Raw genomic sequence first — 57,115 nt, forward strand, 5'->3', positions numbered from 1 at the left:
GCAGATCGCGCGGCAGAAAGACGGACACAGCTACTGCACGGACTGCGAAGGCTGATAGCAGTACAAGGACACCCCCGGCGCCCGCTACCGCAGGCGCACCCGGAGACGATGAGGCGCGCCCACGGCAACCGTGGACGTGCCTTTCGTTTTAACCGAGCCGGCTGCGGACCATCTGGCTGACGGCTTTTCCGTCGAAGCGGCCAGCGACCTTCGCGGTGACCGGCTTCATCACCTCGCCCATCTGGCGCATGCCGGGCACCTGGCCCTGGGCGCTGATCTCGGCAATGACGCCATCAACGATGGCTTCCACTTCAGCTTCGGTCAGCTGCTTTGGCAAGTAAGCCTCGATGACCTCCGCCTCGGCGATTTCAGCGGCAGCGCGGTCAGGTTCTCCTGCCTCCGTATAGATCCGCGCGGTGTCGCGGCGTTTGGCCGCTTCCTTCTGCAGCAGGGACGTCACCTGGGCGTCGTCCAGCACCACAGGCGTCTTCCCTGACTTTTCGCGGGTTTCGATCTCGCCCAGTACGTTGCGCACGGTCGTGAGCGCTACCTTGTTGCGCTCCTTCATGTGCGTCACCACATCAGCGTGCAGTCGTTCCTTCAAAGTGGACACGGTATTCCTCGATTCATAGCGCGCCCCAGGCCGGGGCGCCGGCAGGTCCACCTGCCCTCTAGTACCGTAGAGGGCTATGGCGCACTCTGACTACCTCCCCGCGGGCAGGCGATGAACACCCTGCCCGGCCAACTGTGGCAGCGCCTCGTTGAAGCTTTCGGCCAGACCGCCCTCCCTGATGTTTCCCTCAGTGAATTGGCGGTGGTCCTTCTTGTGGCCACTGCATTGTCGATTCCCCGGGCCACTTGGCGATACTTTGGCCTGTTGGCCACCGCTACCCATGAGCTGGGCCATGCTTTTGCCGCTCTTATGAGCGGACAAAGACTGGGCGGGATCAGGCTCAGCCTGGATCACTCGGGGACAACCACCAGCTACAGCAGGGGCCGGTTGGCTGCCGTGTGGTCCGGCTTCTGGGGATACCCGGTTCCGGCACTGACCGGGGCGGCGCTGGTCTGGTCCGGCTTCAACGGCTGGGGGCCGGCCGCGCTGACGGCAGGCTCACTGACCCTGCTCTTGTCGCTTCTTTTCGTTCGCAACCTGGCGGGGTTCCTCATCACTGTGTGCGCAGCCGCGGCGGGCGCCGCGCTGGTTTTTTTCGTTCCGCACGCCTTCACCGGCCATGTGGCGATCGCGCTCGGGCTGGCTCTGTTAGTGGCTGCAGTCCGCGATGTGATCAAGCTCATGCACGTGCATTTTCGCCGCAGGGACCGCTTGGCCAGCTCCGACGCCTATCTGCTTTATCGCTCCACGTCCGTGCCCTCGTTTATCTGGATTGCGTTGTTCGCCGCCGTCGTGGGGGCTTCGTGGGTGGTGGCCTGGCAGCCTATCTCGGCGATTCTCGTTGCAGGAGCATAGGGTAGTCGGATGAAACAGGAAACGGGAGCAGCGCCGACGTCCGGCCCCAAGGGTGGCGACGATCACAGCACGTTGGGCGCCTATGTTACCGGCGGTGCGGAGTTCACCCGCGATACCAATTACATCGAGGACCGGATCACCCGTGAAGGCACTCCCGGACCCAACGGGGATCGCGGCTGGCCCCTGGAGTCGGGACGGTACCGCCTGATCGCTGCAAGAGCCTGCCCGTGGGCCAACCGGACTGTCATCGTACGAAGGCTTCTGGGCCTCGAAGATGCCATTTCCCTTGGGCAGCCTGGACCCACCCATGACGCCCGTTCCTGGACTTTCGACCTGGACCCAGGCGGCGTTGATCCGGTCTTGGGCATCGAGCGTATCCAAACCGCGTATTTCCGGCGGTTTCCCAACTATCCGAGGGGCATCACTGTCCCTGTGATCGTGGATGTCGCCAGCGGTGAAGTTGTGACGAACAATTTCCCCCAGATCACCCTCGACTTCTCCACCGAATGGACGCAGTTCCACCGTGCGGGCGCGCCGCAACTGTACCCGGTAGAGCTGCGGGCAGAAATTGACGCAGTCAACAAACGCGTCTTTACAGAGGTCAACAACGGGGTCTACCGCTGCGGCTTTGCCGGGTCGCAGGAAGCCTACGACGCCGCCTTCGCCCGGCTTTGGACGGCTTTGGACTGGCTGGAGGAGCGGCTCTCCGGCCAGCGATACCTGGTCGGAGACACCATTACCGAGGCGGACGTCCGGCTCTTCACCACCCTGGCCCGGTTCGATGCCGTGTACCACGGCCACTTCAAGTGCAACCGCCAGAAGCTTTCCGAAATGCCGGCGTTGTGGGGCTATGCCCGTGATCTTTTCCAGACGCCCGGATTTGGCGACACGATCGATTTCGTCCAGATCAAGCAGCACTATTACCTCGTGCACGAGGACATCAACCCCACGGGCATCGTGCCGCAGGGGCCGGAGTTGTCGGGCTGGTTGGATGCCCACAGCCGGGAATCCCTGGGCGGACGCCCCTTCGGGAACGGTACTCCCCCGGGTCCGGTGCGGCCAGATGAAAAGGTGACGCCAGGGCATGGGGCCAGGTCAACATCGGAAAGCGCTTTCTAAGCCGCTAAGCTAAGGCCATGCAGATTTCCCATGGCCTTGCCGCACCCGGTTTCGAGGGCGTTTTTGACCTGTTCGAATCTCTCCTTGCCCAGGATGAGCGCTACAGCGCGCAGCTGGCTGCCTACCAGCACGGCACCAAGGTAGTTGACCTCAGCGGCGGCCCTCTCATCTCGTCAGATTCCATCACGGGCGCCTACTCCTGTTCGAAGGGCGTGGCCGCGATGGTGATTGCCTTGCTGGTCCAGGACGGTCTGCTGGATCTGGACCGCACCATGGCACACTACTGGCCGGAATTCGGGCAGCACGGAAAGGACCGCCTCCTTGTCCGTCAGGCTTTGTCCCACCAGGCCGGGGTGTTGGGCGTCGAGGGCGGCTTCGCCCTCGGTGAGTTCACTACGCCGGAAGCAGCCGCGCGGCTAGCGGCAACTGTGCCGGCGTGGCGCCCAGGCAGCTGCTTCGGATACCACGCGATCACCATCGGGATCATGATGGAGGAACTATGCCGGCGAGTGGCCGGCAGTACGCTCCAGTCGCTGTACAACAGCCGCATCCGCGAGCCGTTCGGCGTCGACTTCTTCCTGGGGCTGCCGGTTGAGCTGGACAGCCGCTACCGGGATGTCCTCTACGACGCCGACCCGCAGCAGCCGTGGCTGGACCCACTGAGCCTTGAAGGAATCAATGGCAACGCTGCCGTGAGCACCATCATGGAGCTGCCCAACCAGCGGACGGTACGGGAGGCCGGCATGAGCGCGGCCGGCGGGGTCGGTTCGGCCGAAGGGCTTGCACGCCTGTACGCAGCGGCTACCACCGGCGTCGAAAGCGGCCCGCCATTGCTCTCGCCTGGCACAGTGGCAGCGATGTCCCAGGAACAGGTGTGGGGCCTGGACCGTTCCTCGGGGCTCGACAACGCCTTTGCCGTGGTGTTCATGAAGCCCCATCCGTCACGGAATTTTGGCAGCCACCGCGCCTTTGGCCATGAAGGCGCCAACGCGGCTCTGGGCTTCGCGGACCCATCCTACGGACTTGGTTTTGGCTACATTCCGCAGCGCGCAGAGGAAGGCCGTACTCCCGGTAAGGCGCACCGCCTGGCCGCTGAGGTCAGGCGTGCGGCCGCTGCCTTGTCCTAGCGGGACCCTGCCCCTAAGGTGGGGCGGATGGGTGATACTCAACCGCCGCGGGCGGCCAGGCTGCCTAACGGGACCAGGCTCTTGCGCCGGGCGGTCAAAGGCGTAGGTGTAGCGTTCGAAGTGCAGCGCCTTCAGCTGGCCGCAAAGGCTGCGCTGGCTGCCGGCCTGGCCTTTTTTGTCGCCCCGTACATGCCAGGAGCGGCGGCGGAGTATCCGTATTATGCCCCTCTGGGCGCCTTGGTCTCGATGTACCACAACGTTGCCGGTTCAGTACGCCAGGGCCTCCAGACTTTGGTGGGCCTGGCCATGGGAATTGGCCTTGCGTTCCTCCTGGTCAATGTCACGGATCCTTCTCCGGTGAGCGTTGCGGTCTTCATGGGCATCGGCGTGCTGCTCGCGGGCCTGCCGCGGCTGGGATCGGGAAGGGACTGGATTCCAACGGCGGCACTGCTGGTCCTGTTGGTGGGCGGAAGCAACCCTGATGATTTTTCCTTCGGCTACCTCATCCAGATGGGTGTGGGCGTTGCTGTCGGCATCGCCGTGAACCTCCTGGTGTTTCCGCCCTTGCACTTCAATGCTGCGGCCGCCAGCCTGGACGAGCTCCGACTGGCACTTGGCACACAGCTGACGGACATGGGGGCAGCGCTCAAGGAGAAGTGGCCCCCGGAGCATGAGGACTGGTCCCGCCGTTCGGACGAGCTTGCAACGGCCGCCCGGTCCGTCAGGCACCTAGTCCAGGAAGCAGACGCCAGCCGACGCGCGAACCCGCGCCGGCGGCTCCACCCCCGGGACGTGGACCTGGACTACCGCAACCTGCGCGAGCTGGAAAGGGTGACGTTCCACATCCAGGACATGACGGAGGTTCTCTCCGACGTCATCTGGCAGGAAGACGTACCGTATACGGTCCCCTTCAGGGACAGCGTGCCGCTGGCAGAGGCCATGACCGCCACCGGAGAGCTGTTGCGCTCATTCCATAGTGAAGACACCGCATCACAGCACCGGCTGTTCAGCTCGGCGGAAGCGGCTGTGGCAGCCTGCATGGCCGCCACAGCCAGCCCGGACCCGGCAGAGCCTGACCCGGACGAAAGGACCGTGACCGCTTCCGAATCGATCCTCCTGAGCCTGCACCGGATCCTGCGAGCCGTGAGGCCAGCACCCTAGAGTGCAGCCACGGTTCCGGCGAAATACTTGCGGCCGGACCTCGGGTTCCAGGCAACAAAAGCGGACTTTTGCCACGCCCCTGCTGGAAGCTGCTCGCTGCCGATGTCAAGGGCAACGCGTGCCGGCAGGAACACCGGCGCTTCGAAGTCAACGTCCCAGCTAAATGAATCCCCCTTGACCGCGCCAACGTCCGCCAGCGCCCTCGACGCCAAGTACATGCCATGGGCTATGGACCGGCGCATCCCGAGGGCTTTGGCTGACAACACGCTGAGGTGTATCGGGTTGAAGTCGCCTGAGACTGCTGCGTAAGCCCTGCCGGTATCAACGCCCAGGTGCCACAAGGCCGTTGGATCGGGGGCTTTGAAGTCAGCCCTGCTTTCAGCAGGCGAAGGTTTGTCGATCCCCGGCAGGAATACGCCTTTGGCGAGATACGTAGAGACTCCCCGCCACCGGAGGTCGGCCGTCCCGGCACTGCGCACCTCCACCACCACGTCCACTTGCGTCCCGGAACGGTGGCCCCTCAGGTTCTCCACGTGAGCTGTGATGTCCAGCCGTTCCGAGAACAGGACTGGGGACCGTTGTTCGACATGGTTGCTGAGATGGACCATGCCCAGCAGTGGCAATGGGAAGTCATCCCTGTTCATCACGCTGATGGCAAGCGGGAAGGCGAGGGCATGGATGAAGCCGGCCGGCAGGACATCGCTGGCCGTCTCGCCGATGAGGTGCTGATATGCAGTGAGGTTGCCGACGTCGGCAGTGACTCCCCTGACTTCGTGGCTGGCCTCTGGAAGTTCAGCCGCATCGTGGGATCCCAGTATTCGGCGGCGTGCGGCCTGCGCGGCCGCATTGACATACAGCTTGGAGAGGGACGGCATCTCACCCAGGATGACCGGCTGGACTGTGGTCATGCCCCCACCATGTACTGTCCGCAGACCCGCAGGACGCCGCCGTTGATTCCTCCGGCGGCATCGCTGGCCAGGAAGGCGATGGCTTCGGCAACGTCGGTGGGCTGGCCGCCCTGCCGGAGTGAGTTGAGCCGGCGGCCCGCCTCCCTCAGAGCCAGAGGTACTTTGGCGGTCATGTCGGTTTCGATGAACCCGGGTGCCACGGCGTTGATCGTTCCCCCGCGCTCGGAAAGGAGCGGAGCGGAGGCTCGCACCATGCCCATCACTCCGCCTTTGGAAGCAGCGTAGTTTGTTTGGCCGCGGTTTCCGGCGATGCCGCTGGTGGAGGCCAGCGACACGATGCGGGGTGAATCACGAATGTGTTCAGAAGCGAGGAGGGCCTCGTTGATTCGGAGCTGGGCGGCAATGTTGACGTTGATGACGGCGGACCAGCGCCCGTGATCCATGTTGGCCAGGAGTTTGTCCCTGGTGATTCCGGCGTTGTGGATGAGGATGTCCAGGCGTCCGTGCCGCTGCACGGCATGTTCGATGATCCGCTGGCCCGCGTCCTCACGGCTGATGTCCAGTTGGAGGGCCGTGCCGTGGACTTCGTTGGCCACCGCGGCGAGATGGTCTCCTGCCGCCGGAATATCCACGAGGACCACGGTTGCCCCGTCGCGGTGAAGGGTCCGGGCAATCGATGCGCCGATTCCGCGGGCGGCACCGGTAACAACGGCAACCTTGCCCGCCAACGGTTTCTCGAAATCTGCCGGCAGGCTGCCTTCCGTCGAGGTGACAGTCAGGAACTGACCGTCCACGTATGCCGAGCGTCCAGAGAGGAGGAACCGCACGGCTGCCAAGGCGCTGGGGCTGGTAGTGGTGACGCCATCACCGAGCAGGATGCCGTTGCCGGTCGCGCCGGCACGGAGTTCCATTGCCAGCGACCGCAAGAAGCCGTCCACGCCCTGCCTGGCCGCGGCCTGTGAGGGGGTCGCGCTGTTGGCTGCAGGCCGGGAGAGGGTGATGACGCGGCCACTGGGAGCGAGATCGCGGAGCGAAGCTGCCGCTGCCAGGACTGGGTGTTCAAGATCGTCGGGCCGGTCCAGCTCATCGAGGACCAACACTATGGCGCCAAGTTTTTCGCGCGGTACGGCATGTCTGCGGACATCCAGGTCCCACGAGAGCAGGCTGGCCGCCAGCGCGTCAGCTCCCGCAGAGTTGCCTTGCACCAGGACCGGGCCGGTGATCAGTGGCTGCCCCGGCTCGTACCGCCGCAGGATCGTCGGCTGTGGGAGGCCCAGCTTCTTTGCGACGTTCCTGCCGAGTCCGTGGCTCACGAACTGCGTGTATTTGTCTGTCATCCGGTCCCCCTACAGTGCTTCGAGAATTGCGACAACGCCCTGGCCACCTGCGGCGCAGATGGAAATGAGTCCACGCGCCGGCCGTCCGTCAACGCTGCCCTTGGCATGCAGCATCTTCGCCAGCGAGGCAACGATGCGGCCTCCAGTGGCGGCAAAGGGATGCCCTGCGGCGAGGGACGAGCCGTTGACGTTCAGTTTGGCGCGGTCGACAGTTCCGAACGCGCCTTCAAGGCCCAGCCTGGAGCGCCCAAACTCTTCGTCCTCCCATGCTGCCAGGGTGCTGAGGACTGTGCCGGCGAAGGCTTCATGGATTTCAAAGAAGTCGAAGTCCGCCAGGGTGAGGCCGTTGCGGGCCAGGAGTCGCGGAACAGCAAACGCGGGAGCCATCAGCAGGCCGTCCTTGCCATGGACAAAGTCGACGGCGGCCGCCTCACCGTCCACGACCGCTGCCAGTTTGGGAAGGTCATGGGCATCAGCCCAGGCCTCGGCTGCGAGGAGGACTGTGGAGGCTCCGTCAGTCAGAGGGGTCGAATTACCCGCGGTCATGGTGGCTTCCGCCCCAAGGTTCCTGCCGAAAACCGGTTTCAGCGTGGCCAGCTTCTCCAGCGTGGTGTCAGCCCGCAAATTGGAGTCCCGCGCCAGGCCGCGGTAGGGGGTCAGGAGGTCGTCAAAAAAGCCGGCGTCATAAGCAGCCGCGAGATTGCGGTGGCTGGCGAACGCAAGCTGGTCCTGCGCCTCCCGCGTGATGTTCCACTGGGCGGTGGTCAGCGCTTGGTGTTCGCCCATGGAGAGGCCGGTACGGGGCTCGCCCGTGTTGGGCGCATCGGGGGCGAGGTCCTTCGGCCTCAACCGGCTGAGCACCTGCAACCGCTGCGGGAGGGTTTTGGCCCGGTTGAGGTCCAGCAGTACCTGCCGCAGCCCCTCGCTCACGGCTATGGGCGCATCCGATGCCGAATCCACGCCGCCGGCAATCGCGGAGTCGATTTGGCCGAGCTTGATCTTGTTGGCAAGGCCGAGAACGGTTTCCAGCCCTGTGGCGCATGCCTGCTGGACATCGTACGCGGGTGTCTCAGCGGACAGCGCTGAGCCCAGGACGGCCTCGCGCGTCAGGTTGAAATCCCGGGAGTGTTTGAGGACGGCGCCGGCGGCGACCTCGCCGATCCGCTCCTCCTGAAGTCCGAACCTGGCAATGAGGCCATCCAGGGCGGCGGTCAGCATGTCCTGGTTCGAGGACTTGGTGTAGGCGCCCCCTGACCGTGCAAAGGGGATCCGGTTTCCGCCTACCACCACAGCCCTTCGGGGCGTTGGAACGGTTGCGGGGACAACCGGGCTGCTGGATTCCTGGGGTCCTGCGACGGACTGTCCTTCGACGGACATAGGTGTCTCCTCTGTTGTGGTCTGTTACCGATACCCAGCGTACCTGATACGCTGGGTATCGTGAACAACCCTCAGGCGAAGGCAGCACCATCCCCGGTCATTGTCAGCGAAGACGGCCGCTCGTCCCGCTGGCAGAGCCACCGCGAAGAACGACGCCGGGAGCTGATCAAGTCGGCGCGCCGGGCAGTGCATGCCCTCGGCAGTGATGCTTCCATGGAGGAGATCGCCCACGCCGCCGGCACGTCGAAGTCTGTTTTCTACCGCTATTTCGGGGACAAGGCAGGGCTCCAGAAGGCAGTGGGCGAGGTTGTCCTCAGCCAGATGCAACGCCGTATCGGCGAAGCCGCCCAAAACGCCCAGACTCCCCGTGAGGGGCTGCTGGCCATGGTCTCTGCCTACCTGCAGATGGCCGAAACCAGCCCCAATGTGTACACGTTCGTGACACGGCAATCCGGTGGCGAGCCGGACAGTCTGCACGGTTCAGCAGCTATTTCCGGCGCCCTCGGTCATTTTTTCGACTCCATCGGGGAGATGATCGCCACGCCTATGCGCGCACATCTTGGCGAGGGCAAGGAAGCAGTGATCGGCTACTGGCCAACGGCTGCTATCGGCCTGGTCCGCAACGCCGGGGAGCAGTGGCTGAGCACCCCCGATTCTCCGGCAAAGCCCGGCCAGGAAGCCATGGCACGCCAGATCACGGCCTGGCTGTGCGTGGGGATAGCCCCTGAGCTGGACCCCGCCAAATCGCTATGAAATCCGCATTCAGCCCGGGAATCCCCTAACTGGCCGAGCTGAGAGCACCACCGTCAGAACACCACCTGTCAGAACCAACGAAGGACATTGACATGACTGAAGTAGTGGACCGCCCGACAGGCAAGGGGCCGCGGCCCGCCAAGCAGACCAGGGCGTCTGCGTTGCCCTCGAGCAGCCAGCACGGAAAGGCCCAGCCCGCCGTCGACGTCGCCGCCCTGGGTGAACAGCTCCTGGGTAGATGGGCCAGCATCCGCCGGCAGGCGCGCCAACTTGCCAAAAGCCCTGAGCTGCACAAGAAGGAGGGCCTGACGCACAACGACCACCGGAGCCGCACCTTCGGGCAGCTGAAGTTCCTCGTGGACAACGAAGCAGTGCACCGGGCCTTCCCGGCTGCCCTTGGTGGTTCGGATGATCATGGGGGCAATATCGCCGGATTTGAGGAGTTGGTCACGGCCGACCCGTCGCTCCAGATCAAGGCAGGCGTCCAGTGGGGGCTCTTCGGGTCGGCGGTGATGCATCTGGGCACCGAGGAGCACCACGCAAAGTGGCTGCCCGGCATCATGAACCTGGACATTCCCGGCTGCTTCGCCATGACGGAAACGGGCCACGGTTCGGATGTGGCGAGCATCGCCACGACCGCCACGTACGACGCCCAAACCCAGGAATTTGTGGTCCACACACCCTTCCGCGCGGCGTGGAAGGACTACATCGGCAATGCCGCCATCGATGGCCTCGGTGCTGTTGTCTTTGCCCAGCTGGTGACCAAGGGCGTCAATCATGGCGTCCATGCCTTCTACGTTGACCTGCGTGATCCGGCAACGAAGGAATTCCTGCCGGGAATCGGCGGCGAGGATGACGGCGTCAAGGGCGGCTTGAATGGAATAGACAATGGGCGCCTGCACTTCACCAATGTCCGCATTCCCCGCACGAACCTGCTGAACCGCTACGGGAACGTGGACGCGGACGGAACCTACACATCAATGATCGCCAGCCCCGGCCGGCGGTTTTTCACCATGCTGGGCACCCTGGTCCAGGGCCGGGTTTCCCTGGACGGCGCCGCCGTCGCCGCCTCGAAAATTGCGCTTAAGGCGGCCATCCAGTACGCCACGGAACGCCGCCAGTTCAACGCCTCCTCCCACACCGACGAGGAAGTCCTCCTCGACTACCAGCGGCATCAGCGCCGCCTCTTCACGAGGCTGGCAACCACGTACGCCGCCGGCTTTGCCCACGAGCAGCTTCTGCAGAAGTTCGATGACGTGTTTTCCGGCGCCCACGACACCGATGAGGACCGCCAGGACCTGGAAACCCTGGCAGCCGCCCTCAAGCCGCTCAGCACCTGGCACGCCCTGGATACGCTGCAGGAATGCCGTGAAGCCTGCGGCGGCGCCGGCTTCCTGATCGAAAACCGCTTTGCTTCCCTCCGCGCGGACCTCGATGTGTACGCGACCTTCGAAGGGGACAACACGGTGCTGCTCCAGCTCGTGGCCAAACGGTTGCTTGCCGATTACGCCAAGGAGTTCCGGAACGTCGATTTTGGCGTGTTGGCGCGCTACGTCGTAGGCCAGGCGACAGGTGCGGCCATCCACCGCACCGGCCTGCGGCAGGTTGCCCAATTTGTGGCCGACACCGGTTCTGTGCAGAAGGCGGCGCTGGCCCTCCGTGACGAGGAAGGACAGCGCGCGCTCCTCACCGACAGGGTCCAGACCATGGTGGCGGACGTCGGATCCGCGCTCAAGGGCGCCGGGCGGCTGCCCCAGGACAAGGGTGCCGCCTTGTTCAACCAACACCAGAATGAACTCATCGATGCTGCCCAGGCACACGCGGAGCTGCTGCAATGGGAAGCTTTCACCGAAGCGCTCCGTGACGTCGCAGATCCAGGCACCAAGACTGTGCTGACGTGGCTGCGGGACCTTTTCGGTCTGTCGCTGATCGAGAAGAACCTGTCCTGGTACCTCATGAACGGCAGGCTTTCCATGCAACGCGGTCGCACTGTGGGTGAGTACATCAACCGGCTACTGACCAAAATCCGCCCGCATGCACTGGACCTGGTGGACGCCTTCGGCTACGGCCCGGAGCACGTCCGCGCCGCGATCGCCACAGGCGCCGAAAAGGCGCGGCAGGACGAGGCCCGGGAGTACCTTCGGGCACAACGCGCAAGCGGCCAGTCCCCCGTTGAGGAAAAGGTCCTGTTGGCGCGCACCGCGGCCGCCGCGCGCACGCCGCGGAGTTGAGTCCCTTCCGTACTTCGTCCTCCGGGCACGGCTAAGCGGTGAAATAACGACGGCGCCACTCCCCTTGCGTGGGGCGCGGCGCCGTCGTTATTTATCACCCGCCTCAGGCGAGGACTGAGCGGTACACCTCAAGGGTGGTTTCGGTGATGGATTCCCAAGAGAAGTGCTTCTCGGCGCGCAGGCGGCCTGCCTGTCCCATGGCACGTGCGCGTTCGGGGTCGGAGACGACTTCGGTCAGGGCAGCCGCGAACTCGGTGACGAACTTCTCCGGATCCAGGGGCGTCCCCGTGCCGTCAGTGACCTGTTCCAGTTCCACGAGCAGGCCCGTTTCGCCGTGCTGGACAACCTCCGGAATGCCGCCCGTGGCACTGGCAACCACGGCAGCGCCGCACGCCATGGCTTCGAGGTTCACAATGCCCAGCGGCTCATAGATTGACGGGCAGGCGAACGCGGTGGCGTGGCTGAGGACCTGGATAAGTTCGTTGCGGGGAAGCATACGCTCAATCAGTACTACGCCCGTGCGCTGACTCTGGAGTTCTTCAATGAGGCGGGCCGTCTCGGCTGCGAGCTCCGGTGTATCCGCGGCTCCCAGGCACAGGACCAGCTGCACGTCGGCCGGCAGTTTGGCGGCGGCGCGCAGCAGGTACGGAACGCCCTTCTGGCGTGTGTTGCGTCCGACAAAAACGACGCTGGGTTTCGTCGGATCGATCCCCAGCGCCCGGACTGCATCTTCGCCTTCATCACGGTGCCACATCTCGACGTCGATGCCGTTGTGGACCACCCGGACCTTGGCCGGGTCCACGTCGGGGTAGCTGCGCAGGATGTCCTGGCGCATGCCTTCAGAGACGGCAATGATGGCTGCTGCTGCCTCATAGGCGGTCTTTTCCACCCAGGACGACAGGGCGTAGCCGCCGCCGAGCTGTTCGGCTTTCCACGGACGGAGAGGTTCAAGGCTGTGGGCGCTGAGAACGTGCGGGATGCCATGGAGCAGGGACGCCAGGTGCCCGGCCATGTTGGCATACCACGTGTGCGAATGGACAAGGTCGGCGCCCTCGATGTCCGGCACGATCCGAAGATCCACCCCTAGCGTCTGGACTGCCGCATTGGCTGAGCCCAGGTCTTCAGGCACGGAATACGACGTCACCCCAGCACCGTGGTAATCGGCGTCGCGGGGTGCCCCGAAGGCACGAACCTGCAGGTCAACGTGCTTACTAAGCACCCTGCTCAATTCGGCCACGTGGACCCCGGCGCCTCCATAGATCTCCGGCGGGAACTCTTTAGTCACAATGTCTATTCGCACGATACCCAAGGTAGTCCTTCCGGCTTAACTGTTCTAGTGTGAAGGGGTCCGGGCATGCCGGACTGTTTGGGGAGTTACGAAGGCGTACAGGAGCGACCAATAATGCCGTTGAACAAAAGAGTCCTGGCCATTGTCCTCGCAGGCGGCGAGGGAAACAGACTGATGCCACTGACGGCAGACCGCGCAAAACCTGGCGTGCCCTTTGCCGGCAGTTACCGCCTCATCGACTTTGCGCTGTCCAACCTGGTGAATTCGCGTTACCTCCAGATTGTGGTGCTGACGCAGTACAAGTCACACAGCCTTGACCGCCACATTTCCGAAACGTGGCGCATGTCCACCCAGCTCGGGAACTATGTGGCGTCAGTCCCCGCCCAGCAGCGCGTGGGCAAGAGCTGGTTCCTCGGCAGCGCCAACGCCATCTACCAGTCCCTTAACCTGATCCACGACGCCAACCCGGACATCGTGGTGGTGGTTGGCGCGGACCACGTGTACCGGATGGACTTTGCCCAGATGGTGGAGCAGCACGTCCTCAGCGGCGCCAAGGCCACCGTGGCGGCCGTCCGGCAGCCCCTGAGCATGGCCAACCAGTTCGGCGTGATCGAAGTGGACCAGAACGATGCACAGAAGATTGCAGCGTTTGTGGAGAAGCCTGCCAGCACGCCGGGCCTGGCAGCAGACCCTACCCAGTTCCTTGCATCAATGGGCAACTACGTGTTCGACGCCGACGCCCTGGTGGAGGCCCTCCAGGTAGACGCGGAGCGCCTGGACACCAAGCACGACATGGGCGGCGACATCATTCCCTACTTCGTCAACAAGGGCGAAGCGGGCGTGTACGACTTCACGCTTAACGACATCCCCGGCTCCACCGAGCGTGACCGCACGTACTGGCGCGACGTCGGGACCATCGACTCCTTCTATGACGCGCACATGGACCTCATTTCCCCGCTGCCCGTCTTCAACCTCTACAACTCCGAGTGGCCTATCTACACTCGCCAGAGCATTTCGCCGCCCGCCAAGTTCGTGCGCGGCGAGAAGGACACCGTAGGTACCGCGCTCGACTCGATCGTTTCCAACGGCGTGGTGATCTCCGGCGGTGTGGTGGAAGGCTCGGTTCTGTCCAACGACGTCTTTGTGGCGACCGGCAGCCGGGTCATCGACTCAGTCCTGATGGACAAGGTGAAGATCGGCGAAGGGGCCGTAGTGAACCGGGCCATCATCGACAAGAACGTCAAAGTACCCGCAGGAGCGGCGATCGGGCTTGACGCGGACCTGGACCGCGCCCGTGGTTTCAAGGTAACGGAGTCGGGGATCACGGTGCTGTCCAAGGGCCAGAACGTCCCGGAGCCGGGCGATGAGGAACGTGCACTCGCCGCCAAGAACCTGCACCTTGTACCCAACGCGGTGAAGGCGGCCACCGCCAACTACCCGGAGCTTCGCGAATCCGTGGAGCAAGTGGCAGAGGTGCACGCCGGTGTGGCCAATGCCTCCGGGGCAAACCGCAACTAGTAGCAGGACTTCATTCCGTCCGGGCAGGCCGGATCTCCACAGGCTGTAAAATCGGTACAATGAGCTCCCCCGATCTGACGCCTGAGGAAATCCAGGCCTGCCTCAAGGTTTTAAACACCATCCACGCGTATGACGAGGAGCACCCGGACTACGTCCAGGTTCGGCGTGCCACCGGGAAAATGTTCAAAGCCGTCAAGCGGCACCGCCGAGTGACAAAGCGGGATCTCATCTCCGAAGCGGACCGCGCGGTCATCGCCCAGACGGCCACCGCGGCTCCGGACCGTATCGACGACGAAACCCGGGGCAACAAGCTGGCGACGTCGGCCACTGGTGCCATCGCCGGGCACCTCATCCGTTCGCGTCCGTGCTACATCTGCAAGCAGCATTACACGCAGGTGGACGCCTTCTATCACCAGCTCTGTCCCGAGTGCGCCGCCTTCAACCACGGCAAGCGGGATGCCCGTACTGACCTCACAGGCCGCCGGGCGTTGCTCACGGGCGGACGCGCGAAGATTGGCATGTACATAGCCTTGCGGCTGCTGCGCGACGGCGCGCACACCACCATCACGACGCGGTTCCCCAAAGATGCTGCACGCCGCTTCGCGGCCATGGAGGACAGCGGGGACTGGCTGCACCGGCTTCAGATTGTGGGCATCGACCTCCGCGATCCGTCGCAGGTGATGGCCCTGACAGATTCCCTCAGTGCTGCCGGCCCGCTCGACATCATCATCAACAACGCAGCACAGACAGTGCGCCGCTCGGGCAATGCATACAAGCCGTTGGTTGACGCTGAAGATGAGCCCCTTCCCGCCGCCCTGGACGCTTCCAACGGCGGTCCTGTGCTGCTGACGTTTGGCCATGCGCACGACAAGCATCCGCTCGCCCTCGCAAGCAGCGTCACCGACCATCCCGTGCTGGCCGGCGATGCCATTACGTCGTTGGCCCTCTCCACCGGTTCTGCCTCCCTGGAGCGCATCGCGTCCGGGACAGCGATCGACGCCGGCGGGCTGGTTCCGGACCTGGCCACCATCAACAGCTGGACGCAGGTGGTGGACGAGGTGGATCCACTGGAAATGCTGGAGGTCCAGCTCTGCAACGTGACGGCTCCCTTCCTTCTGGTGAGCCGGCTGCGTGATGCCATGAAGCGCTCAACGGCGCACCGGAAGTACATCGTTAACGTCTCCGCCATGGAAGGACAGTTCTCCCGCGCCTACAAGGGCCCCGGGCATCCGCACACCAACATGGCGAAGGCGGCACTGAACATGATGACCCGGACCAGCGCCCAGGAAATGCTGGAGACCGACGGCATCCTGATGACTGCCGTGGACACCGGCTGGATCACTGATGAGCGCCCGCATTTCACAAAGGTCCGGCTCATGGAGGAAGGCTTCCACGCGCCCCTGGACCTGGTGGACGGAGCCGCACGCGTCTACGATCCCATCGTGATGGGTGAGAAGGGCGAGGACCAGTACGGCGTCTTCCTGAAGGACTACAAGCCAAGCCCCTGGTAGTCCCTGTCCCAGGGCCCGGCTCGGGCGTAAGCTCAGCGGCATGAGCAACGAGTCATCTTCCGAAGTCCAGAACCTGGAAAACCATGAATGCTGGGAACTGTTGCGGACAGTCTCCGTGGGAAGGCTGGCGGTCCTTGCGGACGGCCACCCGGACATCTTCCCGATCAACTACACGGTAGACGGCGGAACGCTGGTGTTCCGCACCGGCGAGGGAACCAAACTGGCTGGCGCCACTGAAGGCGCCCACGTGGCCCTCGAAGCGGACGGCGTGGATGCCACCACCGGCCTTGCCTGGAGCGTAGTGGTGAAGGGCGCCGCGGCTGCGGTGACAGGAACCGAACAGCTGTTGGACACGGCAGCCCTTTACCTGTTTCCATGGCAGGCCGGCAGGAAAGACACGTTCGTCCGCGTGACCCCCGGCAGCATCACAGGACGGCGCTTCAAGGTGACTGCGCCGATGACCTGGTGGACGCAGCTGAGCGGGGCGGTCAAAGCGTCCCCGGAATAAGGACAGCAGGCCATTAACGAAACCGCAGGCCGGGCCAGTCGGCCCGGCCTGCGGTCAGTCATGCGAGCCGCGTGATCTCCACGCTGACGCTCAGCGCCGATCCGCCGCCGCCGGACAGGATGCCCTTCAGCGGCGGCACATCGCGGTAGTCCCGGCCACGTGCCACGGTGACGTGGTAGTCGCCGGCTGGTTTGTGGTTCGTCGGATCCCAGCTCCGCCACTGGCCGTCCCACCATTCCAGCCACGCATGGGACTGGCCGGCAACGGTCTCGCCGATGTCCGCCGTCGAGCGCGGGTGGAGGTAGCCGGACACATAGCGGGCGGGGATCCCGCAGCTGCGGAGGGCTCCGATGGCCAGGTGCGCAAGGTCCTGGCAGACGCCCTGCCGCTGTCCCCAGGCTTCCTCGGCGTTGGTGGTCACCGCAGTGGACCCTGACATGTAGGTCATCTCGCCGCGCATCCAGCCAAAGATGGCCATGGCGGCTTCGTGTGGATTCTTACCTGCGACAACGCCGGGGATAATCCCGAGCACTTCCGCGCCGGGACCGCTGAGCTGGGACTGCGGCAGCCAGTCACTGTAGGTGTTCAGGGTTTCGTCGGACGCCAGGACGTCCCAGCCCGCGATGTCCGTCTCCGAGGGGATCTTTTCGGCCCGATGGACCTCCACGGTGATGTTGGAGATGACCTCGAGGTGGTCGTGCGGCATCTGCATGTCAAAGGCCGTTACCCTGGTTCCCCAGTAGTCCCGGTAGCTGCTCACGGCCGCCTGCGACGGCGAGACCTTGAGGACGGACTCCAGGACCACCTGCTGGGGGTCCGTCAGCGGCGTCATGCGGGCCTCGTTGTAGGACAGCGTGACGCGCTTGTTGTACTTGTACGCGGTCTTGTGGATGATGCTCAGCCGGGTCATGAAACTTCTCCCACCCAGGCCAGTTCGTCCGCCTGATTGAAGTACTTACGGGAAATGGCGTCGGACGCCTGCGAAACGGCTTTCTGCACGCGCTCCATGTGTTCGGGGAGTTCGGACATGAGGTCGTCCGTGCGGTGGAACTCCAGGAACGTCCGCGCCTGGCCGACGATCCGTCGGGCGTCGTTGATGAAGCCCACCCGCTGGGCGGAAGGATCGAGCTTGGCCAGGCACTCGTCGGCGTCGCGCAGGGCATACACGATGGAGCGCGGGAACAGCCTGTCCAGAAGCAGGAACTCGGCGGCGTGCTGGTCGCCGAACGCTGCCCTGCGGGTACGCAGGAAGGATTCGTAGGCTCCCGCGCACCGGAGCATGTTCACCCAGGACATGCCGGCGGAGAGGACATCCCGGGTGGAGAGCATGCGGGCGGTCATGTCTGCCCGTTCCAGGGAACGGCCCAGCACCAGGAACAGCCAGCTTTCGTCGTGGCTCACCGTTGTGTCCGCGAGGCCACTGACCATGGCGGTCCGTTCCAGCGTCCAGTTGCAGAAGCGGTATGTGCCCACCACGTCCTTGCGGTGCTGGCTCAGCCCGTAGTACGTGGTGTTGAGGCTCTCCCAGAGGCCGGAGGATACGGTCTCGCGGGCACGCCTGGCGTTCTCCCGGGCAGCGCCCAGGGATCCCGCGATCGAGGTGGCACTGGTTTTGTCGTACGCCAGGGCGTGCAGCAGTTCGGGAAGACCGAAGTCCTCACTCTGCGGCCGGGCGCCCATGACTGCCAGGAGTTCCTGGGCGACGCTGCGGCGCTCTTCCATGGGCAGGTGGTTCAGGCGCTCCAGGTGAACGTCAAGGATGCGGGCCGTGCCGTCAGCACGCTCCACATACCTGCCGATCCAAAAAAGGGACTCAGCAATACGGCTAAGCATTCGTGGCTACCTCCTGCGCGTCCGGAATCCGATGGGAAATTACTGCCGGGGTCAAGGCCCGGCTCACTGCTGCTGCTCCGACTGGCGGTCGCGCCAGTTGCTCTCCACTGGCCAGACCGAGACCCGCTCGCGGATGGCAATCGATGGCCGCGGGATGGTCTCTACGGGTACCTGGGGAGAGTCGGCCAGTACCCAGGTGTCCTTGGAGCCGCCGCCTTGGCTGGAGTTCACAATCAGGGACCCCTCCTTGAGCGCCACCCGGGTAAGTCCGCCGGGGAGGACCCAGACGTCGTCGCCGTCGTTGACCGCGAACGGGCGCAGGTCAACGTGGCGGGGCCCAAATTTGTCGCCGCTGAGCGTAGGAACGGTGGAAAGCTGCAGCACCGGCTGCGCAATCCATCCGCGGGGATCTGCAATGACCCGCTTGCGGAGCGCGTCGAGTTCGTCGTTGGAGGCGTCGGGGCCGATGACAAGGCCCTTGCCGCCGGAGCCGTCCACGGGTTTCACCACGAGTTCGGCGAGGTTGTCCAGGACGTACTCCCGGGCGTCCTTCTCCTCCAGCCGGAACGTGTCCACGTTCGCGATAATCGGTTCCTCGCTCAAGTAATACCGGATCAGGTCCGGAACGTAGCTGTACACGAGTTTGTCGTCTGCAACGCCGTTGCCCACCGCGTTGGCGATGGTCACGCCGCCGGCCCGTGCCGCGTTGACCAGGCCCGGGCAGCCGAGCATGGAGTCGGCGCGGAACTGCAGCGGGTCCAGGAATTCGTCGTCGATCCGTTTGTAGATCACGTCCACACGCTGTTCGCCGGCGGTGGTGCGCATGTAGACGCGGTTGCCGCGGCAAATCAGGTCGCGGCCTTCCACCAGCTCAACGCCCATCAGGCCGGCCAGCAGGGTGTGCTCGAAGTAAGCGCTGTTGAAGACGCCGGGGGTCAGCACTACAACAGTGGGATCATCGACACCGGACGGTGCAGTCTTGCGCAGCGCCGAGAGGAGCCTCCGCGGGTATTCTTCCACCGGGCGGATGAGCTGCTGGCCGAACGCCTCAGGCAGGCCCTTGGCCATCGCCCGGCGGTTCTCCAGGACGTAGCTCACGCCGGACGGAACCCGGACGTTGTCTTCGAGGACGCGGAAGGTGCCTGCCGCATCGCGGACTACGTCAATGCCGGAAATGTGTACGCGGACCCCACCGGCGGGCTCGAAGCCCTGGACCTGGCGGTGGAAGTGGGCACTGGTAGTGACCAGCTGGCGCGGAATGACGCCATCGGACACAACGGTCATTTTGTCGTAAACGTCGTTGAGGAAGGCCTCCAGGGCCTTGACCCGCTGCGCCACCCCCCGTTCCAGGACGGTCCATTCATCCGCCGGGATGACCCGCGGAACAATATCGAGGGGGAAAGGCCGCTCCTCCCCCGCGAAGTCGAAGGTGACACCGCGGTCCAGGAACGTCCGTGCCATCGAATCAGCCCTGGCGCTGACATCGGCCAGCGAGAGCTTGCTGAGGGCGTCGGCCACCTGCCCGTACGACTCGCGGGCTTCCTGGCCGGGGGCGAACATCTCGTCGTAGGCACCGGAACGCCCGGCGGCCTCGGAGTAATCCTGGAATAGGTCTGACATGTCCTTTAGCCAACCATCTTTTTGTTTCGAAATCATTACTGCCATCCATTGTGGCGTGTTGGACCGCCGCGGCCGGTTCGTGGAATCCGTGTCCTATCCGGCAAAGTAGGTGAGTGCCACTTGGAAAGGACCGTCTCCTGCCGGGCCTGCTGACCGCTGCCCTGGCACTGGCCGCTGCCTTCCTCGTCCACAGCCTGGTTCCCGTCCTGCCCGCCATGACCCTCGCTGTTGTCCTTGGCCTGCTGGCGGCGAACCTTCCGGGCACTGCCGTGTGGGTGGCCGGACGAGCCAGGCCGGGGCTCGATTTCGCCGGCAAGCACTTCATGCGTGCCGGGATCGTGGTCCTTGGGCTCAAGGTCAGCATCATGGATGTCATGGGCCTGGGCTGGCTTGCCTTGTTGCTGGTCGCTGGTGTGGTGCTTGTCAGTTTCGTCGGCACTTATGTGATCTCCAGGGTCTTCCGGCTGCCCGCGGAGACGTCCCTGCTGATCGCCACCGGATTTTCCATCTGCGGTGCCTCCGCCATTGGCGCGATGGCCGCGGTCCGCCGGATCCGACACGTGGACACGGTGCTGCCCGTGGCCCTTGTGACACTGTGCGGAACCTTGGCCATCGGGGTCCTTCCACTGCTGGTGCATCCGCTGCAGCTCACTCCCCTGGCGTTCGGTGCCTGGACGGGGGCATCAGTGCACGACGTCGGCCAGGTGGTGGCCACCGCACAGACTGCCGGGACGACGGCGCTGGGGATCGCCGTCGTCGTCAAACTCACCCGTGTGCTCCTGCTGGCACCTGTTGTAGCCGCGGCGGGGGTCCACCAACGGTTCAGTGCGGCGAAGGCCGCAGGCAAGGCAGCAGCTTCGCTGCCGCCGGGAACCTTGGCAGCTTCCTCCATGGAGCGCCTCCCGCCCGTGATCCCCCTCTTTGTGCTCGGCTTCATGGCCATGGTTGGCCTGCGGTCCAGCGGATGGCTTCCGCCGGCGGCCCTGGACGCCGGTGCCGGAGTCCAGGACATCCTGCTGGGCGCCGCGCTGTTCGGCCTGGGATCCGCGGTACGGATCCGCACGCTCCTGCACACCGGCGCCCGGGCGCTGTCCGCTGCTTTGGCAGCCTGGTTGCTGATTGCAGTGCTGGGCCTTGCGGCTGCCTTGCTCATGACTGCCTAGGTCCGCGCGGGCCCGTTGCACAGCGATTCGGGCGGTGAACCGCCGTCGGAGTCCCGTGATTAGATAGCGGAGTGTCACATGAGAATCTGCAGCGCACCGAAGCCGCGCAACGCTCGGCCCTGATCACGACCCACAGCTACGACGTTTCCCTGGACGTGAGCCAGGCGGCCGATCCAGGCGTTGCCGGGTATTCAAGCCGTAGCGCCATCAACTTCTCGGCCGCGGAGCCTGGCGAGGGGCAGTCAGCCTCGACCTTCCTGGATTTCATCGCCAGCGAGGTGCATAGCGTGGTCCTCAACGGCAAGGAACTGAGCGTCGCCGACGTCGTGGACGGCTCCCGGATCCGGTTGGACAACCTGCAGGCTAAAAACCAGGTGACTGTGACGGGCACTGCCCTGTATAGCCGTTCCGGCGAGGGAATGCACCGCTTTGTGGATCCCGCGGACGGCCAGTGCTACCTGTATACGCAGTACGAGCCCGCTGACGCGAGGCGGGTGTTCGCCAACTTTGAACAGCCGGACCTCAAGGCCGAGTTCACGTTCCACGTCATTGCCCCGTCCGGCTGGGAAGTCGCTTCCAACGGAGTCGAGGCCACCCGCACGCAACTGACTTCGGATCCGGCCACCAGCCGCTGGGACTTCGCCACTACACGGCCCATGTCCACGTACATCACTACGGTGCTCGCTGGCCCCTACGTCAAGGCAGCGGACCACTGGAGCGCCACCTTGGATGACGGCACACCGCTGGAAGTGCCGTTGGCTCTGTACTGCCGTGCTTCCATGGCGGAGTCTTTCGATGCCACTGAACTGTTCCGCCTCACCAAGGGCGGGCTGGACTTCTTCAACCGGCTTTTCGGCTACCCGTACCCGTGGGGAAAGTACGACCAGGCCTTTGTCCCCGAATACAACCTCGGCGCGATGGAGAACCCCGGACTGGTCACCTTCACCGACAGCTATGTGTTCACGTCCCGCGCCACCGACTCGCAATACCAGGCGCGTGCGAACACCTTGCTGCACGAAATGGCCCACATGTGGTTTGGTGACCTCGTCACCATGCAGTGGTGGGATGACCTGTGGCTCAAAGAGTCGTTCGCCGACTACATGGGAACCCTCGGCGTGGACCGCGCGACGGACTGGGACACCGCGTGGGTCAACTTTGCCAACAAACGCAAGGCCTGGGCCTACGTCCAGGACCAGCTGCCCACCACACACCCCATCGTGGCAGACATCCCCGACCTCGAGGCCGCCAAACAGAACTTCGACGGCATCACCTATGCCAAGGGCGCGTCCGTACTCAAGCAGCTGGTGGCATATGTGGGGTTCGAAGCGTTCATCGCCGGTTCAAGGCAGTATTTCCGTGACCATGCCTATGGCAACACCACCCTGGCGGACCTGCTGACGGCACTCAGTGCTTCCTCGGGCCGCGACCTTGCCGGCTGGGCAGCCCGCTGGCTGCAGACCTCCGGCATCTCCACGCTCTCGGTGCAGGCCGGGACGCACGACGCCGAGCCAGGCGCCGTGGCCATCGTCCAGGAGGCTGTGGACCCGGTTACCGGACGCGTCGAGCTGCGCCCCCACCGGCTGCGCGTGGGTTCCTACAATTTCGAGGCCGATGGCGCACTGGTCCGGACTGGAACCGTCGAAACCGACGTAACGGGGGAACGAACGGACATTCCCGAACTTGCCGGCCTGCCCCGGCCCGCGCTCCTGCTGGTGAACGACGACGACCTCACCTACGCCAAGGTGCGGCTGGACCCATTCTCGGAAGCCACTGTGCTGGCCTCCCTGGACCGCATCACCGATCCCATGGCCCGCGCGCTCTGCTGGACTGCGCTATGGAACTCGGCCCGCGACGGCGAAAGCCCGGCCACCCGCTACGTCGACGCGGTTAAGGCATTCGGACCGTCCGAAACCGGGATCGGCGTGCTGGTGAACATCCTCGACAACGCCCAGACCGCCGTCGAACGCTATACACCGTCCGGTGCGCGCGACGCCGTCCGCAGGGCCTTCCTGACGGCCGCGGACACCCAGCTGCAGCTGGCTGGCCCTGGTTCCGACCACCAGCTCGCCTGGGCGCGCACTTTGGCCGCCGTCAGCCGCCACGACGCCATGCTGCTCCCCCGGCTTCGAAGCCTCCTGGACGGCACGGTTAACGTGGACGGACTTGCCGTCGACGCCGAGCTGCGCTGGAACATCTGGCACGCGCTGGCAGCCAACAACCAAGCCACTGTGGGCGAACTGGACGCCGAGCTGGACCGCGACACCACTGCGTCAGGCCGGGCCGGCCACGCGACCGCCCTCGCCGCCCGCCCCGATCCTGAGGTCAAGGCGGCAGCATGGAAGGCGGCCGTTGAGGGCACGGAGCTCTCGAACCAGCTCCTCAGCGCCACTATCGCCGGCTTCACAACTGCACCCTCTGCCCTGCTGGAACCCTACGTGGAGCCCTACTTCGACTGCCTCCGCGGCGTCTGGGACAACCGGAGCATCGAAATCGCCAGCCGTATTGTCCGTGGGCTGTATCCGATAGCACAGGATCTCCCGGCCGGGACCTTGCCCGAGCAGCATTCCGTGGTGCTCCGCACGGGTGCCTGGCTGGAAGCGAACGCCGACGCCCCGCGCGCCCTGCGCAGGATCATTCTTGAGCAGCAAAGCCACCTGCTCCGGGCGCTTACCGCCCAGGCCACGTCAGCGCCGCCAGCAGTTTAGGGACCCGCAAGCTAGGGGACCCGGTTCAGCCATTCCTCGGTGCCGAACTTTGTAACCACCCGTTCACGCGCGGCGTCCAGTTCGGCGTCCGTGAGTTCTGACGACGTGGCCGCGTACCGTTCACTGAACACTTCCATCATCGCGGCGATGATCTCCGTGCGGGCCAGCCCGGTCTGGCGGCGCAACGGGTCAACCCGCTTCTTGGCGCTACGCGTTCCCTTGTCCGAGAGCTTTTCCTTGCCGATTCGCAGCACTTCGACCATTTTGTCGGCGTCGATGTCATAGCTCATGGTGACGTGGTGCAGCATGCCGCCGTTGGCCAGCCGTTTCTGTGCGGCGCCGCCGATCTTGCCCTGCTCCGTGGCGATATCGTTCAGGGGCACGTAAAACGCCGTGACGCCGATCTTCTCCAGCGCGGCCATCACCCAGGCGTCCAGGAACGCGTACGAGTCGGCGAAGCTCACTCCGTCCACCAGGGACTGCGGCAGGTACAGGGAGTATGTGATGCAGTTGCCGGCCTCCATGAACATCGCTCCCCCGCCACTGATACGGCGGACCACGGTAATGCCGTGCCGGGCGACGCCGTCGGGATCGAGCTCATTGCGGACGGACTGGAAGCTGCCGATCACCACGGACGGTTCCTCCCAGTCCCAGAACCGCAGCGTGGGGTTGCGACGGCCGGCGCCCACCTCTTCGGTCAGCACCTCGTCCAGGGCGACGTTGACGTGGGTGGGGAGCACTGTGGGGGCAATGACGTTCCAGTGATGGTCGGACCACGACGTCGCCTTCGCCAGTGCACGGCGTACGGTGACGGCAACGGCGTCGGCTGAAAAGCCGAACAGGACGGCGCCGGGCGGCAGGGAGGCGGCCACGGCGGCCGAGAGTTCAGCCGCCGTCGTGGTTTCCGGGAGCCCGATGAGGGCGCGGTTGATATCCAGGAGCGCCTCATCGGGTTCCAGGAAGAAATCGCCGCTGACTGACACCCCCGTGAGGAGTCCGTCCACGACATCGAGGTCTACCACCACGAGTTTGCCGCCCGGGACCTTGTACTCGCCGTGGAGGCGGCCGGGCTGGTCCTGGGCTGTGGGTGCAGTGTCAGTCATGGCTTCCATCCTGCACCACTACCCAGGATGCCGAAAACGCAAAAAGCCCGCACCGTTGCCGGTGCGGGCTTTCCAAAGAACCTTGGGGGTGAAGAGAATTACTTCTTGCCGCCGAAGCCCTTGAAGCGAGCGTTGAAGCGCTCGACGCGGCCTGCAGAGTCCATGATGCGCTGCTTGCCCGTGTAGAACGGGTGGGACTCGGAGGAGATTTCGACGTCGATAACCGGGTAGGTGTTTCCGTCTTCCCACTCGATGGTCTTCTTGGAAGACACGGTGGACTTGGTCAGGAACTTGACGCCGGAAGCCAGGTCGTTGAAAACAACAGCTTCGTACTTCGGGTGGATATCAGACTTCATAATGGGACCTTTGTTCGCACAACTGGATTTTGCCAGCTGCCAGGTATGAATGGGATGGCCACTGCCTGCAACAGCAGAACATCATTGCGGCCAGCTACCAATAATAGCCGATCACAGGAGTCCTTGCGAACCACTTTGGCCGCGAGAGAGGGCTGCCCCTCCTATGCTCGGGGCCTGAGCTCCCAGAACGCCACCGCTGACGCCGCGGCCACATTTAGTGAGTCCACGCCCGTCCGCATGGGGATCTTCACGGCCAGGTCGACGGCGGCGAGGGTCTCCGCGCTCATGCCCGCCCCCTCCGTGCCAAGCACCAGGGCCAGCCGGTCCGGGTTCCGGGCGGCGAGGTCATCGACGTCCACCGCGTTCTCGGTCAACTCCAGCGCCGCCACGGTGAAGCCGTGTTCCTTGAGGACCTCCAGATCCTGCGGCCACGACTCCAGCCGTGCCCACGGAACCTGGAACACCGTTCCCATGCTGACGCGGACACTTCGGCGGTAGAGCGGGTCGCCGCACCGCGGCGATATCAGCACGGCGTCGATGTCCAGCGCAGCCGCAGACCTGAAGATTGCCCCTACGTTCGTGGGTGTTGCAATATGTTGATGCCCGCCGCTGGCATGCCTAGAGCTGCTGCCAGTTCGTCAGGAAGACACCGCGATGCGGAATCGGTGTCGCGGGGGCGGTAGCCGCGGACATCTCGACAGCGGGCGGCATCTACCACGTCAGGACGTCACTCCCGTCGCCAATGGATGGTGGCTCCAAAGGCTCGACGATCGCACGATTGGTGAGGGGGCGCTCAGAGTTTCCGCTGCCGTCCATCTAAGCGAGGAGATCGAACGCGCGCAGAATCGATACTTTGGGTCCGAGTCCGGCTGCCTAGCGCAGACGGATGAGTCGGCTCCAGAGCGCGTGGTTCGCGGCGCGCAGAGCAGCCGTCATTGCTTTGGCCGCGAAGTATCGGGCCGAACGTCGTCAAGGGTGACGCCCTTGTCTTGTGTTTGTCTCACCAGGGCCCCGCACTCCGTACTGGCCGGAACGGTCTGCCATGGAGTCTTCTGAACGGCTGAGGTCAACGCCCCGCATGTTCAAAGCAACAATGCACGTCATGACAAAGTCGGACACGACATCGCCGGTATGCGGCCGCGCAAAAGGCTATACAAGTCGTATCCCCGAGAGCCCTGCTGGCAAATGAACCCCAACCTGCGCAAGGGCTTACCAGTAGTCATCCAAACCGTATTGCCTGCTGAGGTAACGGTCTTGGCGCTCTTTCAGAGTCTCCATGGAAACAGGGACCTCCTTCAAATCGAGAGATAGAAGTGGGAACGTCCACTTCTCGAGAATCAGACGAACGTTACTGCGCAGGCACTCAGACGGAACTGTGTCCGACGGCAGGGCCGTCGCAAGCACTTCACGGGCCTTGTCTCGGCAGAACTCCCAGCGAGTACCCGAATCGAACACTGCTTCCTTCCAAACCCCCGCAGCGGCCCGCGCCCCATTCTCCGTGAGAAGTCCGGCATGCTTCATGGCGAGAACGAGCCGGGCCGCTGTGGTGTCGACGTAGAACTGGTCCGGGTCACCTCCCGTCCACATGAAGCCGTCATCCGTCTGCTCGTAGTCTACGTAAAGGGCATTCTCTCGAGTCCTGAGCAAATCATTGCGCCAGATCCAGTCAACGTCATTGGGTCCATCGAGGTAGTGGCTCGGACGAAGCCAGGTTAGGTTGCGTTCAATCTCACCGAAGTCTGCAGGATTGCTCGCATGGACGTTCGCATAGATCAAGCGCGGCAGGTGTGAGTAGAAATACTCGCACCCTTTGCGGGCGATCCGCTGGTCGTGCGTACGTGCGATGTCAAGAAGAATGAGCACCTTGGCACTTTCCTCAAGGCAGATCGCCTGGAGTGCTCCCGCCGCTGACTTCTGGCCTTCCTTCAAGAGATTTTCTATCGACCACATCAGTTGTTCAATATGGGTTCCCAGGTGCTCCAGCCCCTCGCCAATGACGGTAAGCCGCTCCTCGCGCTTCAGATCGAATATACGGTGAAGCCTGCGTGCCTGCTTCACAATGCAAGCCCTTCGAAAGAGACTGAGATATTCGGCACCATGGCAAGTCATGTTATCCGACTCGGCTCGGCAAACTGAGTCTCGTAAGGCAGGAGGAACCTCCTAGCGGGTCTCATCAAAGGAACCGATTCTCTGCATACGCAAGACTCCCCCACCGGCAGCCGGGCCACTGATGCTGCACTGGAATACCTTCAAAAGTGCGGAGGAAGCCGGTTTGCGACTCAGCAGGTAAAACAGTGGTCGCCGGAGTCGTTATGAGCGCTGGCACCGGTGCCTTCGGTGTTGCAGGAGAGACGGCACCGGAATGTACGGCAGTTGCGCCCACACTGGGCGCTGGTGAAACATACCCCTGCCCCGGTTTGTCGACAATTGAAACGGATACCCAGCTATCCCCGTCCCTTCCGACTGATGCGCCGAAGGCTCTTGCGCGTGAGTTCAAGAAGCTTGGGACGAACCATCATCCGCTCAGAGATCCTACTGGTGTCGATAAGGGATGCAGTCTGGGCCCCGGACTGGTGGCCCTTACAGATTTTGGCTTGTTCAGACTGCACATGTCCCTTCGGCAAGGATATGGATCAGTGAAGCGCTAGTCTCACTTAGTGAAGCTTCGGTGGGCACTCCTCATTGCAGTCAGCCATCTGTGGCCTCCTGGCCCCACAAAAGGACAGGTCAAAGGAGCAGGGCAACTGAGTTGCTACTGCGGCTCATCCTCTCGGGACCCGTTATCCTGCTCCTCTCCTCGTTTGGCCCTCTTGTCGAAGTACTTGTTCGTTCCCACCGTTGTTGCGCCACCCACTGTCAGCCCACCGAAACCGCTCGCAGATATGAGCTTTTGCGTGTCAGGTGAGACGTTTTCTGTGACGGTGAGTATCCCGAAGGTGCAAAGAATTGAGATATACAGTCCGAGCAGGAAGGCAACGCGCTTGCGCCGCTTCGGGTTGTTGTCCAGGTGATCCAGGATTCCCAAGCGTTCAACTTGTTCCAAGACTGCAGGGTTCTGTGCGCTGAACTCATCGGCTTGGGCGTCAAGCTGTTCTTCGCCGAGATCCTCCTCCAACGCCTCGACGTATTGAACTGCGACTTCCTCAATGGCTGTCGACTGTGCAGGGGAGGGCTTCGCCAGGGTGGGCTCGAGGTCTTCGTCTGTGTCAGGGTGACGCTCCACCTGCTCCTGGGGCTTCTGCAGCGATAGCACCGGACCAAGCGCTTCGAGCAGACGGGCATGAGCCTGTTCAGTTACTCGCGATCGCTGCAGAGACAGATTGATGCGTTCAATAGAGCTCTTGTAAGCGGGAGTGTTCTGCGCAGACCACCAAGCCTTATCTAGGCTCACCTTTGCTTCGCTCGATAACTGAAGCCGGACATCCAAATGCTTCTTCAGCTTGTCAGTGACAGGCTGCGGAAGAGTAAGTACCGGGATGAATGTCGTGCCTAGTTTGTTGCCTTGAATTTCGTGCTTCTGCTCCGTGCTCTGCGCTTCCTCATTTGCCATAAGCCAAGGGTAGGTGAAGGTCCGAGGTGCAAAGCACATAACGCAGGTCCATCTAGAGCCCGCTCGCGCCCGTCCACACTTCCGCCGTCACTCGCTAGATGCTTGAAGAGTGCGCCCAACCGATGCGCTACTTCGCGGAAGGGTCTAGCCATTCAATCAAGCCGTACATGCTGGTCCAGCCGACCGCCTCGCCGTAGATACCCGCCACTTTCACCTGGGGCCGGCCATACTTCGGGAACGCCCGGAGTGGAGCGGGGTTGTCAAACGGAAAGCGTTCCTCAGGGGCCATGGAGCCATCATGCGCTCGACATCCTCTGGAGCTTCACCCTTGATCACAGGATCAATCTCACAACATGCATTCGAATGGTCTATTCGAGCTTCGCTTTCAGCCTGCGGCCCAAAGACGGCTTCGACGCTGCTGCCTTGGTCCCGGATGCAGTGTCGTCCTTCTTGGCCCAACCAGGTGTACGATCGAGCGTCTTACTGGGAACGACACCGGCTTTGATGGCTTCGGACCCGATTTCGGTTGCTTCATTCATCTTATGGATGCCCTTGACGAACAGGACTGCGCTGACGACGGCACCAGCCACCCCAATCAGGATCGCTGCCACGAGCTCAGTACTCCACATGTTCCACGCGACGCCCGCCGCGATGAAGAATATCGGCAGATGAATACCGAACCTAAACTCAGCTTCAGACCGAGCACGGTCGTAGTTGTTGAACACGCGCTCATTGCCTGCCTGCAGAGATGCTGAAATGGATGCTGCCTCTTCCATCAGGTCTTGCTTGACGTACTGGATCAGTCCCGCATGATCATCGGTTGGATTCTTCTCCGGATCGAAGAAGTCGTAGTGCTTCCTCAGCGGAGCGAGGTCTCTACCTTCTTTGCCAGCCGTATAAATAGCACCAATTGCCAGGTTGTCGAGCAGGTCTTCGGTTTTGATTTGTGTGACCACCCGGAAGCGGGTATTCGGGCTGGCGAAGGTGGAGCTCAGCTTTCCGCATCCAGCCCTTGACGCGGTCGGACTCGAGCCTGTCGTAGAGGCGCATAAGTCGCATCTTCACCCAGTGAATGCGTCCAACACCACGTTCTAGCTTGCGCTGGATGTTTGGCATCAACAGCACACCGAGGATGTAGGCCGCGAAGCTGAAGACGCCCAGGATCAAGGCGGGGGACAGGTAGGCCGACATCTGATTCAGCAAGCCAAAAATGCCCTCTTGGTCTTCCTTCTTCGGAATCGGTGCACCAACGAAAACCCAAAGAGCGGTGAGCCAGAGAGCACCGGTCATCAACGGTGTCCTGAAATCGCGGAAGCCGGGGAGAATTTGGGCGAGCATTGAACCTCTTGTGGCAGCGTGACGGGCAGTCGCGGCAGCCTATAACTCTCTCGTGTCTTGGCCCTTGCATGTCTGATGTCCCAGCTAGGGTGAAGTTATCAAGCTCACTCCATAGGGGGAACCGTTGCCCACAGTTGAATCGATTGCTCAGACCAAAGCTGGTCTGCGGCAGTTGCAGCTGATTTCTACTCTTACCGAAGCGGAGCCTCTGGATGGCAACGGTCAGGTAGGGGTGAGTGCACTCTATGAAGAGGCGAGGCAGCGGGGCGTTCCTAGGCAAAGTGTCACCAGCGACTTGGAAGCCCTCCAAGATAAGGGGTGGCTCTGGTTCGAGCGCTCCCCAGCTGGCATCCAGACGGTCGTTCTGAAGCAGCCCGGCGTCGACGCCGCGGAAGAGTTCAAGGCTCTCAGGAACGACCGACGCCGCCGCACGCTGGAGACCAGGCAGGCGATCCTCAGTTGGCTTTACGCGTTGTATGTCGACGGCGAAGAAGCGGCGGAAATCAACTCCATCCTCGACACAGACAAGGGCAGTTACTTCGATGACCCATACACTCCGAGGGAACTAGCGCGCGCAGCAGAGTGGCTGGTGGTAGAGGGGCTGATTCGGGGGTATCCCGCGTTTGGTGGTGTGCTGGGACTGCCGACGATGACGAACAGGGGTATCGAAGTGATGGAAGCCGAAGAAACGACTCCCGAGCCCGTTTCTCGGGGTGGAGATGTGTACAACATCCACAACACCGGCGCGTTCAACTGGGCACACCACAGCTCCAACATCACCCAGTCCAACACCTTGACGCAGGGGCAGGTAGAGCAGGTCGAGCGCACCATCGGCTCGGTTCGCGCCATGTTGACGCCCCAGTTCATTGGCGTGAGCGAAGACGCGGCAGCTGAGGGCCAGGTCATCGTTGGGCAGCTGGAGGAAGAGATCCGTTCTTCAGCCCCGAGCAGTGGCAAGGTGAAAGCGCTGCTCATGAAGCTGATGGACCTCGCGGCCACCGGGACAGTCCAAGGTGGCGTTGATGCCCTGAGTGCAATGATGCAGCAGGGCATCAACGGCATCGGCTAGCTAGAGCAGTATGCCCTCTCGGTTGTAGCGATCGACGACCGTATCCGGCCAGGTAGAGCAAGAATTGGGATCGTCGGGATTAGCATCACGTTCAGCTTGACAGTCAGAAGCCAGGTCGTACATGCCAACCTTGCCGATGGCCGACTTCCAACCGCCTATGCCTTCCAACTGTCTTGGGACCCCCACATTCGCGGCTCCGCTGACCAGGTCCCACACAACGGGATGAGCGCCTTGGCCAAGTTCAATGCCCCCCGTTAGGAGCAGGTCTGACCAGGCTCGGAAGAGGAAGGACGACCATAAGCTGAGCAGCTTGCAGTTCCGTCATCTGGGAGGGCGGTGTTTTGAAGTAGTACCAGCTCGCCGCACTGGTGGTGGTTGCAATGTGCCGGGAGCGCGTTAGGGCAGGAACTTCGCCGTTGGCCATCGCCAACACGCTATATCGCTACGCGCAGTCCCGGGCACTCCAAGGGGCTGCAGCTGTTTGCTGACGCGCGCGCGTGAACTACTACGGTGACTTCGTGAGTAAACCAGCAGACGCGTGCGTGACCCCGGCTAGGCTGAGGCTATGATTTCCCGCTACCACCTCAAGTGCCCCGGCTGCGAGGAAGTTTTCATCGCGCGGCTGGGTGTAGAACCGACCAGCCGGACGCGCTTCTATCTCCCTTGTCCGCATTGCCGTTTGCCGATCCGAGGCTCCATGTCGGGCACTGAACTTGAAAACCACCGAATTGGCATCGAATGCGATGTGTTGAACGGCTCCGACTCAGAGCTCCCCGGCGCACTCGTTGTGACCATCAACCCATTCGTGCCGTCACTCTACGAAGCCGATTCCTTCGCTCCGACCGGTGCCTTCCCAACAATGACCCTCGTTCAGATCCTCGGCGAGGATGTCTTCACCAAGTTCGAGTCCGAACGGCATACTGCGCTCGAGGCAGGCCGGGCCATGTGGCCCGGCGTCCGCATGCTGTTTCAGTACTACCTTCAAGGCAACACCCAGATGTTTTCTCGGATCGCCAAGCAGAACTTCGGCCTTGATTGGGACCCGAGCACGAGCCACGAGCGAACGAGTATCGCTTACCACACACTAGGAACGGCTACCACAATGATGACGGGGAGGACTGGCACCTCCAGCGAGACAGTGATCGGCCGTTTCTCGCGGAAGCACACCGCAGCGATGAACCGGCACAGGGACCACCTTCTGGCCTTTCGGCGTCGGGGTCAAGCGGCGGCCGCGCTAGAGCGGGATCTCTTCACTGAGCTCAACCGTTTCGTCGAACAGCACGAGTCCTGGGAGATGGGGCTTCTCGGAAGGTTCGTCGGGCCGGACGAGAAGGTTGCCTTCGACCAATTGGTTCTGTACCGCGACGAGTTCTCGACAGTGAGGGACCTGTACCAACATGGATTCGAGCTCGCGTGCAAGTGCCTCTGGCCGCTCGTTGCGGCTCAGAACACCGTGAAGCGAGGCAGCCCCGATAACTTCGGCGACGATCATCCCAACATCGTGCCCGCGAAGTTCCGCCCCGCGAGCCTTGAGAAGTACGACAGGCTGTCAGCTGCACGCAAGATCGCGTACGTTACCCAGGTTCCGGGCTGGGAATCATTCGCGGATCTCCTCAATAACCGCCGCCGCAATACGATCGGCCACGCGACCGCACATCACGACCTCCAGACTGGGCGTGTAGTCAGCGACGATGATCCCTCCGGTATGACGTATCTCGAGTTTCTTAGCGAGACTTTTGGCGTCTTCGAAGCACTTTCGACGCTTGCCCAGGTATTCAGAGCCAGCCGCGTCGCTTCGTCGCCGGACTTCGGTCTTTCGGACTGATCAAGTTCCTAGGCCACGCCACTTGCCTGACGCAAGCCTGAGTCGTGCGGGAAGGGCTTTTCCCTGAATTGACGTGGTCATCGAACTGACGCCGGTCATCGACTTTCTCCACTCGATGCACGCACAGATTGCCGCAGTTCAGCTCACAGAACCGTCCAGGGCATGTCCCGAACACGAGGCGCAGCCTGTAACAGCTTCAACCCTATGTCGTGAAGAGCGGTACGTGCTCCACATCGTCGTCCCAGTAGTTGAAGCGTTCACCCAGGAGTCCCAGGAACGATCGCGGATCGAGGCTCCTGACGCGCACTTCCAGGCCCCACCGGCCTATCGTCATGAGCGCGGCATTCGAGAGGTGGAACCACATCGTGTCTTCGGTGAAAATGTTGAGAGGCGGCTTCGGATCGTCCGCGCGCTCCTCCTTCTTCATGAGCAAAAGGAACTGGTCGCGGTCGGCCTGACTGATCGATGTGGTCATATTCAGGCCGCGGATACGTGCGCGGCCGTTGCCCACGATGTTGGCGATTGCAACGAGAAGGTGCCAGTCCTTCCATCCCTGGCCGCGCAGTGATGCCACGAGTTGCATGAACTGTTGGTCCGCGGCCAGCCGCGGCAGCGTCAGCCGCACTGGTGGCAGCATCGTCTCGTATCGAGCGGCAACCCCAGCGAGAGCGTCAGCCTGGTCATAGGTCGACGCGTGTTGCGGAAGCTTACCGTGCAGTCCGGCTGCAGGCCGTGGTTCCGGTGGCCTGTCGGCTCCGATGGGACGCTCTGTAAATGTGCTGACTTCTTCGTAGAACGAGTCTTCGTGGATGTCGACGAGCTCGTCGTAGGGACGTACGCAGGTCAGCATGTGTGGAAGCCCGCGTTCGAAGGTCCGATCCATCACCGCCGAGAATTCCTTCCGCCCGAGGAGCGACTGGGTGACAACTGCCTGCAGCGCTGCAGAGGCAACCTCGGTTTGGTTTTCCTCCGGCGACAGGGCTCCCGAGGCGGAGAGGGTCACGCGGTGTCCGACAGCGCCACGGCCGCGCTCGGACTCCCCAGTGAACACCGCCATGGGTTCGACGGGCCCGTCGGACACCTTGACTTCCACCCGGATCTCACCGGGTAGTAGTAGGAGGTCCTCGCCGGCGAGATCGGCAAGGGTAATCTGCACCGCAGCCACGAACCTCTCGGCCGCAAGTACGTGTGCCCGGTCATTGGGGGCGGTCACGATCCATACGTTGTTGAGTGCGGCCCAGCTGTACTCGCGCACGGGGCCGGCGTCGGCGAAGGGCCGCCCAAGTCCATTCCGGTCCGCGGCCTCTGCGGTCTCTGCCTCTCCCAGCGGCTGGAGGTGCGCGACCGACGCCAGCATCGGAGCTGTGTACTCGTTGAGACCGGTGGACTGGACCACCGATTCGATGGCCGGCAGCAGTCCTGGCCGAAGGGAGGACGCGGCCCGCAGGATGTGGCACTGATTGATCAACATGTCCTGGAAGTACGGGTAGCACTCGAAGCTCCAGGGGTCACCCGCCAGTTGTGCCTGCACCCAGATCCCGCTTCTGAACGTCTGGGTCGCGGTCAGCCATTGGCCGGCCTGCTGTTCATACATTGCCGTCAGGATGAGGCCCCGGGCGATAAGGACGGAGAGGTCGGGGTCGCCGCTCAGCCTGGCTACCGTCGCTGCACTCATCGAGTACTGCTTTGCGGCTAGCGGCAGCCGGAGATTGCTGTATACGGCTGATGCAAGCAGCATCATGATCGCCGCGCCCTCAGCGGCGTCGCCGTTGAGCCAGCTCAACTTTGCGGAATGAATTTCACGAAGGGCGTCCAGGGGCCGGCCTCCCTGGAGCAGTGCCATGGCGCGGCTCTGCGCCCGGTCGCCGGCCGCAGCCCGTCCGGAACGGTCGAACGTTACGTCATCCAGTGCCTGCCGCACGGTGAAATAGTCGGGGTGGTCGATGAGGGCGGGCGCTGTGAGGTCGAAGATCGACATCAGATCATCCAGCGGTACCATCGGCGCTTCGGGCAGGATCCGGACGAGGTCGACCAGGTGTGCCATGCCCGCGTCGAGGTCGCGCAGCTCGACTTCGGGCGGCACCACCGGAAGCGGGCGTCCTTCCTGTTTGGCGGCACGAACTTCCTGGTAGATGTCCGACATCAACGGCCCGGATCCGGAGATGTTGCCGAGATCCTCCTGCGCGAACTCCCGGGGACCGAAAGCAAGGATTGCGGCGGCTGCCAGCAGGGTGGCCTTCGCGTTCGATCCGGGCGCTGCCCGCAGCTCGCCTTCGAGCACCTTTTCCAAATCATCGGCCCACCCTTTTGCTTCGTCCGAACTGACAGTGGTCTCACCGCGCGCCAGCGTCACCTGAACGAGATGGAGCAGGGTGATGCCATCCACCAACGCACCCGTGTCCGATGCCAGGGAGGTGAGCCGACCGAAGTAGCCGCGGAGAATGCCGTCGACTGCTTTCAGGGTATTGAACCCGATCCCGGTTGCGAGGACGATTTCGTAGTCGATACGGTTCAACACCCTGGGGTTGTCATACGCTGCATCCCTCAGTGTCCGCGCCACAGCCAGCCAGTCGGGCAGGTCGACACGCGCCTCCGGATTCTGGCTGGAGAACCGGAGGCCTTCCCTCAGGTCGATGGCCTCGCCCATTGAGCCGGAGCGGGTTGACGCCGTCCGCCAGCGGTTGCGCTCCTCGACATACCACTCGGGGAGCTCCTCATCGGACTCATCGCGCTCGGGTGCGAGAGAGGACGGCACATGGAGGAAGTCGACTGCGAGGTGAAACAGGTCCGGGCTGGCGAGCTCGTTTGCGATCGCCTGCGCGTCCCAAATCTCCAGGGCGATCGAATATTGTGTGCGCGCGTGCTCCTGGAGCTCATGCCTCTTCGCCGTGTCGACGGGTGCGATGGTGAAATAGATCACCCGGTCGACCGGCTCACCCTTGCCGCCGATCTTGGCCAGATCGGACCGAATCTTGGATGGGACGTTCTCGCGCTGCGCGGTCACTGCCAGGACAACAGCGTCCTCAGTAGCCAGGGAAGTAAAGAGCGACGTGTTCGGCAGTTCCCTGGCCACTATGCTCCAGTAGCTTTCGGCATCACGTCCCCCGTCGCCGCCGGCGGAGACCGGGCCTGTGGCAGGCATGACGTTGCTGACAATCCGGCGACGAGTCAGGCCGAGGCAGAGCTGTTCGAACGGATGGTGCGCGTTGGTCTCACCGAGGGTCTCAAGGTAGAACCGGATCATTGTTGTGAGCTGCGTGGGTGAGTTCAACGTCGAAGGCTCCTGGACTGGTAAGGAATTCTTCCTGGGATTATGTGGCAGGCATCGCCTTGCGTGTAGGCCGTTATCCTCTGGCTGCTCATGTCCGCCGTCGTCCGACCCATGCCAGGTGCCTGTCCGCGACCAGGTTCCCCTGACGTCGCCGGCCCCGAAGGATGCCCACACGGGTGCGTCCTTCGACGAGCTGAAGCCCCGATCCCCGGGAGTGACCAGGTCCCGGTCGAGCAGGATGGGCCACCGATTCCAGGTCCCGTGGACCTCCCAGCAGGGCTTTACGCCCAGGTGCACGCCGTGCCTGCGCACAGCATTCCAGTGATCCGGGTTTTCTGCGTAATGCTCAATGGCGTCAACGTCGGACGGCCCCGTTGGCATCACAATGAAATCGACGACAGGCAAGTCCTCCACCTGCCAGTTGATGTTGCTGAGATCAATCTCTCCGTAGTCAGTCAGGAAGGAGTCATTCCCGGCGTGGTCGTACACCCATTGTTCGAGCACATCGTCGGGCCAGCCCAGCTGCCTGGCTTTCTCCAGTTGCCGGAACTCCGCGAATCCGAACGTCCCTTCCCTGCACCGCACGGCGGGAAGCGTGAAATCAGCAAGGTACAGCCCGCCGCGGGCTCGTTCACTGGTGGCAGGTCTCACCCGGCGGTCCTCCTGGATCTCAAGGGCACGGTTCTTATGGCTGGTGTGGTTCTGAAGCTATCCTCCGGCACCGGCTACCTCGTCGCGTAGAACGCCACAGCGGATGACGCCGCAACATTCAGCGAATCCACGCCATTCATCATCGGAATTGTTACGCGCGCGTCGAGCATGTGGTCAGTCTCCGGTTTCAGCCCATCGCCTTCAGTTCCGAAGACCAGCGCCAGGTTCGGATGGTCCTGGGCGACCAGCTCATCGAGTGTAATGGCCCCTTCGCCAAGCGACATGCCGGCCACAAAGTAGCCTGCCTCCTTGAGGGCCTGAAGATCGCCAGGCCACGACTCGATTCGCGTCCACGGCACCTGGAACACCGTGCCCATCGACACCCGGATGGAGCGTCGGTACAGCGGGTCGGCGCACTCGGGCGAGACCAGTACAGCGTCGACACCGATGGCTGCCGCGCTGCGGAAAATCGCTCCTACGTTCGTATGGTCGGTAAGGTTTTCAAGGACCGCGATCCTCGATCGTCCTCGAAGGTGAGCGGTTTCCTGCCTCTGTACTTTGTAACCACTCACGTTGGTGTGGTCCACGATGTCCTCGAGAACGGCCACCCGGCGGGCGCCCGAGAGGAGCTGGGCCAGCGGTACGGGGGCAGGCCGTTCCATGGCCGCCATCGCTCCGCGGTGCAGGTGGAAGCCGGTGATTTCCTCCAGCAATGACGCGTGTCCGATGAATGCCGGGACCTCTGGGTAGGTGTCGAGGACATCCTGAAGGTCTGCCAGCCATTTCTCGGCCAGGAAAAATGACCGGGGCCGGTGGCCGGCGGCCAGGGCGCGGCGGAGAACCCGCGAGGATTCGGCGATGTACATGCCCTCCGCAGGCTCGCGCAGCTTGCGCAAATGGACGTCCGTCAGCTGGGTGTAGTCGGACACGCGGGGATCCCGGGCCGATTCGAGGTAGTGGATTGGCACCGGCTGATTATTTCAGGAGATTGGCGATCATAAAGCCCAGGGCCACCAGCCCGAGGGCAAAGATGACACCCCGGAGGACGGTGGGCGAGAGCCGCCGTCCAACTTTGGAGCCAAGGAGTCCGCCGATCGTTGAACTAACCGCGATCAGGAGCACCACCAGCCAATTGATGCGGTCGAAGGCGAAGACCAGGTACGAAACAGCGGCCACCAGGTTTACACCGAGCACCAGGATGTTCTTCATGGCGTTGGCGTTCTGGATGGTGCCGGTCAGGAACACGCCCAGGATGCCCACCAGCAGGATGCCCTGGGCAGCCACGAAGTACCCGCCATAAACACCGGCAAGGTAGACAAGCACTACAAGGAGGACGCCGTGGCTCTTGTCCCGTACAGCGTGTTCCGGGTTCTCTTCGCGGTTGCGCACCCAAGCCTGGAGGCGTGGCTGGAAGACCACCATCAGGAGGGCCAGGACAATGAGGACTGGGGCGACGTAGTGGAAGACCTCCTCAGGAAGGTGCAGAAGCAGCCAGGCGCCCGAAATGCCGCCCAGGAGCGACGCCGGCAGGAGCCTGAGGAGCTGCCGGCCCCTCCCTTTGAGCTCGCGGCGGTAGCCGAAGGCGCCTGCGGCGCCGCCTGCCACCAGTCCCATGGCGTTGCTCATGGATGCCACCACCGGGGTGACCCCCAGGGCGATCAGAACGGGGAAAGTGACCAGGGTCCCGGAGCCTACAACGGCGTTGATGGTGCCCGCCCACAGGCCGGCAAAGAACACAAAGGTACTGCTGAGAAGATCCACGGTGGGCGGCGCCGCGGCCTAGCGGCGGGCGGTGGCGGTGTAGCGTCCGGCGTTCTCGGACACATCCAAGGCCAAGCCGAAAGTACTGGTGAGGTGTTCGTCTGTGAGGACCTCCGCGATGGGGCCGGCAGCTACTACGCCGCCGTCACGAAGCAGCATGGCGTGCGTGAAGCCTGGCGGGACCTCTTCAAGATGGTGGGTCACCAGGACCATGGCCGGTGCGGCTTCGTCCAGCGCAAGTTCACTGAGCTTGTGGACGAGTTCCTCGCGGCCGCCCAGGTCCAGGCCGGCCGCGGGTTCGTCCAGCAGCAGCAGCTCCGGATCCGTCATAAGGGCCCGGGCGATCTGGACGCGCTTGCGCTCACCTTCGGACAGCGTTGCGAAGGTCCTGTTGAGCAGCGGCCCCATTCCCCAGGCGTTCAGCAAACGGAAGGCACGGCGCTCATCATCGCGTTCGTAGCCCTCGCGCCAGCGGCCTGTCACGCCATAGGCGGCGGTGACCACCACGTTGAGGACGATCTCATTCTCCGGGATCTGGGTGGCAAGGGCTGCGGAGGAAAGGCCGATACGCGGACGGAGCTCAAACACGTCAACGCGGCCGAGGGTTTCATCCAGAATCCCTGCCCTGCCGCTGCTCGGATGCAGGCGGGCTGCGGCTATCTGGAGAAGCGTTGTCTTGCCTGCGCCGTTGGGGCCAAGGATGACCCAGCGTTCGCCTTCGTTGACCTGCCAGTCAACCTTGTCCAGCAGGGTCTTCTTGCCTCGGACAACGCTGACGGAAGCCAATTCCAGAACATCACTCATAGGAGTAGACACTAGGACAAAACGGGGACCTACTGATAACTGATACGGCCGCTGCGACGCGGGTCACAGCCGCCCTCAGAGTACGGCCGTGGTTTAGGGCCTTCTCCCCCCGCAATGAATTCGGGCCGAACCCCGCCGCTGGCTAAGATTGCAGCCATGACTCCGAACGTGACTGCGGTCAGCTATGGCCCGAAACTGACTGCCTCCGAGCTTGACCAGCTGCGCTCCGTCCTGGCCGGCAGCGGCGCTACATTCCAGTCCGAATCCCGCGCCGGGGACAGCCGTTTTGAGGTCCACACGGCCGAACTGGCCGTGGCCGACAGCACGGAGTCAGGCATCGCTGCCCTCCGCCACGCTGTGGCCGAGGCAGCGCAGGCGGGCCTGGACACGGCGATCGTTCCAGCCGGACTCCGCGCCGCCCAGCGGAAATTCCTGATCATGGACGTCGATTCGACACTGATCCAGCAGGAAGTCATTGAACTCCTGGCCGCCTACGCGGGCAAGCGCGAGGAGGTTGCCGCCGTCACCGAAGCCGCCATGCGCGGCGAACTGGATTTTGCGCAGAGCCTGCACGCACGGGTGGCCGTGCTCGCGGGACTGCCGGCCGCCGTCGTCGACTCCGTCCGTGCGGAAGTAAAGCTGAGCGAGGGTGCCGCCGAACTGGTGGCCGCGTTCAAGGCTGCGGGACATGTGGTGGCGGTGGTCTCCGGCGGCTTTAACCAGATCCTGCGTCCGATCGCCCAGGACCTGGGCCTGGACTACTGGATCGCCAACGAGCTCGAAATCGTGGACGGCGCCCTGACCGGCAAGGTGCTCGGTGCCGTGATTGACCGTGCCGCTAAGGAAAAGTACCTGCGCGAATGGGCAGCCGCCGAAGGAATTGCGATGGAACACACCATTGCAGTGGGTGACGGGGCCAATGACCTCGACATGCTGGGAGCTGCCGGGATCGGGGTGGCGTTCAACGCCAAGCCTGCCGTCCGGGCTGTGGCCGACTCCGCCGTCAACATGCCCTACCTGGACGCAGTGAGGCACATCGCCGGAGTCTGAGGCCGGACTCCGCCCCCCCTGCCTAGCCGGGTCCGCTCAGCCGGTGGGAGGGGTGAACTGGCTTGCTGTGAAGACGGCTCCGGCGGGATCCCGGATCAGGGCGGTGCGCGTCCACTCCGTATCGTCGTGCCCCAGGATGACGGCGCCGAGTCGCTCTGAATCCTCGGCCGTACGGTCCCGGTCTGCGACAGAAAACGTCACGTGCCACTGCGGACGCTCGCCAGGAGCCACCGGGGCCAACCAGGCGACGGCGTCCTCGAAGCCGCGTGGGGCGAGGTCGCCGGACTGGCGGACCCTGATGTTGGGGTCCACAGTGGCTTCGAGGTGATCCCCATATCCGGGACGGCGGATCATTACTCCGAAGTCGAGGTTGTCGAACTGCCAGCCGAAGGCCTTCGTGTAGAAGGCGATGGCTGACTCGGGATCTGCTGTGTGGAGGTCACTGAAGTTCCATCCGCTGGGACCGTTAACCGCCTGGGCACCGGGCCGCTCACGGGCCTGCCAGAGACGGAACTCGACGCCTTCGGGATCCGTCAACGCCGCCTGCACGCCTCCCAGGCCCGCGTCGGCAGGAGCCGACATCAGTGTTGCTCCGGCCGTGAGCAAACGGCGCACCGCAGCATCCACTTCGTCCACGGAGACGTAAGTGTTCCACGCTGCGGCAGCGGATCCGGCTGCACCGGGGCCAGGGCCTGCGATCGCGGCGGCCTCCTGCCCGTCCAGCGTGGCTATAACGTATCTGCCAGTGCCGGTGCCGGTGCCAGTGCCAGTGCCAGTGCCATTGCCGCCGGCCGGGACAGCGTCCTCGAAATCCCACCCGAAGACTTCGCCGTAGAAATGCATGGCTGCCTCCACGTCGGGCTGCCAGGTGTCCACCCAGCACGGAACGCCTTCCGGATAGGTTCGGCGCGTCATCCCTGATTGCTGTGCCATGCATCTGACCCTAGGCGCCCTTGCTTCCGTAGACAACGGCGCTCCGTAGACAACGGCGGGTCGATGCCCAGGGTTGGTTTCAGGACAGACAAAAGCTCCGGGCAGGAGTACTGCCCGGAGCTCGTCGTGGTGATCGGTTTGCTGCGTGGCAAACCGGAGCGGTGAGAAGCCTGAAAAGCGCTAGTTGGCGCCCTTACCGAAGTAGTCGGCGCCGCCGGCGTACTCCGTGTGGCCGGATTCGACATCCGCGGTTGCCATGCTGGCCACTACCTCGGCGAACTCCTCCACAGAGTAGAGCTTGCCGGCCTCGGCGCGGCGGGCCTCGATAGCGCCCGGGTTCGAGCGGTCCAGCAGGGTTGCCGTCACGGTGCCTTCGATCATGTCGCCCGAAACAACCACCAGCGAGATGCCCTTCTCGGCAAGGTTGGGCAGCAGGGCGCGGAGAGCGTCCTCGCCGGCACGCTTGCTGCGGGCTACGGGCTCGTACTCGGGCATGGTGGGCACGGTGTTGATGAAGTGCGCCTGGTGGCTGGTCACGAAGACCACGCGGGAGCCCTCCTTCATCAGCGGCACAGCGGCGTTGAGCATGTTGACCTGCGCGTCCCGGTTCAGCTTCAGGGCGTAATCGTCCTCCATGCCGGATTCCATGCCACCGGAAGCATTCAGCACGAGGACATCCAGCGAGCCGAAGTTCTCCATGGCTGCACTGGCCAGGGCCTGCACACCTTCCAGCGTGGTCAGGTCCGCACCCACGGCCGTTGCACGGCCGCCCGCGGCTTCAATCTCAGCGACCACTTTGTTGGCGCGCGGCGCCTTTTGACGGTAATTAACGACGACGGCGGCGCCCTCGCCAGCCAGGATCTTCGCCACTTCCGCGCCAATTCCGCGTGAGGATCCGGTCACGATGGCGGTTTTGTTGTCCAGCAGTCCCATATGAGCTCCCTTTTGTTCGAAACGTCTAAATCGCTTGAGGTCTGCAGTCCATCATGCCAGCGCAGGCCCCGTATTCGCTTGTGTGACCCCCACAAAGAAGGCCCTCTGAGCTAGTGTCGGCGTGTCTCCCGGACGCAGACTTTCCGGCGTACGCTCGCCCTATGAGGAACCGCCCGGAGCCTGGGAGGCGCCGCCCATGACCGTCCCCGCCGGCACTGCGTCCACGCCGGAAGAGGTCTTCGGCAACTCACCGGACGGCCTGCGGCTTTGCCAGCTTGTCCGCGACACCATCCTGAACGCCGTTCCAGCCACCGTCCGCACCACCACCAGCCAAGTGGCCTTCCGGAACCGACGCGGCTTCGCCTATCTCTGGAACCCGCGGCGGCATCTGAACACAGACGTTCCGGCGGTGCTCTCCATTGCACTGCCCCGGCGAGTGGATTCGTCGCGGTTCAAGGAAGTGGTCCACCCGTCCCCCGGCGTGTGGATGCACCACCTGGAACTTTCCACTGCTGAGGACGTCGACGAACAGGTGACGCAATGGCTAAAGGAGGCGTTCGGCGCCGCTGGCTGATGGACGCCGTGGCCGCAGGATCAAACCCTGTTAGTGGCCCATGCCAAGTCCGCCGTCAACAGGGATGACTGCACCGGAAATATAAGCCGCCTCGTCGCTTGAAATCCAGCGGACCACGTTGGCCACCTCAGACGCCTCGGCAAAACGGCCTGCCGGAATGCTGGAGAGGTAGTCCTTCTGGGTGGCTTCGGGCAGTTCGGCCGTCATATCGGTGTTGATGAACCCCGGAGCCACAACATTGGCCGTGATGCCGCGGGATCCAAGTTCGCGCGTCAAGGAACGCGCTACACCCACGAGGCCGGCCTTGGAGGCAGAGTAGTTGATCTGGCCGGGGGCGCCGTAGAGGCCGGACACAGAGGAGATGAGGACCACGCGGCCCTTGCGCATCCGGATCATCCCCTTGGACGCGCGCTTGATGACGCGGAAGGCGCCCGTGAGGTTGGTGTCGATCACGGACGTAAAGTCATCTTCGCTCATGCGCAGCAGGAGGGTGTCCTTGGTGATGCCCGCGTTTGCCACGAGGACCTCAACCGGCCCGTGGGCGGCTTCTACTTCCGTGAAGGCCGCATCCACAGAGGCCTCATCCGTCACATCGGCTTTGACGCCCAGGATCCCGGCCGGCAGTTCTGACGGACTCCGGTAGGTCACGGCTACCTTGTCGCCGTTAGCCAGGAAGGCTTCGGCGATGGCCAGGCCGATGCCACGGTTTCCACCGGTGATCAGGACGCTTCGGGCCGCAGTAGCTGCTTCAGACATTAATTGCTCCGGGATTCTGCGGCACGCGGGGCCGCGGTAGGAAGGGGCGTGATTTTGCTGCCTCCGATCTTAGCCCGCGTTTGGGCGCCACTGCCGATGGTGAGAGAATTGAGGCAAGCCTTTGGAGCGTGATTAATCAACCGTGACCCTTGAAAACCATGCTGGACAGCCCGTGCCCGGAGACCCTGAGCGGTTCTCCGGCGATTCCGGAGTCCACAGCATCACGGACGCTGCGTCAGCCCACTCCGAGGACATGCGCCAGCGGATGATCAAGTACGCGCTTGCCATGGGAATCCGCATGGTCTGCCTCATCCTCATTTTTGTGGTGGACGGCTGGTTCAAGCTCCTGATGGTGGCGGGCGCCGTTTTCCTGCCCTGGATCGCGGTGGTCATCGCCAACGGAAGCGACAAAGCGGAGATCCACAGCGATTCGTTGCTCGACTCCGCGCCGCTTGCCGAACTGGAAGGGCCCAGCTGGCCAGCGGGTGAAGCCGAACCGGACAGCGACATCCTGCAAGGCGAACTCATTGATGATGACGACGAACCAAACCACGGCGAGGAACGGCGCGCTTCATGAACATTTTTGACTTGGCTGCGGGGACTCCCGGTCCCCCTCCGGCCGCAGTTGCCATGTGCTCCCGGAAGGCCTGCCGCTCCGAGGCGTCATGGCAGCTTCTCTGGAACAACCCGAAAATCCACACCCCAGAGCGCCGGAAGATCTGGCTCGCCTGCGGCGAACACCGCGACTGGCTGGAGGACTACCTCCAGACCCGCGGACTGTGGAAGGAAACCGTGCCGCTGGGAAGTGACGCCGGGACGGGCTCCGCGCCGCGGGGGCAGGAAGGCTGAATGTACCGCTTCCTCTTTTCCAGTAAGTGGCTGGGCTACCTCCTGCTTGCCGCAATCTTCGCCACGGCCTGTGTTTTCCTGGGCCGCTGGCAGATGGACCGGCGGGCTGAAACGCTCGCTGAAATTAACCGGGTGGTCTCCAATTACTCGGCCACGCCGGTCCCCTTCACCGCGGTCAGGGATGAGTTCAACCGGCTGGAGCCTGAGAAGGAATGGACCCAGGTTGAGCTGAAGGGCCAATACGACGCCGCAGGCCAGCGGATTGTCCGCAACAGGCCCTTGAACGGTCAGCCCGGCTACGAAGTGGTGGTGCCTTTCAAGCTGGAGTCCGGTGAAACCGTGGTGATCGACCGCGGCTGGCTGCCGATCGGAAACAACAACCCTGGCCGTCCTGACTCCATCCCGGCCCCACCCACAGGTGAGGTGACCGCCGTCGTCCGCCTCAAGGCTGGCGAGCCGACGCTCCAGCGCAGCGCCCCGGATGGCCAGCTGGCGTCCATTGACCTTCCCGCCTACGCCGAGGAACTCGGTTACCCCGTGCTCACGGGAGCCTACGGCCAGCTCGCGTCTGAGACTCCGGCGCCGGCAGAGATGCCTTTCCCATTCCCTATGCCCTCCACGGAGGAAGGCACGCACTTGTCCTACTCCCTGCAGTGGTTTGCCTTCGGGGTGTTGATGTTTGTGGGCTTCGGCTACGCTGCCCGGCAACAGGCGCGGAACGCCGCGATCGACGCCGAGGACGAAGCTGAACGTGAGGACGTAGCGCGCGACTCCGGAAGCCCGGTGCACTCGGCCGCCGCGGCAGCCCGCCGTCGTCCGCCCGTCCCACGCAAACGGAAGCGCCCAACCGCAGAGGAAGAGGAAGACGCCCTCCTCGACGCCCAAGGCTACTGACCGATGCACACACGCCAGGAAGTAGGCGGAGTAGCCCCCGTATGTTCAGCATCACCTACAACGACCTGCAACGGATCACGAAGGCTCCGGAACTGACGGTCCGATAGTTCGCTAAAGGTGACCTGAGCGCCAGCGCCTGCGGCCGGGTGATTTGTGTAGCTTGCGTCAAGGGCGAGGAACGAGCCAGCAAGCGGCAAATTACGCGGTTGGGGGCGCGAACGCAACCAGTGGTCGGCGGGAACCGGATTAAGCCAGCGTAATCAGGTCCAGATAGTCTTCGTTCCAGTGATCCTCAATACCATCAGGCAACAGCACAACCCGCTCGGGATTCAGTGCCTCGACTGCGCCTTCGTCGTGGCTCACCAGGACGACGGCGCCGGAGTAGTTCCGCAGGGCGCCGAGGATTTCGGCGCGGCTGGCGGGGTCCAGGTTGTTGGTGGGCTCGTCCAGGAGGAGGACGTTGGCGCTGGAGGCAACGATGGTGGCCAGGGCGAGGCGGGTCTTCTCACCGCCGGAGAGTACACCGGCGGGCTTGTCGACGTCGTCGCCCGAGAACAGGAATGAGCCGAGGATGCCGCGGACCTCGGCGTCCTTCATGTCCGGAGCAGAGGAGCGCATGTTCTCGAGGACGGTGCGGTCGACGTCGAGCGTTTCGTGTTCCTGGGCGTAATAGCCCACCTTCAGGCCGTGCCCGGCAATGACGTCGCCGGTATCAGGCTTGTCCACGCCGGCGAGCATCCGCAGGAGGGTGGTCTTGCCGGCGCCGTTGAGGCCAAGGATGACCACCTTGGAGCCGCGGTCGATGGCGAGGTCGACGTCCGTGAAGATTTCCAGCGAACCGTAGGACTTGCTGAGGCCCTCGGCGGTCAGCGGGGTCCTGCCGCAGGGCGAAGGATCAGGGAAGCGGAGGGCTGCCACGCGGTCGTTCTCGCGCACGGCCTCCAGTCCGCTGAGCAGGCGTTCGGCACGCTTGGCCATGTTCTGCGCGGCAACAGCCTTGGTGGCCTTGGCCCTCATCTTGTTGGCCTGGTCGAAAAGGACCTGGGCCTTCTTTTCGGCGTTGGCGCGTTCGCGCTTGCGGGCGCGTTCGTCTGTTTCGCGCTGGGTGAGGTAGCGCTTCCAGTCCATGTTGTAGAAGTCGATCTGGGCGCGGTTGGCGTCAAGCAGGAACACCTTGTTGACGGTGGCTTCAAGCAGCTCCGTGTCGTGGCTGATCACGATCAGGCCGCCCTGGTGGTTCTTGAGGAAGTCACGCAGCCAGGCGATGGAATCGGCGTCGAGGTGGTTTGTGGGCTCATCGAGGAGCATGGTCTCGGCATCCGAGTAGAGGATGCGGGCAAGCTCCACACGGCGGCGCTGGCCACCAGAGAGTGTCTTAAGCGGCTGGTTGAGCAGGCGGTCCGGAAGGGCCAGGTTGGAGCAGATCGCAGCGGCCTCGGCTTCGGCAGCGTAGCCGCCGGCGGCCAGGAACTCGGATTCGAGCCGGTCATAGCGGTTCATTGCCTTGCGCTGGATGGTGGCGTCCTCGCTGGCCATCTCTTCGTGGGCGACGCGGAGCTTGCCTACGGCGATGTCCAGGCCACGGACGGACAGGATCCGGTCGCGGGCGAGCTGCTCCATGTCCGGGGTGCGCGGGTCCTGGGGCAGGTAGCCTATTTCGCCAGTGCGGGTCACCTTGCCCGCCGCGGGAAGCCCTTCGCCGGCAAGGACACGTGTGAGGGTGGTCTTGCCTGCACCGTTCCGGCCCACGAGGCCGATTTTGTCTCCCTTGTCGATGCGGAAGCTCACCTGGTCCATAAGGAGCCGGGCGCCGGCGCGCAGTTCAAGATCCTGGACAGTAATCACAGCAGGTAAGGCCTTTCACAACAGGGAACGCCGCAGCCCAACGGATGAAGTCTGGAAGGAACCGGGCAGAGAGGCCGGAGAACGGCCTATACAAGTCTACCGGCCGCAGCTTCACTGCATAACCGCGGCGATTGGCCCTAAAGTCTGGCCGTACGCGGCAGCCCTGGTGCGGCGCCACACGGGCCTTTGTGCTCTGCCATCACATCAGGGCATCTTGTTTAGTGGATCCCCTACAAAATAGAGTCCGACGGCGGACGGTAACGTCAGGAACATCCCCTGCTTTGCTTGTACAACCCCGACAGGATTCCCATGAGCCAGACTGACACCGCCGTCGAAGGCACCTCTTCTCCCGTCCGACGCCGCTGGAACGCCACCGACCTTGGCCTGATCGCCGTCTTCGCCGCGCTGGTAGCGGGTTCCGCGTTGGTTCCCGGCATCGCGGCGAACGTCTTCGGCATCCCCATCACTTTCCAGACCCTCGCGGTGATGCTCACCGGCCTGATGCTGGGCCCAGCACGTGGCTTCGCTGCCGTCGGCCTTTACACGGTCCTGGGGCTGGCCGGGCTGCCGATCTTCAGCCAAGGACGCAGCGGCCTGGGCATCCTGGCCGGACCGTCAGCCGGCTACATTATCGCCTTCCCCATTGCCGCGGCACTGGTCGGTTGGCTGGCCACTGTGGTCATCCGGCGTACCACCCGCGCCCGGGCACTGTGGTTCTTCCTGGCGGCCACGGTGACCAGCATCCTGGTGGTGCATTCCCTGGGGATCGCCGGCATCGTGATCAACACCAAGACCGGCTTGGGACAGGCGTTTATGGCGGACCTGATCTTCTACCCCGGAGACATCATCAAGAACATCCTCGCCGCCGTGATTGCAGTCGCCCTCCACCGCGCGTTCCCCGACGTACTGGTCCGCCGCGTGAAGCGGACCAACCGCTAAATCCCATGTCCACTATTTCCTTCCGGCAGGCCTGCGTGGCCGTAGCTGTCGATAGCCAGCCGGAGCCCAAGCCCCTGCTCCACGGCGTCACCCTGGAGCTGGCAGAACGGCGAATCGGCGTGATCGGAGCCAATGGGTCCGGTAAATCGACCCTGCTGCGCCTGGTCAACGGCCTGGTCCAGCCCAGCTCCGGCACGGTGGCGGTGGATGGCGACGATACTGTCCGCGCCGTACGGGCAGTCCGGCGGAATGTCGGGTTCGTCTTCACAGATCCCCTGTCCCAATTGGTGATGCCCACGGGACGCGAAGATGTGGAACTGTCGCTCCGCCGTTCGGTCCGGAATGGAGCGGAGCGGCGGCGCCTCGCGGAGGCAGCGCTGGAGCGATTCGGGCTGCTGGGACTGGCTGACCAGAGCATTTATGAACTCTCGGGCGGGGAACGCCAATTGATGGCGCTGGCCGCTGTCCTGGCCGTGAACCCCTCGGTGCTGGTGCTCGATGAGCCTTCCACCCTGCTGGACCTGCGGAACCGCGAACTCTTGCGCCGGACGCTGAACGGCCTGGATCAGCAGATCCTGATGTCCACGCACGATCTTGAGCTGGCCCTGGACATGGACCGCGTGCTGGTGATTGAGGCCGGACACGTGGTGTTCGACGGGGCGCCCGCCCAAGCTGTGGACAGGTACCGCGCCCTCTGCGCCGAAGGCCTGGCCGCGCCGTGAGAGGACACGGGTTCCTGCTGGCGAACTACGTCCCGGGAGATTCGGTCATCCACCGCTGCCCGCTGGTCCTGAAATTCCTGCTGGTGTTCGGCTGCGGTTTGGCCTCCTTCCTGATTATTGACTGGTTCGTGTCCGCTGCGGTCCTTGCCGTGATGAGCATGCTGTACTTGCTCACCGGGGCCGGTGCGCGCAGGCTGCTCGGTGCCATCCGACCGTTGCTGCTTGTCCTGCCGGTGATCGGGCTGTTTCAGTGGTGGCAGCTCGGCCGGCCCACAGCGGCCCGGATCGTCCTGAACATCCTGGTGTGCGTGGTGGCGGCATCGCTGCTGACGGCGACCACGCCCATGCAGCGCCTGCTGGACGGCGTGGTGTCATTGGCCACGCCGTTTCGGCGTTTCGGCGCCGACCCGGAACGCTTCGCGCTGACCATCGCAGTGATGTTGCGGAGTATCCCGTACATTGCTGGCGCGTTTGCGGACGTCCGGGATTCAGCCCGGGCACGGGGCCTGGAGCGGAACCCGAGGGCGCTGGTGCTGCCCGTTTTTATTACCACCGTGGCCTTTGCACGGCAGACTGGTGAGGCGCTGGCCGCCCGCGGCCTCGGCGAGGCTGACGACTGACAGCCCGCCGGGCCGGTTCAGCTGCTTCAGGCAGTGATTTTCTCGTACCGCAGCAGCGCGGCTGTCCCCATCCCGCCGGCGATACTGATGAGCGCCAGCGCCAGCAGGCCGGGCTCGCCGGTGGAACGGGCCTGTGCCAGCAGGCGTGTCACCAGGACAGCTCCGGAAGCACCGTAAGCGTGGCCCAAAGCCAGGGCGCCGCCGTCGGCATTTGCCCGGTCCGCCTCAATGCCCAGATGATCCAGGCAGGCGAGAGCCTGGGCGGCGAACGCCTCGTTGAATTCCACGAGCCCCACACTGGCGGCTGTAAGGCAGTGGGTGGCCAGGAGCCTTTCGCCAGCCACCGCCGCGCCGATCCCCAGCAGTTCGGGGTCCACTCCGGCAGTCTCCGTGGCCAGCACCAGGAGTCCGTCCGTCACGCCCAGTCCACGGGCGCGTTGCAGGGAAGTGATAACGACGGCGGAGGCGGCGTCGGCGTCAAAGCATGAGTTTCCTGCGGTGACTGTTCCTCCGTCAACAAAAGCCGCCGGGAATCGCTTCAGGACAGCCGCATTGAGTCCGGGACGTGGCCCGTCGTCCCTGTCGACGGTTCCGCCCGCTGTTTCCAGCGGCGTGATCTCGCTGTCGAAGCGCCCGGCCCGGGCCGCTGAGACGGCGCGCTCGTGGCTGGCCAACGCAAAGGCGTCCTGCCGGTCCCGGCCGACGGCGAAGCGCGCGGCAACGTTTTCGGCCGCCACTCCCATGTCCGGGTCGCCGAAGCTCAGCGGCACAAACTGGGCCCGGGAGAAAAAGTCCGGTTCGCCGTCGTCATTCCGGTATGCGCGCAGCGGCGCGGTGCTGATGCTCTCCACTCCCCCGGCGAGATACACAGGGTTCCCCCCGGAAGCCACCAGCCTGGCGGCCAGCACAATGGCGTCCAGGCCGGACCCGCACTGCCGGTCCACGGTCATGCCCGGCACAGTGACCGGTAGCCCGGCCTCGAGCAGGGCCAGGCGGGCCACGTTGCCGCCTCCACCCACGGCGTTGCCAACCACCACATCTGCCACGTCTTCCGGAGACACCCCGCATTCAGCAAGGAGCTGCGCCAGGACGGGGGCCAGCAACTGGTGCGCCCGGAGGTCCTTCACCGCCCCGTTCGCCCGGCACACCGGCGTCCGCCGGGCGGCGATGATCACGGGCTGCCGGTCGGGAGGCAGCAGTTCAGGAGGCATACTGTCAGCGTTCACGAGTCTCACTGCCCAAGGTGGCGGACCCTCTGGTCATGGGACGTGATCCACTCAAGGAGCATGTTCCGGCTCACCTTGCCACGGTCGGTGGTGGGCAGTTCGGACAGGGCGAAGTACTGCAGGGGCCGTTTGTCGCGCGCCAGGACATTCTCCAGGCCGGCTTTGAGCTGGGTGGCGGTGATTCCGCCGTGGGCCGGGACCACGCCCGCCACGACGCGCTGGCCGCGGAGGTCATCGGGCATTCCAGCCGCCATGGCCGCCGCGACACCGGGAACGGACGCCAATGCCAATTCAACCTCATGCGGATAGACGTTCTTCCCGGACGTGAGGATCATGTCAGCGCGACGGCCCAGGATGTGGAGCTCCTCGCCGGCCAGGTAGCCCTGGTCCCCCACGGTGAACCAGTCGCCGAAGGACCGGAGGGCCTGGCCGTCGTCGCCCCACAGATAGCCGTTGCTCACCAGCCCGCTGCGGACGCAGATGTTACCGGCTTCACCATCGGGCAGCGGGGATCCGTCGTCGTCCAGGATCCGGACCTCCACCCCTGGAAACGCGCGCCCGATTCCGGTGCCGCCGGCGTCGAGTTCTCCGGCGGGCAGGCCGGCTCCCGAGACGAAACTCAGCTCGGAGGCGCCGTAGTACTCGAAGATCGTGGCGTTGGGCGCCCACCGGCGTGCCGCTTCAAGGGTGCGCGCATCGAGTTTTGAGCCGGCGCAGATGATGGTCCGCACTCCTGCCGCGTCCACGCAGCCGGTGAGGCCGCGCTCACTGAGCAGCCGCAGCATGGTGGGCACCAAGACCAGGCGCGTCACGCCGTCGTGCGTGATGGCCGCGTGGACGTCACCGACATCGAAGTTCTCCAGCGTTTGGAATTCTGAGCCCGCATAGAGGCACTCCGCCAGGGCATAGAGGTTCAGGCTTGCCGCGAGGGGGCCGGGGGCAAGGGTGACGTCGTCCTGCCTGAGGCCGAAGAATTCAATGGACGCGTCGAAGGACTTCCGCCATGACTGCCTGGACCGGGTGAAGGCCTTGGGCACTGAGGTGGTGCCGGAAGTCAGTCCAATCAGGAACGTGGTTTCGGGTGGCCCGTCGGCCAAGGCGTCGTCCGGGGCCACGCTCCCGGGCCGGGCTGAGCCGTCCAGCCGGCCACGGATTTCGCGCTGCAACTGTTCCGGCCACGCCGGGTCCAGGACGGCGCACTGCCGTTCCCCGGCCACGGCTGCGGCAAACCGGACAGCAAAGTCAACGGAGTTTGCCTCCGCCAGGACAGTGACCGCTTTGGAACCGGACAGTTCAGCAGCCGCGGCGTCGCGGAGCGCAGCCCACGTCAGGCGCCGGCCATCCACTACGACGGCGGTGTCGAGGGGGCGGTCCGTGGCCCAACGCTGGATTCGATCAAGAAAAGGCATCAGCCCAACTTTACCGGCCGGCCACTGCCTGCTGGGTCTATTGTGACTCTATGAGCTTCAATGACAACGTCCAGCTGGATCCTTCCCAGGTGCAGGACCGCCGTGGCAGAGGCCGCGGCGGCCTCATTGGCGGTGGAATCGGGGGTGGGTTGATCCTGCTTATTGCCGCTCTCCTGGGCGTTAACCCCCAACTGCTCGAAGGACTGACAGGCGGGGCGCAGGAGCCTCAAAGCCAGGGCACAGCGCCCGCCTGCGAGACGGGCGCCGACGCCGATGCCCGCCTCGATTGCCGTATCACGGGCACTGTCAACAGCCTTAATGCATTCTGGCCGGCGTACCTCCAAGAATACAGTGTGCAGTATCCCCAGCCTGAGACCGTTATCTTCGACGACGCCGTCAGCACCGGCTGCGGTACGGCCTCCAGCGCGGTGGGACCCTTTTACTGCCCCACGGACACCACCGCCTACTTCGATCCAGGCTTCTTCCAGGACCTCGTGGACCGCTTCGGCTCCTCGGGTGGACCCCTGGCCCAGGAGTATGTGGTGGCACACGAATTCGGACACCACATCCAGAATGTCCTGGGATACCTTGAACGCGCGCAGCAGGATCCTCAAGGCCCTGAATCGGGGGCCGTCCGCGTGGAGCTCCAAGCGGACTGCTATGCCGGCCTCTGGGCCAAGCACGCCTCAACCCAGCCCGGCCCCGACGGCCAGCCTTTCCTTGAACCGATCACCCAGCAGGACCTGAATGACGCCCTGTCAGCGGCTTCGGCCGTGGGCGATGACCGGATCCAGGAGGCTGCCACTGGCCAAGTATCCCCGGAAGCGTGGACGCACGGTTCCAGCGAACAGCGGCAACGGTGGTTCTACCAGGGCTACCAGACCGGCGACATCAACCAGTGCGACACGTTCTCGGCACCCAGCCTCTGACCCTATCCATCGACTGCTCCGTAACCGCCGTTTTGGGTGCTCAAAAAGGCGCTGACGGAGCACTCGATGAACTAACGACGACGGCCAGTCACCTTCGGGATGAAGGTAACCGGCCGTCGTCGTACTCTATGGCGGTGGGGATCTAGATGTTGAAGCCGAGGGCCCGCATCTGGTCCTTGCCGTCGTCAGTGATCCGTTCCGGACCCCATGGCGGCATCCAGACCCAGTTCAGGCGCCAGTCATCAACAATGCCGTCCAGTGCCTTGCCAACCTGCTCCTCGATGACATCGGTGAGCGGGCAGGCGGCCGTGGTGAGCGTCATGTCGATCAGCAGCGCGCCGTCGTCATCGGAGTACTTCAGGCCGTACAGCAGCCCGAGGTCGACGATGTTCACGCCGAGCTCGGGGTCGATGACGTCCTTGAGTGCCTCTTCGACATCCTCAAGACCCGTACGGGCCGTATTGGTTTCGGTCATGGCTGGTCCTTACTAGGCCTGTGCGGCTGCGGCGGCGATGGTGGCTGCGCCGGCGCCCTTGGCGTAGCGGTCGTAGCCTTCTTCTTCGAGGCGGTCGGCCAGTTCCGGGCCGCCCTCTTCGACAACCTGGCCGTCAACGAACACGTGGACGAAGTCAGGCTTGATGTAGCGCAGGATACGCGTGTAGTGCGTGATGAGCAGCGTGCCCATGTTGCCTTCGGCGTGGGCGCGGTTGACGCCCTCGGAGACAACCTTCAGGGCGTCGACGTCCAGCCCGGAGTCGGTTTCGTCCAGGATGGCGAACTTCGGCTTGAAGAGTTCGAGCTGAAGGATCTCCACGCGCTTCTTCTCGCCGCCGGAGAAGCCTTCGTTGACGTTGCGCTGGGCGAAGTCAGCGTCGATGCGCAGCTTCTCCATGGCGTCCTTGACTTCCTTGGTCCAGGTGCGCAGCTTGGGCGCTTCGCCGTCGATGGCGGTCTTGGCGGTCCGCAGGAAGTTGGTCATGGAGACGCCCGGGACCTCGACGGGGTACTGCATGGCCAGGAAGACACCGGCACGGGCGCGCTCGTCGACGCTCATAGCGAGGACATCTTCGCCGTCGAGGGTGATCGAGCCGCTGGTGACGTTGTAGCGCGGGTGCCCGGCGATGGTGGATGCCAGGGTGGATTTGCCGGAACCGTTGGGGCCCATGATGGCGTGGGTCTGGCCGGTCTTGATGGTCAGGCTGACGCCCTTCAGGATCTCCTTGGTGCCCTGCTCCGTGTCAATGCTGACGTGCAGGTCCTTGATCTCAAGAGTAGACATAGGTCTTGTTCTCCTTTGCACCGTGCCCTCCGGCGGCGGTGCGGTCTTTGTCTGGAAGTTTTAGTTCTGTTGCTTCGTATTACTGCCGGCGGCGGATCTTGTCCGGCTGATGCTGCTAGCTGAAGTTCGGGGCTTCCGCTCCGTTGAGGACGTTGGTGAAGTCCACGTAGACCTCATCGCCAAGGACCTCGACGGCGAACACCGGGACGGGATCGTAGGCAGGCAGCTGCAGAGGTTCGCCGCTGCGGAGGTCGAACTGGGAGCCGTGGCCCCAGCACTCGATCATGCACCCTTCCACTTCGCCCTCCGACAGTGAGATGTCCGCGTGCGAGCAGGTGTCCCCGATGGCGTGGATTTCGCCCATGGAGTCCTTGACGATGGCTACGGGGTAGTCGTCGATCAGGATCCGCAGCGCCTGCTTGAGCTGGATTTCATCCACCTTGCAGACAAGCTCGCCCTTTGGCTGGTCAGTCATCTGTGTAGTACCGCGCCGTCTTTAGTTGTCCGTCAGCGCGAGTTCGCGCTCAACAGCGTCGGTGAGGCGCTCTTCGAGAGCCGGCACCTTGATCTGCTGGATGATTTCGTGCAGGAAGCCGCGGACCACCAGGCGGCGGGCAACATCCTCGGGGATGCCGCGGGCCATCAGGTAGAACAGGTGCTCGTCGTCCAGGCGGCCGGTGGCGCTGGCGTGGCCTGCACCCTCGATCAGTCCGGTTTCGATTTCCAGGTTCGGCACCGAGTCGGCCCGTGCGCCCTCGGTCAGGAGCAGGTTGCGGTTTGCCTCGTAAGTGTCGGTGCCTTCTGCTTCCTTGCGGATCAGGACGTCACCCACCCAGACAGCGTGGGCATTCCGGCCCTGCAGCGCGCCCTTGTACAGCACGTTGGACTTGCAGTTTGCCACGGCGTGGTCAACGAAGAGGCGCTGCTCAAGGTGCTGGCCGGCGTCGGCAAAGTAAAGGCCGAACATTTCGGCTTCCCCGCCCGGGGCGGTGAAACGGGCCGACGGCGTGACGCGCACCAGGTCCCCGCCGAAGCTGACCATCACGTGCTTGAACTTGGCGTCACGGCCGATTTTCGCCTGCTGGGAGGAGGCGTGCACGGCGTCGTCGTTCCATTCCTGGAGCGTAACGACCGTCAGGCTTGCGCCGTCTTCGACAACAATTTCGACGTTCTCGGACACCACGGCGGAGCCCTGGTGGTCCAGGATGACCAAGGACTTGGAGAACTTCTCGGCCACAATCACGATGTGCTGGGCAGCAGCTGCTGTGTCCTGGCCCGTGATGAGGACGTTGATGTCGGCGTCCGCCTCAAATTCAGACGGGATGGTGACAATCGTGGCTTCGCTGAAGTTCTCCCAGGCGTTGGCGGACACCCGGTCTTCCGGAATGCCGGCGGAGCCGATGCGCTTGTCGTCGCGGGCCACGGTTTCCACCGTCACCCGGTCCGGACCGGTGACAGTGACGGTGGGGGCTGCACCTGACAGGATCTCGTTGTGCAGGCCGCGCAGGCGCTTGAGCGGGGTGAACCGCCAGTCTTCCTCCAGGCCGGTGAGCGGCTTGAAGTCCGCCAGCTTGTAGGAAGTCAGGCGTCCGGCGCGTGAGCTGTCCGGGATGCCTACTCCGCCGCCGTGCGAGTGGCTCTTGACCGCTTCGCCGGCCAGCGGGGCCTTGGAGCCGGCCGCGTTGATCGGAGACAGGCTTTCGCCCTCTTCCGTGAAACCGTCGATAAACGGCTGGGATGAGGGCGCGCCGATGCGGGCCTTTTCAGTAGTGATTTCAGTCATCGTTATCCGACGGACCCTTCCATCTGCAGTTCAATCAGGCGGTTCAGCTCAAGTGCGTACTCCATCGGGAGTTCGCGGGCGATGGGCTCGATGAAGCCACGGACGATCATCGCCATGGCCTCGTCTTCGCGCATGCCGCGGGACATCAGGTAAAAGAGCTGCTCTTCGCTGACCCGGGAAACAGTTGCTTCATGGCCCATCACCACGTCATCCTCGCGGATGTCGATGTACGGGTAAGTATCCGACCGGCTGATGGTGTCCACCAGCAACGCGTCGCAGCGAACGGTGTTGGCCGAGTGCTTGGCGCCTTCGCGGACCTGGACCAGGCCACGGTAGGCAGCACGTCCGCCGCCGCGGGCCACGGATTTGGAAATGATGGAGCTCTTGGTGTTCGGCGCGATGTGCACCATCTTCGATCCGGTGTCCTGGTGCTGGCCGGCGCCGGCGAAGGCGATGGACAGGGTTTCGCCCTTGGCGTGCTCGCCCACCAGGTAGACGGCCGGGTACTTCATGGTCACCTTGGAGCCGATGTTGCCGTCAACCCATTCCATCGTGGCGCCTTCTTCGCAGATGGCACGCTTGGTCACCAGGTTGTACACGTTGGTGGACCAGTTCTGGATAGTGGTGTAGCGGACGCGGGCGCCCTTCTTTACAATGATCTCCACCACGGCGGAGTGCAGCGAGTCCGAGGTGTAAATCGGTGCGGTGCAGCCTTCGATGTAGTGGACGTAGGAGTCCTCGTCGGCGATGATCAGGGTCCGCTCGAACTGGCCCATGTTTTCAGTGTTGATGCGGAAGTATGCCTGCAGGGGGATGTCTACGTGGACGCCCTTGGGGACGTATACGAAGGATCCGCCGGACCAGACGGCAGTGTTCAGTGAGGCGAACTTGTTGTCGCCCACGGGAATGACGGTGCCGAAGTACTCCTGGAAGATCTCCGGGTGCTCGCGCAGGGCGGTATCGGTGTCCAGGAAGATGACGCCCTGGGCTTCGAGGTCCTCGCGGATCTGGTGGTACAC

Annotated in this window: 52 protein-coding genes and 1 pseudogene (2 of these 53 cut by a window edge); 23 read left to right on the forward strand and 30 right to left on the reverse strand. The window is 63.7% G+C overall.

Going from position 1 to position 57,115, the window contains the following annotated elements:
- On the forward strand, positions 1–55 hold the 3' portion of the coding sequence (locus V9L18_RS16705; protein WP_131132986.1) for a DUF4193 domain-containing protein. Its footprint begins 248 nt before the window's first position; 55 of the gene's 303 nt are visible here — the last part of the coding sequence; the start codon falls outside the window, past its left edge; its stop codon occupies positions 53–55.
- Positions 56–148: 93 nt separating this feature from the next.
- On the opposite strand, the gene V9L18_RS16710 is transcribed toward V9L18_RS16705, so the two are convergent.
- Entirely contained in the window at positions 149–613 is a 465-nt protein-coding gene (locus V9L18_RS16710) for a GatB/YqeY domain-containing protein (RefSeq protein WP_337348283.1), read from the reverse strand.
- A 111-nt stretch (positions 614–724) separates the two neighbouring features.
- Between V9L18_RS16710 and V9L18_RS16715 the strand changes: the two genes are divergently transcribed.
- The 4 genes from V9L18_RS16715 to V9L18_RS16730 are packed head-to-tail and all read left to right on the forward strand — an operon-like array spanning position 725 to position 4,875.
- A complete protein-coding gene (locus tag V9L18_RS16715; protein ID WP_337348284.1) occupies positions 725–1,468 on the forward strand; it encodes a M50 family metallopeptidase in 744 nt (247 codons plus the stop codon).
- A 9-nt stretch (positions 1,469–1,477) separates the two neighbouring features.
- Positions 1,478–2,587, forward strand: coding sequence for a glutathione S-transferase family protein (locus tag V9L18_RS16720; protein ID WP_337348285.1), 1,110 nt, complete (start codon positions 1,478–1,480; stop codon positions 2,585–2,587).
- A gap of 17 nt (positions 2,588–2,604) precedes the next feature.
- On the forward strand, positions 2,605–3,714 hold the full coding sequence (locus V9L18_RS16725; protein ID WP_337348286.1) for a serine hydrolase domain-containing protein: 1,110 nt from the start codon (positions 2,605–2,607) through the stop codon (positions 3,712–3,714).
- A gap of 27 nt (positions 3,715–3,741) precedes the next feature.
- The gene (locus V9L18_RS16730) at positions 3,742–4,875 is read left to right on the forward strand and encodes an FUSC family protein (protein ID WP_337348287.1); all 1,134 of its coding nucleotides are present in this window, start codon (positions 3,742–3,744) and stop codon (positions 4,873–4,875) included.
- Here V9L18_RS16730 and V9L18_RS16735 read toward each other — a convergent pair.
- The 3 genes from V9L18_RS16735 to V9L18_RS16745 are packed head-to-tail and all read right to left on the reverse strand — an operon-like array spanning position 4,872 to position 8,497.
- Positions 4,872–5,783: a MaoC family dehydratase gene (locus V9L18_RS16735; RefSeq protein ID WP_337348288.1), complete on the reverse strand. Its 912-nt coding sequence runs from the start codon at positions 5,781–5,783 to the stop codon at positions 4,872–4,874. The two genes, V9L18_RS16730 and V9L18_RS16735, sit on opposite strands and share 4 nt — an antisense overlap.
- Positions 5,780–7,120 carry a 3-oxoacyl-ACP reductase gene (locus V9L18_RS16740; protein ID WP_337348289.1) on the reverse strand — a complete coding sequence of 447 codons (1,341 nt, stop codon included), beginning with the start codon at positions 7,118–7,120 and terminating at the stop codon, positions 5,780–5,782. The genes V9L18_RS16735 and V9L18_RS16740 overlap by 4 nt, the downstream gene beginning before the upstream one ends.
- 9 nt (positions 7,121–7,129) lie before the next feature.
- A complete protein-coding gene (locus V9L18_RS16745; protein WP_337348290.1) occupies positions 7,130–8,497 on the reverse strand; it encodes an acetyl-CoA C-acetyltransferase in 1,368 nt (455 codons plus the stop codon).
- Between the two features lie 60 nt (positions 8,498–8,557).
- Here V9L18_RS16745 and V9L18_RS16750 point away from each other — a divergent pair, with 60 nt between their 5' ends.
- Both V9L18_RS16750 and V9L18_RS16755 read left to right on the forward strand, forming a co-directional pair.
- Positions 8,558–9,250: a TetR/AcrR family transcriptional regulator gene (locus tag V9L18_RS16750; RefSeq protein WP_337348291.1), complete on the forward strand. Its 693-nt coding sequence runs from the start codon at positions 8,558–8,560 to the stop codon at positions 9,248–9,250.
- A 92-nt stretch (positions 9,251–9,342) separates the two neighbouring features.
- Positions 9,343–11,481 (forward strand): acyl-CoA dehydrogenase family protein, encoded by a 2,139-nt coding sequence (locus V9L18_RS16755; protein ID WP_337348292.1) that lies wholly within the window; start codon positions 9,343–9,345, stop codon positions 11,479–11,481.
- A 103-nt stretch (positions 11,482–11,584) separates the two neighbouring features.
- Here the strand turns inward: V9L18_RS16755 and glgA are convergent, their stop codons facing one another.
- Positions 11,585–12,781, reverse strand: coding sequence for a glycogen synthase (gene glgA / locus V9L18_RS16760; RefSeq protein ID WP_337348293.1), 1,197 nt, complete (start codon positions 12,779–12,781; stop codon positions 11,585–11,587).
- 102 nt (positions 12,782–12,883) lie between these two features.
- On the opposite strand from glgA, the gene glgC reads away from it, so the two are divergent.
- From glgC to V9L18_RS16775, 3 genes are read left to right on the forward strand one after another with little or no spacing between them, the layout of a single operon-like run.
- Positions 12,884–14,287: a glucose-1-phosphate adenylyltransferase gene (glgC, locus tag V9L18_RS16765; RefSeq protein ID WP_337348294.1), complete on the forward strand. Its 1,404-nt coding sequence runs from the start codon at positions 12,884–12,886 to the stop codon at positions 14,285–14,287.
- 59 nt (positions 14,288–14,346) lie between these two features.
- Positions 14,347–15,798, forward strand: coding sequence for an SDR family NAD(P)-dependent oxidoreductase (locus V9L18_RS16770; RefSeq protein ID WP_337348295.1), 1,452 nt, complete (start codon positions 14,347–14,349; stop codon positions 15,796–15,798).
- 40 nt (positions 15,799–15,838) lie between these two features.
- On the forward strand, positions 15,839–16,306 hold the full coding sequence (locus V9L18_RS16775; protein ID WP_337348296.1) for a pyridoxamine 5'-phosphate oxidase family protein: 468 nt from the start codon (positions 15,839–15,841) through the stop codon (positions 16,304–16,306).
- A 58-nt stretch (positions 16,307–16,364) separates the two neighbouring features.
- Here the strand turns inward: V9L18_RS16775 and V9L18_RS16780 are convergent, their stop codons facing one another.
- The 3 genes from V9L18_RS16780 to V9L18_RS16790 all read right to left on the reverse strand — a co-directional run bounded on the left by V9L18_RS16780 (position 16,365) and on the right by V9L18_RS16790 (position 19,759).
- Positions 16,365–17,216, reverse strand: a complete 852-nt coding sequence (locus tag V9L18_RS16780; RefSeq protein ID WP_337348297.1) for a transglutaminase family protein — start codon at positions 17,214–17,216, stop codon at positions 16,365–16,367.
- Positions 17,213–18,139, reverse strand: coding sequence for an alpha-E domain-containing protein (locus V9L18_RS16785; protein ID WP_018761308.1), 927 nt, complete (start codon positions 18,137–18,139; stop codon positions 17,213–17,215). The genes V9L18_RS16780 and V9L18_RS16785 overlap by 4 nt, the downstream gene beginning before the upstream one ends.
- A gap of 63 nt (positions 18,140–18,202) precedes the next feature.
- Positions 18,203–19,759 (reverse strand): circularly permuted type 2 ATP-grasp protein, encoded by a 1,557-nt coding sequence (locus V9L18_RS16790; RefSeq protein ID WP_337348298.1) that lies wholly within the window; start codon positions 19,757–19,759, stop codon positions 18,203–18,205.
- A gap of 113 nt (positions 19,760–19,872) precedes the next feature.
- On the opposite strand from V9L18_RS16790, the gene V9L18_RS16795 reads away from it, so the two are divergent.
- Together V9L18_RS16795 and pepN are read left to right on the forward strand one after the other, a co-directional pair.
- Positions 19,873–20,922 carry a YeiH family protein gene (locus V9L18_RS16795; protein ID WP_337348299.1) on the forward strand — a complete coding sequence of 350 codons (1,050 nt, stop codon included), beginning with the start codon at positions 19,873–19,875 and terminating at the stop codon, positions 20,920–20,922.
- A 71-nt stretch (positions 20,923–20,993) separates the two neighbouring features.
- Positions 20,994–23,627, forward strand: coding sequence for an aminopeptidase N (pepN, locus tag V9L18_RS16800; protein ID WP_337348300.1), 2,634 nt, complete (start codon positions 20,994–20,996; stop codon positions 23,625–23,627).
- 11 nt (positions 23,628–23,638) lie between these two features.
- On the opposite strand, the gene V9L18_RS16805 is transcribed toward pepN, so the two are convergent.
- The 7 genes and pseudogenes from V9L18_RS16805 to V9L18_RS16835 form a co-directional block, all read right to left on the reverse strand.
- A complete protein-coding gene (locus V9L18_RS16805; protein WP_337348301.1) occupies positions 23,639–24,730 on the reverse strand; it encodes a lipoate--protein ligase family protein in 1,092 nt (363 codons plus the stop codon).
- Positions 24,731–24,828: 98 nt separating this feature from the next.
- A complete protein-coding gene (locus V9L18_RS16810; protein WP_028267311.1) occupies positions 24,829–25,086 on the reverse strand; it encodes a type B 50S ribosomal protein L31 in 258 nt (85 codons plus the stop codon).
- Between the two features lie 161 nt (positions 25,087–25,247).
- Positions 25,248–25,673, reverse strand: a pseudogene (locus V9L18_RS16815) (TrmH family RNA methyltransferase); the annotation flags it as partial.
- Positions 25,674–26,295: 622 nt separating this feature from the next.
- Positions 26,296–27,144 (reverse strand): AbiV family abortive infection protein, encoded by an 849-nt coding sequence (locus V9L18_RS16820; RefSeq protein WP_337348302.1) that lies wholly within the window; start codon positions 27,142–27,144, stop codon positions 26,296–26,298.
- Positions 27,145–27,838: 694 nt separating this feature from the next.
- Positions 27,839–28,636 (reverse strand): hypothetical protein, encoded by a 798-nt coding sequence (locus tag V9L18_RS16825; RefSeq protein ID WP_337348303.1) that lies wholly within the window; start codon positions 28,634–28,636, stop codon positions 27,839–27,841.
- 368 nt (positions 28,637–29,004) lie between these two features.
- Positions 29,005–29,592 (reverse strand): hypothetical protein, encoded by a 588-nt coding sequence (locus V9L18_RS16830; RefSeq protein ID WP_337348304.1) that lies wholly within the window; start codon positions 29,590–29,592, stop codon positions 29,005–29,007.
- Positions 29,513–29,974, reverse strand: a complete 462-nt coding sequence (locus V9L18_RS16835; RefSeq protein WP_337348305.1) for a hypothetical protein — start codon at positions 29,972–29,974, stop codon at positions 29,513–29,515. The genes V9L18_RS16830 and V9L18_RS16835 overlap by 80 nt, the downstream gene beginning before the upstream one ends.
- A gap of 124 nt (positions 29,975–30,098) precedes the next feature.
- On the opposite strand from V9L18_RS16835, the gene V9L18_RS16840 reads away from it, so the two are divergent.
- Together V9L18_RS16840 and V9L18_RS16845 are read left to right on the forward strand one after the other, a co-directional pair.
- Positions 30,099–31,043, forward strand: a complete 945-nt coding sequence (locus tag V9L18_RS16840) for a hypothetical protein (protein ID WP_337348306.1) — start codon at positions 30,099–30,101, stop codon at positions 31,041–31,043.
- A 565-nt stretch (positions 31,044–31,608) separates the two neighbouring features.
- A complete protein-coding gene (locus V9L18_RS16845; RefSeq protein ID WP_337348307.1) occupies positions 31,609–32,868 on the forward strand; it encodes a hypothetical protein in 1,260 nt (419 codons plus the stop codon).
- Between the two features lie 202 nt (positions 32,869–33,070).
- Here the strand turns inward: V9L18_RS16845 and V9L18_RS16850 are convergent, their stop codons facing one another.
- From V9L18_RS16850 to V9L18_RS16865, 4 genes are all read right to left on the reverse strand, one after another.
- On the reverse strand, positions 33,071–36,790 hold the full coding sequence (locus V9L18_RS16850) for a hypothetical protein (RefSeq protein ID WP_337348308.1): 3,720 nt from the start codon (positions 36,788–36,790) through the stop codon (positions 33,071–33,073).
- A 74-nt stretch (positions 36,791–36,864) separates the two neighbouring features.
- Complete coding sequence (locus V9L18_RS16855) at positions 36,865–37,758, reverse strand: TrmH family RNA methyltransferase (RefSeq protein ID WP_337348309.1); 894 nt, start codon at positions 37,756–37,758, stop codon at positions 36,865–36,867.
- A gap of 7 nt (positions 37,759–37,765) precedes the next feature.
- Positions 37,766–38,551 (reverse strand): sulfite exporter TauE/SafE family protein, encoded by a 786-nt coding sequence (locus V9L18_RS16860; RefSeq protein ID WP_337348310.1) that lies wholly within the window; start codon positions 38,549–38,551, stop codon positions 37,766–37,768.
- A gap of 18 nt (positions 38,552–38,569) precedes the next feature.
- Positions 38,570–39,355, reverse strand: coding sequence for an ABC transporter ATP-binding protein (locus tag V9L18_RS16865; RefSeq protein WP_337348311.1), 786 nt, complete (start codon positions 39,353–39,355; stop codon positions 38,570–38,572).
- 156 nt (positions 39,356–39,511) lie between these two features.
- Between V9L18_RS16865 and serB the strand changes: the two genes are divergently transcribed.
- A complete protein-coding gene (gene serB, locus V9L18_RS16870) occupies positions 39,512–40,405 on the forward strand; it encodes a phosphoserine phosphatase SerB (protein WP_337348312.1) in 894 nt (297 codons plus the stop codon).
- Positions 40,406–40,441: 36 nt separating this feature from the next.
- Here the strand turns inward: serB and V9L18_RS16875 are convergent, their stop codons facing one another.
- Positions 40,442–41,338: a VOC family protein gene (locus V9L18_RS16875; protein WP_337348313.1), complete on the reverse strand. Its 897-nt coding sequence runs from the start codon at positions 41,336–41,338 to the stop codon at positions 40,442–40,444.
- Between the two features lie 180 nt (positions 41,339–41,518).
- Positions 41,519–42,271 (reverse strand): SDR family oxidoreductase, encoded by a 753-nt coding sequence (locus V9L18_RS16880; protein ID WP_337348314.1) that lies wholly within the window; start codon positions 42,269–42,271, stop codon positions 41,519–41,521.
- Between the two features lie 196 nt (positions 42,272–42,467).
- Here V9L18_RS16880 and V9L18_RS16885 point away from each other — a divergent pair, with 196 nt between their 5' ends.
- A complete protein-coding gene (locus V9L18_RS16885; RefSeq protein WP_337348315.1) occupies positions 42,468–42,845 on the forward strand; it encodes a DUF5655 domain-containing protein in 378 nt (125 codons plus the stop codon).
- Between the two features lie 30 nt (positions 42,846–42,875).
- On the opposite strand, the gene fabG is transcribed toward V9L18_RS16885, so the two are convergent.
- Positions 42,876–43,601: a 3-oxoacyl-ACP reductase FabG gene (gene fabG, locus V9L18_RS16890; protein WP_337348316.1), complete on the reverse strand. Its 726-nt coding sequence runs from the start codon at positions 43,599–43,601 to the stop codon at positions 42,876–42,878.
- Positions 43,602–43,743: 142 nt separating this feature from the next.
- Between fabG and V9L18_RS16895 the strand changes: the two genes are divergently transcribed.
- The 3 genes from V9L18_RS16895 to V9L18_RS16905 are packed head-to-tail and all read left to right on the forward strand — an operon-like array spanning position 43,744 to position 45,344.
- Positions 43,744–44,178 (forward strand): DUF3099 domain-containing protein, encoded by a 435-nt coding sequence (locus V9L18_RS16895; RefSeq protein ID WP_337348317.1) that lies wholly within the window; start codon positions 43,744–43,746, stop codon positions 44,176–44,178.
- Complete coding sequence (locus V9L18_RS16900) at positions 44,175–44,450, forward strand: hypothetical protein (RefSeq protein WP_337348318.1); 276 nt, start codon at positions 44,175–44,177, stop codon at positions 44,448–44,450. Before V9L18_RS16895 ends, V9L18_RS16900 begins: the two co-directional genes overlap by 4 nt.
- Complete coding sequence (locus V9L18_RS16905) at positions 44,451–45,344, forward strand: SURF1 family cytochrome oxidase biogenesis protein (RefSeq protein WP_337348319.1); 894 nt, start codon at positions 44,451–44,453, stop codon at positions 45,342–45,344. It abuts the gene before it with no gap.
- Positions 45,345–45,590: 246 nt separating this feature from the next.
- Here the strand turns inward: V9L18_RS16905 and V9L18_RS16910 are convergent, their stop codons facing one another.
- Positions 45,591–47,189, reverse strand: a complete 1,599-nt coding sequence (locus tag V9L18_RS16910) for an ABC-F family ATP-binding cassette domain-containing protein (RefSeq protein WP_337348320.1) — start codon at positions 47,187–47,189, stop codon at positions 45,591–45,593.
- A 309-nt stretch (positions 47,190–47,498) separates the two neighbouring features.
- On the opposite strand from V9L18_RS16910, the gene V9L18_RS16915 reads away from it, so the two are divergent.
- From V9L18_RS16915 to V9L18_RS16925, 3 genes are read left to right on the forward strand one after another with little or no spacing between them, the layout of a single operon-like run.
- A complete protein-coding gene (locus tag V9L18_RS16915; RefSeq protein WP_337348321.1) occupies positions 47,499–48,128 on the forward strand; it encodes a biotin transporter BioY in 630 nt (209 codons plus the stop codon).
- Positions 48,129–48,133: 5 nt separating this feature from the next.
- Positions 48,134–48,850, forward strand: coding sequence for an energy-coupling factor ABC transporter ATP-binding protein (locus V9L18_RS16920; RefSeq protein ID WP_337348322.1), 717 nt, complete (start codon positions 48,134–48,136; stop codon positions 48,848–48,850).
- A complete protein-coding gene (locus tag V9L18_RS16925; RefSeq protein WP_337348323.1) occupies positions 48,847–49,470 on the forward strand; it encodes an energy-coupling factor transporter transmembrane component T family protein in 624 nt (207 codons plus the stop codon). The genes V9L18_RS16920 and V9L18_RS16925 overlap by 4 nt, the downstream gene beginning before the upstream one ends.
- A gap of 26 nt (positions 49,471–49,496) precedes the next feature.
- Here the strand turns inward: V9L18_RS16925 and V9L18_RS16930 are convergent, their stop codons facing one another.
- The gene (locus tag V9L18_RS16930) at positions 49,497–50,681 is read right to left on the reverse strand and encodes a thiolase family protein (RefSeq protein ID WP_337348324.1); all 1,185 of its coding nucleotides are present in this window, start codon (positions 50,679–50,681) and stop codon (positions 49,497–49,499) included.
- Positions 50,682–50,701: 20 nt separating this feature from the next.
- Positions 50,702–52,105 carry a class I adenylate-forming enzyme family protein gene (locus tag V9L18_RS16935; protein ID WP_337348325.1) on the reverse strand — a complete coding sequence of 468 codons (1,404 nt, stop codon included), beginning with the start codon at positions 52,103–52,105 and terminating at the stop codon, positions 50,702–50,704.
- 50 nt (positions 52,106–52,155) lie between these two features.
- Between V9L18_RS16935 and ypfJ the strand changes: the two genes are divergently transcribed.
- A complete protein-coding gene (ypfJ, locus tag V9L18_RS16940) occupies positions 52,156–53,034 on the forward strand; it encodes a KPN_02809 family neutral zinc metallopeptidase (RefSeq protein WP_337348326.1) in 879 nt (292 codons plus the stop codon).
- A gap of 142 nt (positions 53,035–53,176) precedes the next feature.
- Here ypfJ and V9L18_RS16945 read toward each other — a convergent pair whose 3' ends face one another.
- The 5 genes from V9L18_RS16945 to sufB all read right to left on the reverse strand — a co-directional run.
- Positions 53,177–53,509, reverse strand: a complete 333-nt coding sequence (locus tag V9L18_RS16945; protein ID WP_337348327.1) for a metal-sulfur cluster assembly factor — start codon at positions 53,507–53,509, stop codon at positions 53,177–53,179.
- A 12-nt stretch (positions 53,510–53,521) separates the two neighbouring features.
- Entirely contained in the window at positions 53,522–54,313 is a 792-nt protein-coding gene (gene sufC / locus V9L18_RS16950) for a Fe-S cluster assembly ATPase SufC (RefSeq protein ID WP_337348328.1), read from the reverse strand.
- Positions 54,314–54,428: 115 nt separating this feature from the next.
- Entirely contained in the window at positions 54,429–54,788 is a 360-nt protein-coding gene (locus V9L18_RS16955; RefSeq protein ID WP_337348329.1) for a non-heme iron oxygenase ferredoxin subunit, read from the reverse strand.
- 21 nt (positions 54,789–54,809) lie between these two features.
- Positions 54,810–56,096: a Fe-S cluster assembly protein SufD gene (gene sufD, locus V9L18_RS16960; protein WP_337348330.1), complete on the reverse strand. Its 1,287-nt coding sequence runs from the start codon at positions 56,094–56,096 to the stop codon at positions 54,810–54,812.
- A 2-nt stretch (positions 56,097–56,098) separates the two neighbouring features.
- Positions 56,099–57,115, reverse strand: the 3' portion of a protein-coding gene (gene sufB, locus V9L18_RS16965; RefSeq protein ID WP_337348331.1) for a Fe-S cluster assembly protein SufB. It continues 447 nt past the right edge of the window; 1,017 of the gene's 1,464 nt are visible here — the last part of the coding sequence; its start codon lies beyond the right edge, outside the window; the stop codon is at positions 56,099–56,101.

Source organism: Pseudarthrobacter sp. CCNWLW217 (assembly GCF_037203985.1).
GTDB lineage: Bacteria > Actinomycetota > Actinomycetes > Actinomycetales > Micrococcaceae > Arthrobacter.

Bases quoted from the DNA above. Each gene is read 5' to 3' on its own strand.
- V9L18_RS16930 (WP_337348324.1), bottom strand. From the start codon at position 50,681: ATGCCTCCTGAACTGCTGCCTCCCGACCGGCAGCCCGTGATCATCGCC.
- V9L18_RS16755 (WP_337348292.1), top strand. From the start codon at position 9,343: ATGACTGAAGTAGTGGACCGCCCGACAGGCAAGGGGCCGCGGCCCGCC.
- V9L18_RS16715 (WP_337348284.1), top strand. From the start codon at position 725: ATGAACACCCTGCCCGGCCAACTGTGGCAGCGCCTCGTTGAAGCTTTC.
- V9L18_RS16745 (WP_337348290.1), bottom strand. From the start codon at position 8,497: ATGTCCGTCGAAGGACAGTCCGTCGCAGGACCCCAGGAATCCAGCAGC.
- fabG (WP_337348316.1), bottom strand. From the start codon at position 43,601: ATGTCTGAAGCAGCTACTGCGGCCCGAAGCGTCCTGATCACCGGTGGA.
- V9L18_RS16915 (WP_337348321.1), top strand. From the start codon at position 47,499: ATGAGCCAGACTGACACCGCCGTCGAAGGCACCTCTTCTCCCGTCCGA.
- V9L18_RS16885 (WP_337348315.1), top strand. From the start codon at position 42,468: ATGACCGTCCCCGCCGGCACTGCGTCCACGCCGGAAGAGGTCTTCGGC.
- V9L18_RS16955 (WP_337348329.1), bottom strand. From the start codon at position 54,788: ATGACTGACCAGCCAAAGGGCGAGCTTGTCTGCAAGGTGGATGAAATC.
- V9L18_RS16730 (WP_337348287.1), top strand. From the start codon at position 3,742: ATGGGTGATACTCAACCGCCGCGGGCGGCCAGGCTGCCTAACGGGACC.
- V9L18_RS16875 (WP_337348313.1), bottom strand. From the start codon at position 41,338: ATGGCACAGCAATCAGGGATGACGCGCCGAACCTATCCGGAAGGCGTT.
- V9L18_RS16770 (WP_337348295.1), top strand. From the start codon at position 14,347: ATGAGCTCCCCCGATCTGACGCCTGAGGAAATCCAGGCCTGCCTCAAG.
- V9L18_RS16865 (WP_337348311.1), bottom strand. From the start codon at position 39,355: ATGAGTGATGTTCTGGAATTGGCTTCCGTCAGCGTTGTCCGAGGCAAG.
- V9L18_RS16735 (WP_337348288.1), bottom strand. From the start codon at position 5,783: ATGACCACAGTCCAGCCGGTCATCCTGGGTGAGATGCCGTCCCTCTCC.
- V9L18_RS16780 (WP_337348297.1), bottom strand. From the start codon at position 17,216: ATGACCCGGCTGAGCATCATCCACAAGACCGCGTACAAGTACAACAAG.
- V9L18_RS16725 (WP_337348286.1), top strand. From the start codon at position 2,605: ATGCAGATTTCCCATGGCCTTGCCGCACCCGGTTTCGAGGGCGTTTTT.
- V9L18_RS16900 (WP_337348318.1), top strand. From the start codon at position 44,175: ATGAACATTTTTGACTTGGCTGCGGGGACTCCCGGTCCCCCTCCGGCC.
- V9L18_RS16775 (WP_337348296.1), top strand. From the start codon at position 15,839: ATGAGCAACGAGTCATCTTCCGAAGTCCAGAACCTGGAAAACCATGAA.
- sufC (WP_337348328.1), bottom strand. From the start codon at position 54,313: ATGTCTACTCTTGAGATCAAGGACCTGCACGTCAGCATTGACACGGAG.
- ypfJ (WP_337348326.1), top strand. From the start codon at position 52,156: ATGAGCTTCAATGACAACGTCCAGCTGGATCCTTCCCAGGTGCAGGAC.
- V9L18_RS16740 (WP_337348289.1), bottom strand. From the start codon at position 7,120: ATGACAGACAAATACACGCAGTTCGTGAGCCACGGACTCGGCAGGAAC.
- V9L18_RS16905 (WP_337348319.1), top strand. From the start codon at position 44,451: ATGTACCGCTTCCTCTTTTCCAGTAAGTGGCTGGGCTACCTCCTGCTT.
- V9L18_RS16810 (WP_028267311.1), bottom strand. From the start codon at position 25,086: ATGAAGTCTGATATCCACCCGAAGTACGAAGCTGTTGTTTTCAACGAC.
- V9L18_RS16935 (WP_337348325.1), bottom strand. From the start codon at position 52,105: ATGCCTTTTCTTGATCGAATCCAGCGTTGGGCCACGGACCGCCCCCTC.
- sufD (WP_337348330.1), bottom strand. From the start codon at position 56,096: ATGACTGAAATCACTACTGAAAAGGCCCGCATCGGCGCGCCCTCATCC.
- V9L18_RS16805 (WP_337348301.1), bottom strand. From the start codon at position 24,730: ATGACTGACACTGCACCCACAGCCCAGGACCAGCCCGGCCGCCTCCAC.
- glgC (WP_337348294.1), top strand. From the start codon at position 12,884: ATGCCGTTGAACAAAAGAGTCCTGGCCATTGTCCTCGCAGGCGGCGAG.
- V9L18_RS16920 (WP_337348322.1), top strand. From the start codon at position 48,134: ATGTCCACTATTTCCTTCCGGCAGGCCTGCGTGGCCGTAGCTGTCGAT.
- V9L18_RS16790 (WP_337348298.1), bottom strand. From the start codon at position 19,759: ATGTCAGACCTATTCCAGGATTACTCCGAGGCCGCCGGGCGTTCCGGT.
- V9L18_RS16785 (WP_018761308.1), bottom strand. From the start codon at position 18,139: ATGCTTAGCCGTATTGCTGAGTCCCTTTTTTGGATCGGCAGGTATGTG.
- V9L18_RS16945 (WP_337348327.1), bottom strand. From the start codon at position 53,509: ATGACCGAAACCAATACGGCCCGTACGGGTCTTGAGGATGTCGAAGAG.
- V9L18_RS16845 (WP_337348307.1), top strand. From the start codon at position 31,609: ATGATTTCCCGCTACCACCTCAAGTGCCCCGGCTGCGAGGAAGTTTTC.
- serB (WP_337348312.1), top strand. From the start codon at position 39,512: ATGACTCCGAACGTGACTGCGGTCAGCTATGGCCCGAAACTGACTGCC.
- V9L18_RS16835 (WP_337348305.1), bottom strand. From the start codon at position 29,974: ATGCTCGCCCAAATTCTCCCCGGCTTCCGCGATTTCAGGACACCGTTG.
- V9L18_RS16880 (WP_337348314.1), bottom strand. From the start codon at position 42,271: ATGGGACTGCTGGACAACAAAACCGCCATCGTGACCGGATCCTCACGC.
- V9L18_RS16825 (WP_337348303.1), bottom strand. From the start codon at position 28,636: ATGGCAAATGAGGAAGCGCAGAGCACGGAGCAGAAGCACGAAATTCAA.
- V9L18_RS16720 (WP_337348285.1), top strand. From the start codon at position 1,478: ATGAAACAGGAAACGGGAGCAGCGCCGACGTCCGGCCCCAAGGGTGGC.